Here is a 57,671-nt window from a genome sequence, read left to right as displayed (position 1 = left end):
AACAAGGTGAATTATGCAACTGCATCTGACAGGGAAAAATATCGCTTTACAGAATACCATAAATGGAAATTCGATTCGCAATGGTACCAACGTGTTGCAGGTAACTTAGTGGTAAAAGCACAGGCCCAATTTGGTTTCTTAGGATCATACAACAAAGCAGTAGGCCAATCAGCATTCGAGCGTTTTAAACTGGGTGGTGATGGTATGCAGGGATTCGATTTCTTACAGGGTTCTGAGTTAATCGCCATGCGTGGTTATGCAAATAACACGGTTATTCCAAATGGTTCTGATCCGAGCATTGCACAGCAGTCTGGTAGCCCGATTTATACTAAATATGTATTAGAGGCACGTTATCCGGTAATTGCTAGTCAGCAAGCAACAGCATTTGTTTTAGCCTTTGCTGAGGCGGGTAACACCTGGAACAGGTTCGGCGATTTTAATCCTTTTAACGTGAGGAGATCAGTTGGTGTAGGTGCACGTATCTTTTTACCGATATTTGGTTTATTGGGTATCGATTACGGACATGCATTCGACAGGATTCCTGGAGTTGCAGATGGAGGAAAGCAAAACTTTACTTTTAGTATCGCACAACAATTAGGTGGATTTTAATTGATAAAGAACAAAAAAATAACTAATTATGCAATAAATCGTTGCAAGATGAGTTTAAAGAAAGCTTAGGTTATTAACTATATCATTAACACACACACAAAATGAAAAAATATCTTTTTATCGCATTTCTACTTTGCACTTTTATCGGTGCCTTTGCACAGAAGTTTGCTTATGTAGACACAGAGTATATTTTAAAACATTTGCCAGAATATAAATCGGCATTAAGTCAGTTAGATGTTGCTTCTAAACAATGGCAGCAACAGGTTGATCAGAACTTCTCTGAAATCGACAGGATGTACAAAGCTTATCAGGCAGATCAGGTTTTATTAACAGATGATATGCGCAAGCGCCGTGAAAACGAAATCATCGAAAAAGAAAAACAGGCCAAAGAATTTCAGCGGTCTAAATTTGGTCCCGATGGCGATCTTTTTCAAAGCAGAACCAAATTAATCAAGCCCATTCAGGATAAAGTAGCTGAAGCCATTAAACAAATTGCAAAATCTAAATACTTAGATTTCATTTTTGACAAGAGTAGTGAGGCTACCATGATGATTTATGCAAGCAGTAGTTACGACGTTAGTAATGATGTAATTGTAAAATTAGGTTACAAGCCAGGGACTGTAAATAATTAGTATATTCGCCCCTGATTTTTAGAAAAAACAATTAGAAAAAATAAAAAAAGTAAAATAGAACGATGAGAAAGTTAATTAACGTATTCTTTGTAGCAGCAGGTTTAATGTTTACAGCGAATATGGCAAGTGCACAACAAAAATTGGGTCACATTAATTCTGAAGAGGTATTCGCAAATTTACCAGAGGCTAAAGCCGCTCAAGGAACTTTAGAAACCCTAGGTAAACAAAAACAAGCTGATATTGATGCAATGATCAAAGAATATCAGACCAAATTGGCAGCTGCTCAGGCTAAAGAAAAAACTTTGAGCGAAGCGAACAAAGAAAGTGTAGGAAAAGAATTACAGGTTGCTGGACAGGAGTTACAGGATTTGGAAAAACGCATCACTGATGCACGTACTAAAGCTTCACAGGATATAGGTACTAAACAAGGTGAATTGTTCCAGCCAATCCAGGCTAAAGTTGCAACTGCAATTTCAGCTGTAGCTAAAGAAAAAGGTTTAGCTTACGTTTTCGATATCGCAAACGGACAAGGTGGTAACAATCTGGTTTTCTGGGAAGGTGGCGATGATATCACTGCTTCAGTTAAAACTAAATTAGGTATCACAGCAACTGCTGCAAAACCAGCTGCACCTAAAAAATAGTCTTTTATTAGTCTTGAGTCGTTAGTCTCAGGTCGGAAAATAAGAAATTGCGGAGTTAAGTTTATCTTAGTTCCGCTTTTTTGTTTTAGAGAGGTTTTTAATGATGAAAGGTTTAAAAGTTGGAAGTTTTTGTTCCGAAGAGGTTTTAAGGTTGAAAAGTTTAAAGGTTTTGTTCATAATGCGTTAAAAAATTTCAACTTTCCAACTAAAAATTCAACTTTACAACGTTCCAACATTCCAACTTTTCAACTAACATCCCAACATTTCAACTTTTCATCTAACTTTACAACCTCTTTCAATATTTAACTTTCCAACGCAATGCAGGCTTCACCAATAGGTATTTTCGATTCAGGTTACGGCGGTTTAACGGTGTTCCGTTCCATTGCCGATAAATTGCCCGATTATAATTATATCTATTTAGGAGATAATGCCCGTTCGCCTTATGGTGATCATTCTTTCGATACTATTTATAAATATACTTTAGAGTGTGTAGAATGGCTTTTTGCAAAAGGATGCCAATTGGTTATCCTTGCATGTAATACTGCTTCAGCAAAGGCCTTAAGAACCATTCAGCAAAAAGATTTGCCAGTTAAGTATCCGGGCAGGAGAGTGTTGGGGGTAATCAGGCCTACAGCCGAAGTAATTGATGCTTATACCCAAACCAAACAGGTTGGTGTAATGGGTACAAGGGGAACGATTAATTCACAATCTTACCTTTTAGAAATCAATAAGTTTTTTCCAGACATCAAAGTTTACCAGCAGAGCTGCCCGATGTGGGTACCCTTGATCGAAAATAATGAGCACTTGCAATCGGGAGCAGATTTTTTTATTAATGAATATTGCGATCAGTTATTGAGTCAATCAAAGGATATTGATTGTGTTTTGCTGGCCTGCACACATTACCCCTTATTAATGCCTAAACTGAAAAAGGTATTTCCCGATCACATCAACGTGTTAACGCAGGGAGAGATTGTAGCCGATAGTTTAATCGATTATTTAGACCGACACCCTGAAATCGAAGAAAAGCTGGCTAAACAAGGCGAAAGACATTTCTATACCAGCGGAGACCCTTTGGCTTTCGACGAACATGCTTCGATATTTTTCGGAGAAGCGTTAACGTCTGGTAAAATGTAGAAATGGTTAATTGTTCAGAAAGGTTAATCGGTTAATTGTTTAAATTGGTTAACTGTTCACTGAAACGAATGGTTAGAATTGCTAAATTGTTAACTACCAACTCATGATTTGTCGCCACCCATGGTGGGAAGGTTTCTAAGTTTATTATCCCTTTAAAAGCTCTTAATCAGACTACGGACTAAAGACTCCCGACTTTAGACTTAACTCACTACTGCGGCAACTGCTCTACGCGTGTAAGTACAGTAGGCGAAGATAGCGCTTCTAAAAAAGCAACTACTGCATCTTTTTCGGCAATGCTTAGTTTTAAACCTTTTAAAAGTTTATCGTTTTTGGGTAGCAGAGGATCATTTACTTGCTCGGCTTTTACACGTTGATTTGGCATACCCACGTTGTACATATTCATCACCCCATCCATATCCGGAAATAAACCATTATGAAACCATGGTGCAGTTTTCATTACGTTTCTTAAGCCTGGGGTTTTAAACTTGCCCACATCTTCTGGTTTCTTAGTGACGTTGTATAAACCGAGGTCTTCATATTTACGGCCAAAATAGGTTAAACCATCATTGTGAAATTCGTTGTCGGTAAATAATGGTCCGTTGTGGCAGTTAATGCACCGTGCCTTAGTGCGGAATAAATGTAAACCCATTAATTGTTGGTCTGTTAAGGCTTTTTTATCTTTGGCCAGGAAACGATCGAACGGAGTTCTTCTACTCACAATACTACGTTGAAAAGTAGCCAGGCTCTCAAAAATCCTTTTATTGGTAATTTCCTTTGAGCCAAAGGCAGACTTAAAATAAGGCTGATAACCTTTAATCTTGCCGAGCTTTTTAGACAAGGCTTTCATATCCTGGTGCATCTCATTGTGCGCAGCAACAGGACTTCCGGCCTGCTCTTCCAAATTGGTTGCACGGCCATCCCAGAACAAACGTTTGTAAAACCAAACATTTTCCAAGGAAGGTGCATTGCGGATATTAGCCAAATGATCGTGACCGATTGAAACCTGGCGGCCATCCGTCCAATGTAAATCCGGGGCATGGCAGCTCGAACACGAAATCTGGTTCGAACCCGATAAACGCGGATCGAAAAACAGGATTTTGCCCAGCTCTACCACATTTTTTACTGAGTCGTTTTTTAAATCAACAGGAGAGGGTGGAAGTTCACCCAGTTCCTGAAATACCGCACCCTTATCTAGCGTTGGTTTTGGCCACTGATCGGTAGGTTTTGAATAAACTTTGCGCAGGCTATCTATACTCAGTTCGTCGTCGTTGTTAAAATCAGCCGATTGAAAAGAAAATAAGATTAGTCCTGTGAGGGCTAAAGCAAGAAGGGCAAAAATTTTATTCATGGGTTAAAAATACAGGTTTAAGCTGATATTGGAAGAAAAACGATCTTTGCCGGGGGTATTTGGCAGCACCCTGCCAAAGTCTTTTAAATTGTCTCTTCTCCAGTAGGTAACACCAGCTTTAATACCAGCATGGATTTGTTTAAACATTGGGATACTATAATCGGCGGTTAAATTACCTCCAAATTTTGAGGTTGTATTATAGGCATAATCATAATAGATCACATTCCTTGTAAACACACCTTCGTTAGCTAAAAGTACACTAAAATCAGAATCAAGGTATTGGTTATATAAACCAGTTAGGCTAACCCCCCAGTTATGATTGTTTTTATTTTGATGGTTTAAGCCATAACTTAACGAATAATTTAATTGATTAAATCTGATATCGTTACCGGCAATACCATCTTGCCTGCGTTCTTCATATTTTTTTAAACCTAGGCCTATGTTATGAGTAAACTGATTTTTTTTTAATGTATAATGGCCCTTAATGGAAGTCGTGTTGTTGATAAACAAGTAACTGTTTGCAAGGTAGTCATTAAGGTAGTTGTCACCCTTAATTGTTTGGTAATTAAGGTCAAAACTTAAAGAATTTACAGCAGTACTTTTCAACCAAAAAAAACGGTAGTTTTCATTAACCAAATTAAAACTGATGAATTTAGAAATTCCCTCTGAAGTTCTGTAGTCAAATTTTTGCTTTTCTTTTGATGTTTGATAATTGAAATTGAAACTACCAGTTTTTTCCGCATCGTATGTTAAATAAGCGTCAAGACCATTTCTAGTTTGATTGTTTTGAACGGTTCTATTTACATTGTATTCTCCTGGTTCTCCGTAGCCATTTATGAGATAGTTTGTGAATTCTGGACTAACTCTTCCTTGATTGAGACTATTATTTTTATAAGCAACATTTACTTTTTCAAATCCATACCCAACACGATAAGCTGCGCCGATTGCCAATTCTTTTGTGATATTGTATCCAAGAGTACCGACTAAATTTAATTGGTAATCACTTATATCTCCACGTGGATCGTTGGTAGAGTAGTGATCACCAATTCTATAATCAGCACCTAAACCAATAGGTAAATTATTTTTCAGAATATTTTTACTTGCCAATGTTTTTAGGTTATATATCGTCCTTTGATAATTTACATTTCTAGCCGAGCCAAAATAATATGGGTTTGCCAAGTTATTTCGCGTTTGATGAGAAAATGCCACACTGTCTTCAACTGTTCTCTTATATGAAAACTGCCCCCAAATGCTAATTGATTTTAACTGGGAAATTCCCTCAGTTCTTAAAAAAGTGCCATTGGCTTTCGTTGCGTCTTGCGCTTTCATTAAATGCCCTTTTTCGAAGTCGTGACCGATACTTAAGTTGTTATAAGTTGATGGCATTAATTTTTTGATATAGAAAGGACTTGATTTTGCAAAATTGTAAGCAGCAAAAAGAGTTGAATCAGCAGAAAATAATTTATTTTTCACATTGATGCTTAACGTATCACGCTTCTGGCCGTATGCTGTAAGTATAGAACTAAAAACTAAAAGTATATATAGAATGGTATTCTTCATTTTTATTTTATTCGGTATTTCTATAGTGTAATGCTTATTTAAATGCCTTAGGAGCTGCGAGTGGTAAAAAGTCAAAGTCTTCAGCAGAATTATTGGTGTCTTTTAAAATTCTTCTCCCGTTTACAATACTATCTGTTTTTCTGATAACAGACTGAGAAGAGTATGCACCATTTGGAGCATAAGCATAAAGCGCATCCAAAGAAGCCCCTAGCTTTTTGGGTACCCTCGATGCCGCACTACTAGGCTGTACTTCTACTCCATCAATAATAAAATCAATAGGAATTTGATAATATTTATCTGTACTTGCCGTTGGTGGTGTAATTGTTGGATAAGGATATTGTGGTAATTTTTTAATATCTATATCCCCTTTATTTTTAAATATCACATAGCCCATTCTGCCCGGATTATCAAAAATAAGATCAGTGCCGCTATAAGATAATACCTCCACATTGGGTACACTGGGGTTATCGATATCTGACGCCAATGGCTTCGCTAAAAAAGGAGCATAATAAGCCTCAAAATCGGCTCCACTCAAATCAATTGTTAAAGAAGGATCTCTTACTGTGATTGTTTTTCCGTCAGAACCGGTAAATGGTGCTTTATGGTTTAATGCAGTTTGAGCTAAAACTATGCTTTCTCCCGGTTTAACAGGATATTGTTTTCCTGTGCCGGGAATCATTAATAATGCTCTGGTGTAGATGTAACCATTATTTGCATCAATATTTGTTGGCATTCCCTGCGATTTGCTCCAGTCATACTGGCTATTGTTTTGTCTGTAAATGTTAGTTGAAGTGAAATTTTGAATTCCTAAAGCTTCTGCTATGTATAAGCTATCTGCATATAAAAGTGAATCGGTATTATTATATATTTCTATAAATTGATCACGAAACGATGCTCCTGTTGTAGTATTAGATCCTGCATAATAAATTTGTTTAATTACCCAAGGTCCGGTGGATCCTGAAATCAGTTTAAGTTCAACACGCTGATTATCTTCAATTGTAATGGTTTTTGATTTTTCTGATGCATTAAAAACCACTTCCTTATCTACTTTTTCACCAGTTAAAGTCGTATAATCTGCTGGTTGAATTTTAATTGATGCAGATATATCATAAACACCTGGTGAAATCGAGTCAAGCGAAACAGTACCATTACTTTCAGTTATATATTTTTGAATTAAGCCATTTTTAGCACTTTTAAATGTAACCTCTATTTTAGCTTTTGGTAATAGCTTTCCTAAATTTTCTGAGGCATAAGATGTTATCACATGGTATTTTACCGGGTGGATTCCGGTAACGTCTCCTTGATATTTTTTACAAGCGGTTATAGCCAATAATAATATGAATAATAATTTTCTCATCTCTTAAAGTTTAATTGATAATTCTGCTCCAAATGTTGGACTACTATTTGGGTATTTATAAATGCCAGTGGTTGTAACGTAATATGGACGGTGGTTAAATACGTTGTAAACATTAAAAGCAAACTTGAAACGTTTTTTTATCTCTTTGGCAATACTTAAATGATAATTGGAAATTACACGAGGAAGATCATTTTCTGATTGCTCTTCGGGTGTAATATAAAGATGGCCGTAAGACGAATTATTTTTGTCGAAATTAGTAATAGCAGTATATTGGTTAAACCTGTTATAATACCCAACAGGAATTCTTGAAGTCGCGCTGCTTACATTTTTATCTAAAAGATCAAATTCTGCTACAAAAGAAACAATAAGGCTTAATTTGGGGATATGTGTAACACTAGTTAGCCTCCCATTACTAAAATATGCTTTTTTATTAACAGGTTCATAAACACCAATGTAGGCGTAATTCGGGTCTGTTGGAATGGTATTAGGCATCTTATCACTCAAACTATTTGAAGTTGAACCATAAGATGTTCTGAAAAGCCCTCCGCTTAAGTTAAAAGATGTTTTGATTTCCTTAACCTCAGGTGTGTTTAAAATTACCTCAAAACCTTGATTGTCTGATGAGAGGTCGTTTTTGAAAGTAAAATAATTTATAGCATAAGGGCTAGTGCCGTTCTGTATAACAGTAGGTTTTGCCCCCGGATTGATTGTAGCTGTGTAAGTTGGTAATTCTATCGTTTGTAAAGTTTGAACTGTTGAAATTCCATTTCTTGATTTCTTATTATAAGCTGATATAGATAAATTGAATTTCTGTATTTTGATTTGAGCAGATAACTCAATGCTTTCACTTTTGGATGGTTTTAAATTAATATTCGTAGGGTCATACCTTTCTACATATACTAAATAGGTACTCTCGTTCACCTTGCCATTGTAAGCGTTTAATAATGGAATTTCGAAGAAGGTTGGGCCAGGGTAACGCTGAGCCAAAGCAGGTGATTTGTAAGATAAGCCATAGGCAACACCAAATTTTAGATTTTTGTTTACTTCATAGTTGATATTGGTTCGAGGTGATACCGAAGCATAACCGTTTTGGATATCCGATCTGATGCCTGCCCTTACACTTAAAGGTTTGCCCAGTACAGTTGTTGTGAAAAGATCTTCTACATAAAAGCCTATATCCTTTTGGGCAACTGCCAAACGGAAATCATAAAAGCGTTCAGAACTTTTTGTGCCTAATGAAGTGCTCGCAACCTTAGTTCCGCTTCTTGGTTCATTTGGGTCGATGGTTTGTCCTAAACCTTTATTTGCGCTATAACTAAAGCTTGTCCCAAACGAAAGGTTATGAACAAGATTACCAGTAGCAAAACCTCCTGTAAAATCAAGATTTGCCGATGCTGTTATCGGTCTGCCATCAATTAATGATTGAGCAGTATAAACTCCTGTATCGTATGTTCCTTCGTGGATTCCAGTAGTTATAGCGGTGGTATATAATACATAAGGGTCATTCGCCAATTCCTCTTTATAGCTTACCTGGTGGCCTTCCGAATATCTTAAATTTAAACCTACATTCTTTAAGAAACCGGAAGTAAATCTATAATTGCTTCTATTTGCGACGCTAAAATTCCAGCTATCAAATTTTGTTCTCGTACTTTTTTCATCGTCAGGATCAAATTTAATTCCGTCGAGATTTCTTCCATAATCCACACTGAAGGTATTTTTTAACTGTTTGGTATTGCCAAAAGAGTTGGTCCACATCGCATTGGTATTAATCCTTCGGTAAGCTTTTAATTTATCTCGGTTATCTTGAAATGAATTAACATAATTAACCCCAACGTTTATTGAACCATATTTTGGACTAATTTCAAAGCCTTTGGAAAACCCATAGGATGTAGCATTATCCCTTAATTGCATGCGTACATAAGCCGGAGATTTTCCAGCCTGGCGTTCAATGATAATTGCACCATCAGTTAAATCGCCATATTTTGCGGGCGCAACACCCGCGATTACCTCAATACTTTCAATATTATCTGCTGGTATTTGACGGAGATCTGTGCCACCAAAGGTGTAATCGCCAGTGTATCCTGTTTTGTCGTCGCCAGTTCCTCTTATCCCGTATGATCCGCTTTTTACAAATGATAAGCCTACTCCACCTGCTCTACCAGCATTAAAACTTTGCATGTTTGCATTATTGCTAATAGTATTTCCATCCATAATAATGGCAATACCAAACGCATTATTTAATTCGAAAGCGCCTTTCCCATCTGTTGTTGGAGCATAAGCAGCCCTTAAATTGATATTCTGTACATTCTGTAAAGATGGTGGCTGGATTTTTCTGTTCGGGATCTGATTCAATAAATCATTTACACTCAATGCCGGCGTCTGTTCTATTAAGTCTCTCGTAATGATTAATGATGAGTTGGTTTGGCCCGTATAATTCCTTTTGGCATTGATCTCAATGTTCTCTAAACTTAAATCAAGAACTTTTAAAGCAATATTGCCCAAATTGGTTTCGCCTTCTTTTACGGTTAACGGTAATCTTAACCTTTGAAAACCAATGAATGAAAATTCCAACGTTAAAATGTTGTTCGTTTCTGTTCCGTTTACCCTGAATAAACCATTCTTATCGGTGATGGCATACTGGTTGGTTTCTACAATTTTGATGTTAACAAGTTCTAAGGGCTTGTTCTGCGGGTCGGTTACTTTTCCGACCACAACGTTTCTTATTTGCGCAAGCGAATTGAAGCAAATAAAAAAGAATAATAAGGATGTGTAAAGTTTCTTCAATTTAGACTAAATCTTAATAATAGCGCAAAAGTGTTAATTTTACACTAACTATGCAAATTATTTAGAAAGATTCTAATTAATAATACAGTATTTTAAGTAGGAAAGGCAGATTAGCATACTTTTGGAGTATCTGTCAGCTTAAACTCATCATCTCAAAAGAAAACATTTTTGTTTAGGTTGTAATGGTTTAAAAGGATAACTTTGCGGCTTCAAACCCACACAATGAGTGATCAGATAAAACACGAATGCGGAATCGCTTTTATTCGCCTGTTAAAACCACTTTCTTACTACCAGCAAAAGTACGGTACAGCACTTTACGGCCTTAACAAATTATACCTTTTAATGGAGAAACAGCATAACCGGGGCCAGGATGGCGCTGGCATTGCCACCATTAAGCTGGATATGAAACCGGGCAGTAGGTACATTAGCCGATACCGGAGCATGGCATCTAATGCGGTAGCAGATATCTTCGAATATGTACAGAACAAATTTGTCGATATCCAGGAAAACACCCCTGAATTAATGCAGGATACAGAATGGCTCAAAAACAACGTAAGCTTTATCGGCGAGGTGTTAATGGGCCATTTGCGTTATGGTACGCATGGTAAAAACAGTATCGAAAATTGCCACCCTTTTTTAAGGCAGAACAACTGGATGACGCGTAACCTGGTAATTGCAGGTAACTTTAACATGACTAATGTTGATGAGTTATTGGAGCAATTGTATGAGTTAGGGCAACATCCAAAAGAAAAAGCAGATACGGTTACCGTGCTGGAAAAAATCGGTCACTTTTTGGACGATGAAAACCAGGAGCTTTTCGATCAGTATAAAAAGGAAGGACATGATAACGTTGCGATTACGCACAAAATATCTGATAATTTAGATATTGCGAATATCCTTCGCCGCTCGGCCAAAACATGGGATGGAGGTTATTCGATCTGTGGTATGGTGGGTAATGGCGATTCGTTTATTATGCGCGATCCGGCAGGTATCCGTCCGGCATATTATTATTATGATGATGAGATTGTAGTAGCGGCTTCCGAAAGGCCAGCTTTACAAACTGCATTTAATATCCAGTTTAAAGATGTTAAAGAGATCGATCCAGGTCATGCTTTAATCATTAAGAAAAATGGCGAGGTGAGCATGGAGCAATTCCGCGAGCCTACCGAAAGATTATCTTGCTCATTCGAACGCATCTATTTCTCTAAAGGAAGTGATGTGGAGATTTACCGCGAACGTAAACAGCTTGGCCGTTTATTGAGCGATAAAATTTTGAAAGCGGTTAATTACGATCTAAAAAATACGGTTTTCTCTTTTATTCCGAATACTGCTGAGGTTGCGTTTTTCGGGATGGTTGATGGCGTACAACGTTATGTGCGCAATCATCAGAAAGAAGTTCTCTTACATAAAAAAGAACAGTTAACGGATGAGCAGTTAGACGATTTATTGTCGCTTGCACCACGTGTAGAAAAACTGGCGGTAAAAGATGTTAAACTGCGGACTTTTATTACCCAGGATGCTGATCGTAGCGAAATGGTGGCACACGTTTATGATACTACTTATGGTATTATCAACAATCACCAGGATACTTTGGTGGCTTTAGACGATTCTATTGTTCGTGGTACTACTTTAAAACAGAGCATCATTAAAATTGTAGACCGTTTACATCCTAAAAAGATTATTATTGTTTCTTCTGCACCTCAGATCCGTTACCCTGATTGTTATGGGATAGATATGAGCCGGATGGGTCAGTTTGTGGCTTTTGATGCGGCAATCCAATTGCTTACTGAACGTGGCATGTGGCAGGTAATTGAAGATGTTTATACCAAATGTAAAGCTTCGTTACTTTTACCGAAAGAGGAAATTGTAAACCACGTTAAAGAAATTTATAAACCATTTACCCCTGAAGAAATCTCGGCCAAAATTGCACAGATTATTACCCCAAAAGGTACTGTTGCTGAAGTTGAAGTGATTTACCAGAGTTTAGAGAACCTGCACGAGGCTTGTCCGAAAAACAAAGGTGACTGGTATTTCTCAGGAAATTATCCAACCCCAGGCGGTAACAAAGTGGTAAACAAAGCTTTTGTTAACTGGAAAGAAGGAAATAACCAAAGGGCTTATTAGCCCCTAAAATATTTTGAATAATAAATAGCTCATAGGCATATGGGCTATTTTTTTGAGCTCGTTTTTACCACCAATTGCACTGAGTTTGCACAGAGAAAGGATGCCCTTCGACTACACTGAGGGTGACAAACGCTTAGTTCTATTTTTAATTTTTAACTACAAAGGCATGAAGACACAAAGGCACAAAGCAGGTTTCCATCTTCATTTAATTTTGCTTGCTTCTCCTACCTAAACCTGACATTCGCGGAAAGCCCGGAGGCAAATCCTTCATTTGCCGAGGACTTGCAGCATTGGCAGGACTAACAATAATAGTTTTATTGCACCTGCTTTTCTAAAAATGTTTGAACATCTAAGTGCATCTAAACTGGGAATGCAATATATTATGCGTAAAACTTCAGATATGTTTTACTAAGGGATATTTTCGTGTTACCACAAAGGCACTAAGGCACAAAGCAGGTTTTCATCTTCATTTAATGTTGCTTGCTTCTCCTATCTAAACCTGACATTCGCGGAAAGCCCGGAGGCAAATTCTTCATTTGCTGAGGACTTGCAGCATTGGCAGGACTAACAATAATAGTTTTACTGCACCTGCTTTTCAAAAAAAATGTTTAAACATCTAAGTGTGTCTATTTTGAAAAGAGTTATGCGTAAAACTTCAGATAAGTTTTAATGATCAGCCAGAAAGCAAAGATGATGATGACCACACCGGCAATTTTATTGAGTTTCTTCAGCGCATCTTCTTTTATTTTATAACGGAGTTTGCTGGAATAAAAACTTTTAGCGCCATCGATAGCCAGTTGAGTGGCCATGGCGATAAAAAAGCAGACCAATTTCTCGTTAAGCATGTTATTGAGCTTAACAGAGATGATTCCGCTAACAATAATCCAGAACATGAGCGTAGAAGGTGTGAGGATACACATCAGAAATCCTTTTATGACATAACCCCGTTTACTCACCTTTTGTAAGGTTGAACTATCATAATGTACGGTTATTTTAGAAACCAGGTAATAGATACCCACCGCTAACAAAAATAGGCCCCCGATAGAGCCTACATATTTATCAAATTCTGCCTTGTAGTCAAAAAACTGGCTGCCAAAAAGGACCAGTCCAATTAAGATTATATCGCTGATAATCACGCCAACAGCCAAAGAAAACCCCGCTTTAAAACCCCGCTCTATGCTGGTTTTGATCATTGCAAAAAATACCGGCCCTGTTAAAAACGACGAAATAATCCCTGCTCCTATTCCTAGTAATATGGCTTCAAACATGCATTGTATTGTTTATAATATGCGAATATGCAATTTTATACCTAAACATATAACATTTATTTTTGTTGCACGGGTTGCATAAAATTTACTGCTTTTCGTTTTTTTTTATTTATGTTTAGAGCCACTAAAACTAAATTTTAAAAATGAGTTCAGAACAAACACAAACCAAGTGGGGGCAGTTTATTCCCTTGGTCACGGTATTCTTTTTTTGGGGCTTTGTGGCTGCCAGTAACGATATCCTAATACCGGTATTTAAAAAAGCTTTTGATTTATCGCAAGCTGAAAGTCAGCTGGTGTCGCTGGCATTTTACATTGCTTACACGGTGGGTGCTTTAATTTATAATGGTATTTCAGTACTAATAGGACAAGATATTGTAAATAAACTGGGCTATAAAAATTCGTTGGCACTCGGATTGGTTATTTCTGCGCTTGGAACCTTATTATTTTATCCAGCGGCAAACCTGCACTCATTTCCGTTAATGCTTTCTGGTTTATTTATTGTGGCACTGGGTTTCTCGTTACAACAAACGGTGGCTAATCCTTTGGCAATTGCATTAGGGCCAATTACAACTGGTTCGCAACGATTAACTTTAGCTGGCGGTATTAACAATTTCGGCACAACCATAGGCCCGCTTATTGTGAGTTTTGCTATTTTTGGTTCTGCAGCAAATGCAAGTACCGATATCAGTATTGAAAGTGTTAAAATCCCTTACCTTATTTTAGGTGTCGCTTTTATTGCTGTTGCTATTTTCTTAAAATTATCTTCATTACCTGATAGACCTACTTTGGTGGAAGCTTCGTCTGAAGATACTAAATCGATTAAGGGCTCAGCATTGAAATACCCCAATTGGTTTTGGGGATGATTGCTATTTTTGTTTATGTAGGTGTCGAGGTATCAACTGCAAGTAATTTACCTGCTTACATGGAAAAAGATCTTGGTTTTGCTATTAAAGATATTGCGCCTTACATCTCCTTATATTGGGCAAGTATGATGATCGGTCGTTGGACCGGCGCCGTTGAGGCTTTTACCGATAACGTGAGCACACAAAAAATATTAAGATTTATTGCGCCTTATTTAGCATTCGGTATCTTTTTAGCTGTTAACGCTATTGCAAAACATGATTTGGCTCCTTTTTACGTATATGCCTTGATTATTCTGGTATTAATTGCGGCCGATATGGCAAGTAAAGGTAATCCTGCACGTATGCTGTTGATCTTTTCGGTTATCGGCATAACTGCCTTATTGATTGGAATGTTTACTACTGGTATGACGAGTGTTTATGCCATTACAAGTGTAGGTTTATTCTGTAGTACATTATGGCCTTGTATCTTTACTTTGGCCGTAAGCGGTTTGGGTAAACACACCAGTCAGGGAAGTAGCTTCTTAATTATGATGATTATGGGTGGTGGTATCATTAGCTGGGCACAGGGTGCGGTATCAGAGTTTACAGGTATTCAATACAGTTATGTGGTGGGTATTATATGTTTCTCTTATCTGGCTTTTTATGCCTGGAGAGTAAGTGGTATTTTAAGATCTCAGGGAATTAATTTCGATAAGAAACTTTCTGGCGGACATTAATTTTTAATAAAGTATTTTTGTAGCCACAGGGATTAAATGCCCTGTGGCTTTTTTGATTTTATACATGACAGACAAACCAAGCTTCGATACCATATTTATGAACCTTGCCACCGATCTGGCTGCCCGTTCGCATTGCGTGCGTGCCCACGTTGGCGCAGTATTAACAAAAGATACCCGTATTATATCTATCGGTTACAATGGTCCGCCAGCCGGAACGCACAATTGCGATGAGGAATGGCCTGAGCATGGCTGCGCACGCGATAGCAAAGGAAGCTGTTCATTGGCTTTGCATGCTGAAGAAAATGCGATCCTCTATGCATCTAAAAATGGGTCGAAGATAGAAGGCTGTACTTTATATACAACGCTATCTCCCTGTATTGCCTGCGCAAGGTTAATTTTATCATCAGGAATTAAACTGGTGTACTATTCAAAATCCTATGCCGCTTACAAAGGTTTGCCTAGCGATGAAGGCGTAGATTTTTTAAGGAAATTTGGGGTAGAGGTGGTTTTGATGGAATCGTAGAGGTTCAGTGGTTCATTTGTCATTAGATCATTGGTACCTGCAAGTTGTATACAGGTTAATCGGTTAATTGTTTAAATCGCTTAATTGACTTCGGACTTCTGACTCCCGCCCCCTGACTTTTTCCTTCAAAAATCTCAAATCTCCCCTCTCAAATCTCATATCTAATTGGTACCTTTGCGGATGCAAGAAAAAATCATTATCGTCGATTTTGGTTCGCAATTTACACAACTCATCGCTCGTAGGGTTCGCGAACTAAATATTTACTGTGAAATATATCCATATAACAATCTTCCTGAGATTACCGAGGATGTAAAAGGTGTTATCTTTTCAGGTAGTCCTTATTCTGTTCGCCAGGAAGATGCCCCTCAAATCGATTTATCAAAATACCATTTAAAATATCCTTTATTGGCTGTTTGTTACGGTGCACAATATATTGCCCAACATTCTGCTGGTTCGGTTCAGCCTTCTTCAACACGCGAGTATGGCCGTGCCAACTTAAACTTTGTAAACCAGGATAATAAATTATTCAAAGGCATTAACCTTGGTTCGCAGGTTTGGATGAGCCATGGTGATACCATTACCGATATCCCTGAAAATTTTGAACTGATTGCCAGTACCGATAGTGTAAAAGTTGCCGCTTACCACATTAAAGATTCTGATACTTATGCCATCCAGTTCCACCCGGAGGTTACCCATAGTATTGATGGAAAAATTCTTTTAGAAAATTTCTTAGTGGATATCTGCGGTTGCAGCCAGGATTGGACTTCTGCTGCCTTTGTTGAAACCACGATTGCTGATATCAAGGCAACTGTAGGTGATGATAAGGTTGTGTTAGCACTTTCAGGAGGTGTTGACAGTAGCGTTGCTGCGGTGCTTTTACATAAAGCTATTGGCAAAAACTTACACTGTATATTTGTTGATAATGGTTTATTGCGTAAAAACGAGTATGAGAGTGTTTTAGAACAATACAAAGATTTCGGGTTGAACATTAAAGGCGTTGATGCAAAAGATAAATTCTTAAGTCAATTGGCTGGGGTAGAAGATCCGGAGCAAAAACGTAAAATCATTGGTCGTGTTTTTATCGAAGTTTTCGATGAAGAATCTCACCTGATACAAGATGTGAAATGGCTGGCACAAGGTACTATCTATCCGGATATTATCGAATCTGTTTCCGTTAAAGGGCCATCGGCCACCATTAAATCGCACCACAATGTAGGCGGTTTGCCAGATTTTATGAAACTTAAAGTAGTGGAGCCACTTAAAACTTTGTTCAAAGATGAAGTAAGAAGAGTAGGTACCGCTTTAGGTTTAGAATCGTTTATCTTAGGCCGTCACCCTTTCCCGGGACCAGGTTTAGGTATCCGTATCATTGGTGAGGTTACTGCAGAAAAAGTAGCTATCTTACAGGATGCAGATAAAATTTATATCGATAACCTGAAAGACGCAGGATTATACGATCAGGTATGGCAGGCGGGAGCAATCTTTTTGCCGGTTAGGTCTGTTGGTGTAATGGGAGATGAACGTACCTACGAAAATGTAATTGCATTAAGAGCGGTTGAATCATTAGATGGTATGACTGCAGATTGGTGTCATTTGCCTTATCCGGTTTTGGCTAAAATCTCTAACGAAATCATCAATAAAGTTAAAGGCATCAATAGGGTGGTATACGATATCAGCTCTAAACCGCCTGCAACTATTGAGTGGGAATAATAGTTTAGTTTGGAGCTGTGAGTTTTCAGTTTGGAGTCCAAACTGCATAAAATAAATGTGATGCTAGCAAGGTGGAATAAACTTTGCTAGCATATTTTGTTAAAAACGATAGGTATGAATTTTAAGAAGGTTTACGGGTTGCCCGTTTTGTTGATGTTGGTTTTAAGTGCTTGTTCGCCAAAAGTGAGAACACCTAAACCAGAGACGAGTAAACCAGCTGAGAAGGAAAAACCAGCCGATAAAAAGCCTATCAAAAAGTTTACGCAGGCCAGTGTGTCACTGCTTGTGCCTTTTAAACTGGATGAGCTGAACTTAAAAACGGCTACAAAGGCAGATATTGAGAAATATGCCATGCCCATCGATTTTTATCAGGGTTTTAAATTAGGATTAGATTCTGCTGCGGCGCAGGGCTTAAATTTTAAACTTAATGTTTTTGATACCCAGGATGATAATGCGCATATTTCCACTTTATATAAAAACGAACGTTTTAAACAGAGTAATTTAATTATCGGGCCTGTTTTTCCTGAAGGTTTAAAATTTATAGCCAATTATGCCAAAGAAAACAATGCAACCATTGTTTCTCCTCTGGCTGCAACCGATCCGGGAGAGTTTAACAATCCCAATCTAGTGTCTATTGTAAATAATATCGGTTTGCACGGTAAAAAGATCGGTACTTATATCGCTAAAAACTTTAATCCGGCTAATACCATAGTGGTGCTCATTAACCCGAAAAAAACGGAAGATGAAGCTTTTGCAGCCCCGATCAGAAATTATTTCCAAAACACTGGCAAATTTATCGTGCAGGAGTATGCATCAGCTTACACTTTTGAAACCAAAATGATTAAAGGCAAGCAGTATGTAGTTGTGGTAACTTCATCCGACCGTGCTTTTGTATTGCCAACTGTAGAAAAACTTTATAAGTTAAAGAATTTGCCAACCGGGGGCTATGGAATTAACCTTTTTGGACATCCAAACTGGGTAAAACAGAATTATCCGGCCGATAAATTACAAGACCTGAATACCATCATCAGTTCATCCTATAAAATAGATTATAAAAGCAGTGCTGTAGTTACCTTTATCAAAAAATACCGCTATAAATATGGTTTTGAACCTGGAGAGTATGCTTTTAAAGGTTTTGATGTAGGCTATTATTTCGGTAAACTATTGGTGAATTATGGAGAAGATTATAAGGACTATATCGTAAAAGAACGGTATAAAGGGCTTCATAATAGCTTTTCGTTTATCCATGATGAAAAATTAGGTTATATTAACACCAGTTTAATGTTGTTGAAATATAAAAACTTCGCATTAAATATTGTTGAGTAACCAGTCATTCCTTCCATTTTTAATTATTGCATGAGAGCAGACCACCAGTTAAGAGCCTTTGAACAGATTTTAAATAGTTATGATGGAAGTTTGCCCTTACATCGCTTCTTGCCCGCTTATTTTAAGCAGCACAAGCAAATGGGCTCTTCAGATAGAAGATGGGCCACACGCCATATATATAGCTTTTTTAGATTAGGAAAAGCTTTGCCAGCCTTGTTGCCCGAAGAACGCTTAAGTATTGCCGATTTTTTATGCCATACAACCTTAAGTCAGCTGGTAGAGAAAAATTTGCCAGACCTGGTGGAAAGTATTACTTTATCCTTAGAGGAGAAATTAAGCCTGATTAAGTCGAAATACCCTGACTTTGATATTGAAGAAGTTTATCCTTTTCACGCCAGTCTTTCTGGTGATATTGATAAGGAAGCATTTTTTACGTCTTTTTTCAGACAGCCAGATCTTTTCATTAGGGTAGCTGCCAGCGATTCTTCTTCTATCGTTGCGAAACTGGAGGAAGAAAATATTCCGGTTAAAGCAATTTCTGCTACCGCTTTGGCTTTACCCAATGGTACCAAACTCGAAACCATTTTAAATGAAGGCAGTTATCAGGTTCAGGATTTATCTTCACAAAATACGGGTGAATATTTTAAACCCAATAAATGGGATAAATGGTGGGATTGCTGTGCAGCATCAGGTGGTAAGACCCTGCTTTTGCATAGTTTGGAGCCAGTAATCGAACTTTTGGTTTCTGATTTGCGCGAAAGTGTATTGTTAAACCTGGATGAGCGTTTTCGTTTAGCAGGAATCAGGAAATACCATAAAAAGGAAATCGATCTGTTACAAAACAATGATCAGATTTTGCACCACTATCAATTTGATGGGATTATCCTGGATGCTCCTTGTACCGGCTCAGGAACCTGGGGAAGAACACCGGAAATGCTCACTTTTTTCGAAGAACGTAAAATTAATCAGTTTGCAGCCATCCAAAAGGGTATTGTTCAGAACGTGGTGAAATACTTAAAGCCAGGTAAACCACTGATTTATATTACCTGTTCAGCTTTTGTACAAGAAAACGAAGCTGTTGTGCAGCATATTGTAGAAACGCTTCCTTTAGAATTGGAAAAGATGGAACTGGTAAAAGGTTATGAAAATAATGCTGATACGATGTTTGTGGCCAGGTTGATTAAGAAGAGTCAGGATTAATCAGGATTTTTTAGATCGATTTTATCCCCTAGAAAGATTGCTTCGTCGGCTGAAAAAGCCTTCTCGCAATGACGATGCAACGAGCATACTAACTATGTTCAAACCAGGATTTGAAATTCTTTTTGAAGTATTTCACTGCTTCTATTAATACAGCGATGGCTCCGATAATTAAGGTATATTCTTCAAAGCTTTTCATGATATGAGCTTTTATATTAAGATGAATATACGCAATTATTGTTACATTTTGGTGAAAGGATTGTCATTTATAGTACTATCGTCATTATGTAAGCAATAGAGAAGCATAACGACTTTATTAATTAGATTTCTCAATTCCGCTGCGCTACAGTCGAAATAACGGTCCTGCTCCAAGTACATCATCCATTTTCCATCTCACCTATTCCATTCCTAAAGTCCTGTGTTATTTCTGAATAACTTAATCGCGATGGCCAATAAAATTACGCCAAAAGCTTTACGTAAGATGTTTAAGCCCGATTTTCCGAAAAGTTTTTCCAGCCTGTTGGTGTTCTTCAGTACGAAATAAACAAACAGCATATTCAGGATAATACCTACCAGGATGTTCTGGGTATGGTATTCGGTTTTTAGCGAAAGTAACGTGGTCATGGTTCCGGCACCAGCAATTAACGGGAAAGCCAATGGAACAATAGAAACCGTTTCAGGGGCTTCTTCTTTGAAAATCGTAAGTCCCAAAACCATTTCCATGGCAATGAAAAAGATTACAAAAGAACCCGCAATGGCAAAAGATTCTACATCCAAACCGATTACTTTTAAAAGTGATTCTCCAAGAAATAAAAAAAGGATCATTAAACCGGTAGCCACCAAAGATGCCTTTTCTGATTCGATATGGCCAGCCTTTCTACGCAGTTCGATAACAACTGGGATGGCTCCCAAAATATCGATAATGGCGAAGAGCACCATCGTTGTCGATAGGATCTGGCTTAAGTTGAACTTCATAAAATCGAATTTCATAGCAGGACAATTTTAAGCAAAGGTAGCGGAATTTGTATCAAATTCTCAATTGTACCGTTTTTTATTAGAAATAGAATTGCGTTCTTAAAGTGAGTACATTATCTTTCCGGTCAGCCGTGTAATCCTGAATCTGGGTAGCCTCATTTCTAATAATATCATAATACAATACCGCCTTAAAATGTGTGTTGAAATGGTGTAAGAAACCAAAACCAAAAGTATCAAAACGGACATCCGCTGGTGATAGTCCACGGTTGCCCGAAATATCCAATCCCTTTACTTTCGTATTTGGATCGTACCAATCATACTTTAAAATAAGCTGGTTATCGGTGCTGTTCAGTGTTTGTACAAAGGTAAAATAAGCTCCGTTAAAGTTTCTGGTATAATAAGGAAGGGCAATTGATTTATTGTCAACAGGGTAGGAGCCCGGCGTTGTAGAATTAGTAGAAGTTCCGGTTTGAAGTCCAGATATAACCTCTGCCCTCAGCTCCGATTTCCAGCTTTTGGTTTTAGTGGCCAGTTGAATGTCCGCACCGTAATATCTTCTTGGTGCAACTTTATTAATCGTACTACCAGACGAATCTTTAACCATATTCCATTGATTGTTGATTCTGTCCATTTTATAACTTACAGGCAAACGGTGGTTTAAACCGCCCTGTAAGGTGCTGATGCCTCCCGCAATGGTAAAGGCATTAAATGAGTATGTTTTGTGGCTTAACCTGAAGATAAAATCTTTACTGTTATCAAATTCCGCAGGCCCGGCTAAGCCCTGTCCGTTGTAAATACCGAAATCGAATACAAAGTTTTTAAGAGTGGCGTCTTTCCAGCGGGGATTTAAAGTAAAGGTAACCCCCAGGTCGCGTTCAGTTTTCATTAAAATCTGCGACATCCGGCCACGTTCTGGTGCTTCTCTTACCGAAGATGATAACTGAAGTTCATTACCAAAGGGCCGACCCGAGAGGCCTAAAGTAACCGCTAATATCTTCCATTTATTTTCGTAATAACGTCCCCAGAAATCTCTAACTGCAACGCCTTGTTCTGTACCGTCAAATTGAAGTACAAAATAGGTAGATGGTGCGCCGTCATCTGTTAAGAGCATATAATCGGCTCTTAAACGACCTCTTCTTAACCTGAAGCGGTTATTGGTAAATTCACCAAAATTTCCGCCCTGGTATTCTGCCTGTGCGCCGTTTGTCTGGGCCATCTGAAATTGAGGTTGCAGGTATCCGCTAAAGGATAATGAACCATATTTTTTAGATATAATGAGTAAATGATTAACCGTTGTAGAGTCCATTACGTCATTGATTGTCCTTTGCGCATAGCTTATTGAAGAAAACAGCAAGAAAAAGGCAATGATCAGAAAATTTACCTTTTTATATCCGGTAGAATGGCGGTTCATGTTATCGATTTTTTGCAAAGGTAGCTTTATTAACAATTATTTAACATAAAAAAAGCCCCAACTTGCGTTGAGGCTTCAATTTATTAAAAGAAATAGTTTATTTAACGTCTTTCAGGTGTGAATTCTTTTTGCTGTATCCAAAGTAGATAATGAATCCTAAAGCTAACCAGCCGAATAACCTTAACCAGTTGGTCCAGCCTAAACCTAAAATCATTAGTCCACATGCAACAACACCTAAAATAGGAATTAAAGGAACCCAAGGTGTTCTGAACTGACGTGGAAGATCCGGATCAGTTTTTCTTAGGATAATAACAGCGATACAAACCAACATAAAGGCAAATAATGTACCGATACTGGTCATATCACCAACTACATCACCAGGGATAAAAGCGGCGAATAAACCAACAATTACCAAGATTACCAGGTTTGCTTTGTAAGGTGTTTTAAATTTAGGATGCAAGTCGCTGAACATTTTTGGCAATAAACCATCTTTACTCATCGAATAAAATACACGGCTTTGACCCAGTAACATCACTAAGATTACAGAAGAGAAACCTGCTAAAATAGCTACAGTAACTAATTTAGCTAACCAACCGTAACCAGTCATATATTCACTGATTGCAGCAACAACTGATGCTTCACCACCTTTAGTTCTGAAAAATTCTACCGGTGCAATTCCAGTTAAAACATGTGCGAATAAGATATATAATACTGTACAAACTGCTAATGAGCCTAAAATGCCGATTGGCATCGCGGTTTTAGGGTTTTTAGTTTCCTGTGCTGCAGTACTCACGGCATCAAAACCGATAAACGCGAAAAATACCGTTCCGGCAGCACCAATAACTCCCCAGAAACCACCAAAACTATGGCTGATACCCGCATGATCTACATAAGTAGTAGCAGCTGGAATATATGGATGATGGTTTGCTTCATGGATAAAGCCCCAGCCTAAAACGATAATCAAAATAACGATACCAACTTTGGTAATTACGATAATTCCGTTCACGAAAGCTGATTCTGAAGTTCCTTTGATCAATAATAAGCTTAATAAGGCTACAATAAATAAAGCTGGAAGGTTGATTATCCCATTTACTGTACCATCAGGGTGTGATTGGAAAGGAGAGTGACACCATTCGTAGGGGATGGGGGAAATATGGAGCACTTCTACCAGTAATTTATTTAAATATTCGCTCCATGCAATACCTACTGTTGCGGCTCCAACAGCATATTCCAATACTAAATCCCAACCAATTACCCAAGCCATAAGCTCGCCCATAGTGGCATAAGTATAAGTGTATGCGCTACCCGAAATTGGAATAGATGATGATAATTCTGCGTAGCACAAACCTGCCAACGCACAACCTATTGCGGCGATAATAAATCCGATTGTAACCGATGGACCAGCATTTTGTGCTGCTGCTGCCGCCGTTCTTACAAATAGACCTGCACCAATAATAGCTCCTACACCTAGTGCTACCAATGCACCAGCGCTAAGTGTACGCTTTAAGCCTTTGGCTGAATCTCCTGCTTCTTCAAGCAACAGATGCATTGGCTTTTTAGTAAATAAACCCATATTTTAGTTTTTGTTTAGATTATTTCAGCTCCAAACGTAATTAAAAATTACGGAAAATTAAAAGGGATTTTGGTTAAAAATCCCTTTAGCTGTTATTTTATCAATGTTTTTACAACTAACGGCTTAAAGTATCGGTTGTATTTATTAAAGTATCTGTTTTTATGTTGCCCGAAGCATCGGTTTTTTGTTCAATTCTGATTTCTTTCCGAACTTCTTGTTTGTGTTCGCCCGCAATTGCCTTAACTGCGATGTAAGGAGCAATAACCAGTGAAACAATAGACATTAATTTAATCAAAATGTTCATCGAAGGGCCCGAAGTATCTTTAAAAGGATCGCCAACGGTATCTCCGGTCACAGAAGCCTTGTGTGGTTCTGATTTTTTGTAGTGCATTTCTCCGTTAATCATTACACCTTGTTCGAAAGATTTTTTGGCATTGTCCCATGCGCCACCGGCATTACTTTGGAAAATCCCCATCAAAACACCAGTAACGGTTACTCCTGCCAATAAACCACCCAAAACTTCAGGTCCAAAGGTAAAACCTACAATAATTGGCGTGATTAGGGCGATTGCTCCCGGCATCATCATTTCGCGGATAGATGCTTTGGTAGAAATGGCCACACATTTTTCGTATTCAGGTTTTGCTTTATATTCCATTATGCCGGGGATTTCCCTAAACTGGCGGCGAACTTCCTGCACCATATCCATTGCAGCTTTACCCACTGCCTGGATACAAAGCGCTGAAAAGATAAAGGGGATCATTCCACCTACAAATAAACCTGCTAAAACTGGTGCTTTGTAAATATCAATAGCCGTAATGCCTGCTATGCCTACAAAAGCTGCAAATAAAGCCAAAGAGGTTAAAGCGGCTGATGCGATAGCAAAACCCTTACCTGTAGCAGCAGTGGTGTTACCAACAGCATCTAAATTGTCAGTACGTTCGCGAACTTCAGGAGGCAGTTGACTCATTTCGGCAATACCACCCGCATTATCTGCAATTGGTCCAAAAGCATCGATCGCCAATTGCATCGCTGTAGTAGCCATCATGCCTGCTGCAGCAATAGCCACACCGTATAAACCCGCAAAGTGGTAAGAGGCCATAATGCCCCCGGCCAGAACTAAAATCGGGATAACGGTCGATTTCATACCAACAGCTAAACCAGCAATAATATTGGTGGCATGCCCGGTTGAGGATTGCTGGATAATAGAATTTACAGGTCCTTTGCCCATTGCAGTAAAATATTCAGTAACAATGCTCATAATGGTACCCACTACTAAGCCTACAATGATGGCGTAAAACACGTTGATGCTGGAGAACTCATAACCGCGAAGGTTAAGTGTTTCTGGTAACATCCATTTCACAATGAAAAATGAAGCTACCGCTGTAATCAAGATGGATGACCAGTTACCCAGGTTCAAGGCATTCTGAACGTTCGATTTTTCATCTTTAATGGTTACGAACCAGGTTCCAATAATGGAAAATATAATGCCCAATCCGCAGATTACCATGGGAAGAAGGATAGGAGACATGCCTCCGAATTTATCTGTTACGGTAATTTCTTGTCCCAAAACCATTGTAGCCAATATAGTTGCCACATAAGAACCGAATAAATCGGCGCCCATACCGGCAACATCACCCACGTTATCGCCTACGTTATCGGCAATCGTTGCAGGATTACGTACATCATCTTCCGGAATTCCGGCTTCTACTTTACCCACTAAATCAGCACCAACATCGGCCGCCTTGGTGTATATACCTCCGCCAACACGTGCAAACAGCGCAATTGATTCTGCCCCTAAAGAGAATCCTGTTAAAACCTCGATAGCGGTTCTCATTTCTACGCTATTGGCATTGGTTACATGGAAAATCTGTAAAAACACGATAAATAATCCGCCTAAACCTAAAACGGCAAGTCCGGCAACACCCAAACCCATTACCGTACCACCGGTAAATGAAACTTTTAAAGCTTGTTTTAAACTTGTTCTGGCGGCCTGTGTGGTTCTTACATTGGCTTTAGTGGCCGATTTCATACCGATATAGCCTGCAGTTGCAGAAAATACTGCTCCAATAATAAAAGATATGGAAATAATCCAGCTCGAATGCATCGGAACACCTTTAATTTCGGTAATTGTTCCGGAGTATGCCAATAAAGCTGCTGTAAAAACAGCAAAAATGCTCAATACCCTCCATTCGGCTTTCAAAAAGGCCATTGCACCATCGGCAATATAGCCCGCAAGCTCCTGCATATTTTTATCGCCGGCATCTTGCTTATTTACCCAGGCGCTTTTAATCATCATAACTATAATCCCAACAAGGCCCAAAGCCGGGATACAGTAAATTAAATTGTTTTGTAAAAAATCCATAGTTAATAATTGGTTTTATATTTGGTTAGTTGTTTATTTAGTTCAATGGTTCATTAGTCATTAGTTCAATGGTCATTGCTGATTGGTATTTGTAATAGGGTTAACTGGTTAATTGTTTAAATCGGTTAATCGGCTCCAAACGCCCAACGCTAAACTCCAAACTGCTTAATCGGTTAATCGACGCTAGTCGCCAAACGCCTCGCGCTAAGGTCTCTGCTCCAAACGCTCAACTCCAAGCTCCAAGCTCCAAACTCTTAAACCTTCCCCAGCAACACTCTAGCAAGATAACAAAATATTTTTGTGGTTAAAATTTTACAGCACCTGCGAATAAAATTTTGTCATCATAAAATAATATCCTACAATTTCTTTTTTTTAAATAAATTAGCCCAAAACTAAACTAAACTTAAAATGGAAATTCAAAAGGAAGGTGGGCCTTCTAAGAGAAAATTAAGCCTTTTTGATGCTACGATGCTGGTAATGGGCTCAATGATCGGAAGTGGTATCTTTATCGTTAGTGCCGATATCATGCGGAATTTAGGTTCTGGTTACTGGTTAATCGTAGTTTGGGTAATTACCGGGGTAATGACGGTTGCAGCCGCAATTTCTTATGGAGAACTTTCTTCCATGTTTCCTAAAGCAGGTGGACAATACACTTACCTGAAAGAGATCTTTGGTAAAATGATGGGATTTCTTTATGGCTGGGGACTGTTTACCGTAATTCAAACGGGTACTATTGCTGCTGTTGCTGTTGCTTTTGGAAAGTTTACTGCCTATTTAATACCTGCTTTAAATGATGCCGCCCCAATTTTTCAAAGTGGTGGTTATAAAATTACCTGGATACAAATTTTGGCTATCGGCGTGATCCTGCTCCTTACCTATATTAATACAAAAGGTGTTGAGAGTGGTAAAATTTTACAGAATATCTTTACGGGATCTAAAATTGTTGCTTTAATAGGCCTGATTATTCTGGGCTTTCTTTTGGTGAAAAACAATTTTTGGAGCGACAATATGGGGCTTGGCTGGAAAGCTTTTAACAACCTTAAAACAGATTTTAGTGGAAATTTACTTAAATCCGGATGGGAACCTATTTCTGGAGTGGCGGTGATGGGCGGCATTGCTGCTGCAATGGTAGGATCGGTATTTTCGAGTGTAGCCTGGGAAAACGTAACCTTCGTTTCCGGAGAGATCGAAAATCCTAGAAAAAATGTAGTACGTTCGATGGTTTTAGGTACCACAGCAGTAATGATCCTTTATTTATTGGTCAATTTTGTTTACCTAAATACTTTAAATAGAGATAGTATTGCTTTCGCCTTAAATGATCGGGTAGCTGTAGTAGCTTCCGAGCAGATTTTTGGAAGTGGGATAGGAACCATTGTAATTGCCGTATTGGTGATGATTTCTACTTTTGGTTGTGTTAACGGAATTGTATTGGCAGGTGCAAGGGTTTTTCAGAGCATGGCAGAAGATGGGATGTTTTTTAAAGCAGCGCTTAAAAACAATAAAAACGGAGTTCCAGAAAAATCACTTTGGATGCAGGGCATCTGGGCCTCTGCCTTATGTTTAAGTGGGCAGTATGGGAATCTTTTAGATATGATCTCTTTTGTTATTGTGCTCTTTTATATGATAACTGTTTTTGGCGTTATTTACTTAAGGATAAAACAGCCAGGTTTAGAAAGACCTTACAAAACCTGGTTATATCCAATTACCCCAATTATTTACTTATTAATAGGAGCGGCATTTTGCATTTTGCTATTAATATATAAGCAACAATATACCTGGCCCGGACTTGTAATTGTTTTACTGGGACTTCCGGTCTACTTTTTTATTAATAAAAAAGAGCAGCAGCCCTAAGTGGCTTAAGTTTAAAATCAAACCTTGCAAGTTCTCAAAACCTGCAAGGTTTTTTTATGGGCATAGGTCTCAAATCTCATGTCTAACCTTCTCAAATATCTTTTTTACATTTTGGAAATCAGGGTTCTGCGTCAATCGGTTCCGGAAGCCCCTCTGTGCGCTTTATCCCGATGAAAAATCGGGACCGCTGCCATCGGGTTTAGTTTACTCAGGTTTGTGCACGGAACGTATCACGCTAAACCCGACATGGCGGATACCGGCCCCGCGCTTAAGGCCTGCAGGCGTATGAGCATGTGGCGGTACTAAAATTGCAATAGAACACAGGCTTTGCTTTTCGAAAAAAGAAAATGGTGTTTTAAAACATAATGTTCTGTCTGGATTATTTCCCCTAAACCCTAAATGTTCGCGCAATCTCAAATATCATGTCTAACCTTCTCAAATCTCGTTTTTACATTTTGGAAATCAGGGTATGGTGTCAATCGGTTCCGGAAGCCCCTCTGTGCGCTTTATCCCGATGAAAAATCGGGACCGCTGCCATCGGGTTTAGTTTACTCAGGTTTGTGCACCGAACGTATCAAGCTAAACCCGACATGGCGGATACCGACCCCGCGCTTAAGGCCTGCAGGCGTATGAGCATGTGGCGGGACTGACATTAAAATGGAACACAGGCCTTGATTTTCTGAAAATAAAATGGCTTTATTAAAATGGGTTCATTTTCAGCTAGTTGCTGAGGTTTTACTTTTCGCTTTGCTGTTAGGTTGTAAATGCGTAAATTCAAATATCTAAGCTATATATAACCAAATATGAAAACAAACAAATTTTTATGGCTCTGCTGTGCATTGAGCTTATTCGCCTGTTCTAAAGGAACATTAATCGAATCCAAAACTGTAGCGGGTACGGTAAATCAAAAAATAGAATCCACTAAAGCAATAAATGATGTGGCCACTGTTAGAGATCTGAAATTTTTTCAGATCAACGTGTGGCAGGAAGGTACTTCTGTAACTGGCGGTTATGATGCCATTGTAAATGAGGTGGCAAGGGCAGGGGCCGATTTTGTGTTCCTAAGTGAAGTGAGGAATTACAATAATGTAGATTTTACCAATAAGTTGGTACAATCATTAAAAACAAAAGGTTTAACCTATTATACTTTCCGTTCGGATGATTCGGGTATACTTTCTAAATATCCAATTGTAGAAAGTGCAAGTATTTATCCTGTTGGCAATGATCATGGATCGGTTTATAAATTAATAGCACTGGTAGATGGGCAACGGATTGCAGCTTATACAGCGCATTTAGATTATACCAATTATGCCTGCTACCTGCCCAGGGGTTATAGTGGAGTAACCTGGGCCAAGTTGCCAAATGGACCAGAAACAGATGTTTCAAAGGTTTCTCAAATGAACCTTGCTTCGTATAGGGATGAGGCCACCAGGGCTTTTACCGCGGATGCCAATACTGAAAAAAGTAAAGGGGCAATCGTTTTTCTTGGTGGCGATTTCAATGAACCATCAATGTTTGATTGGGTAGCCAGTACAGCAAATTTGTACGACCATAACGGAGTGCTTTACAACTGGGATGCCACAAGTATATTAAATGCTGCGGGGTTTAAAGATTCTTACCGGAGCCTTTATCCCTCTCCGGTTACCCACCCTGGTTTTACCTATCCATCCGATAATCCTGCTAAACCCGTAAGCAGTTTAACGTGGGCACCTGATGCTGATGAAAGAGAACGTATAGATTATATCTTCTTTACGCCTGCATCAAATCTTCGCTTAAAAAGTTCAACCATAGTGGGGCCTGACAAATCTATTGTACGGAACGTGCGCACGGCTGAAAGTACGCAGGATCCTTTTGTTTTACCATTGGGTATTTGGCCAACCGATCATAAAGCATTACTTTCTACATTTGAATTAACTACAGTTTCGTCCGGCAGTTATGAATCTGTTGTTCTAAATAGCGGCAACGTAAGGGTAAGTACTTATCAACCTGGAGATGGCTCAATTGCTGCTTTGTTTGACAATAACACCGCTACATTTTTTACAACTTTTTGGAACAGTTATAATATTACCGTTCCGCAATGGATTGTTATTGATTTAGGAGCTGATAAGGCAAGTAAAGGCATTGGTTTTCAGTATACCACCCGTACAACAAGTAAAACCGATTATATGCCCACCTCCATTACCATTCAGGCAACAAATCAGGCGCCTGGCAGCCATATTTGGGCTAAAGAAGGAGATGCCTACACAGATGCTGATAGAGCATGGACAGACATAGCCAGTTTTTCTGGCACCCAGTACTGTCCTTTAGCTACAAATGCTACTTCGCCTAAATTGCAGGCAACTGCAACCTCGGCCTACCGGTATTGGCGCTTTTTTGTAAAACAGGCAAAGCAAAATCCAACTTACGAAGCTTCGTATCCTAATGCTTTTTGTTTTCAACTTTCCGAATTAAAAGCAGAACGCTTGAAATAATTATTTGTTAATCAAATTGATAGGCGAATTTTGTTGCTCCTGTTTTTTGTTAGCGATTTTTGATGGGCAGATCTCAGGATCGTGTTTTTGAAAAGTAAGGGTTTATGTTGTTAGGTCCATATACCTAAGGCCTGCAGGCGTATAAACACTTGGCGTGAACTAACATTGCAAATGAAACACAGGCTTTGCTTTTTTAAAATTAAGATGAGGCGGCTTTTTTTTTGGAAATCAGGGTATGTTGTCAATCGGTTCCGGAAGCCCCGCTGTGCGCTTTATCCCGATGAAAAATCGGGACCGCTGCCATCGGGTTTATTTTACTCAGGGCTGTGCAGGGGACGGATGATCTAAACCCTCATATTTTTCAAAAGAAGGTTTTATGTTATAATAATATTGAACACATTGCATAAAAGACGTATCATTTTTTAGTCATAACTTTAAAAAGGTGTATAGATTTATTTTTATAGTAAAAAATTTTATTAACAATTTATTAAACCTATAGGATTAGTTTTAAAGTGTTTTGAGAGCTAATTATGGGGTGATTTTTTTCTATTTGATTGAGCATTACTACTTGTTAATGAATGGTATATAGCACGATTGGCCTGATATTTGGTTTGGCACCAAGAGTAGCCAGACTACTTTAATCAGATTTTTTTAACCTTTAAATTTTAAAACTATGGCTTTCAAAGCTAGATTAAATTTTTCGGGCAAGGAGTACGATGTACTTCATTGTGCCTATGCATTAAACCGTGATGTAGATGCTAAAGGAAGACCCTCTTCCGGAGTTTATGGCGGTACCATCGACATTGAGATCGAATCAACCGAAGACACCTCAATCATCGAGGCGATGGTAAACAACCAGTACAAACCTATTACAGGAACCCTTCTGATCAAAAAATCCGAGGAAGATGCCAAAATGAAAGAAGTAAACTTCGAAGATGGCTACATTGTTAAATATTCCGAAGGGATAAACATTGTTGGCGATCATCCGATGACACTCAAGTTCCAGATTTCAGCCCGCAAGCTTAAATTAGGTAGCGCCGAGCATGTTAACGATTGGCCAAAAGCCTAAAGAGAGCTTGAGGGTAGAAATGTTGAAAGTTTAAGGCAAATAAAACGCCTAACACTTAACGCCATGCGCTAATCGCCATGCTCCTCGCTCCACGCTAACCGCAATTCATTTTTAAAACATTAAAATTTTACTACAATGGCATTTAAAACCCGTTTAAACTTAGGATCAAAAGAATTTGATGTACTACAGTGCAGCTTTTCATTAAATAGAGATGTTGACGCCAAAGGCCGTCCATCATCAGGTGTTTATGGTGGTACCATCCACATCGAAATCGAATCAACTGAAGATACTTCAGTAATCGAATCAATGGTTAACAACCAGTACAAGCCTCTTTCAGGAACATTGGTTTTCAAAAAAGGCGAAGAGGATTCAAAAATGAAAGAACTGTCTTTCGAAGATGGTTACATCATCCAGTATAACGAAGGTATTGCAGTAAACGATAATACCCCAATGACATTAAGTTTTGTAGTATCGGCCCGTAAGCTAAAGCTCGGCAATGCAGAACACGAAAACGATTGGCCAAAAGCTTAATCATTATTTAAAGGACGAACGTTAGATCAATTCTACACGTTCGTCTATTACAGCTTCAAATCTCCCATAAAGTATAATTTAATGTTCCTTTTTACTCAAAAAGGCAATTGATTTGGGTTATGATAAAAACTCACTATAGTGTAGTCAGGTAAGTTGGAGCATAAAATGGTAAGAGAGATGTTTTAGGTTAATTTTTTATTACATGGAAAAGATGCGTTTACCTTCTTGTTTTAAGCTGTTGCCTGCCATTTTTGGTGCATTAATATTGATCTGTTGTTTAAGCTGTAATGAAGATCGTACAAAAAATAAAAATGTTCGCCCGGCAGATAAAAAGAGTGAAAATGTTACCCGGTTATTCCTTAATTATACAGATTCGGTAACTAAGTTCCCTTTGTCAAAGCTGAATGAGGCCGGCATAATATCATTAAACAGGAAATTTGCAGGCAAACTGCCGCTGGCCATTTATAATGGTGAACAATATCATGATGATCAGAACATTATCATACAGCCTTATAAAAATAACGGTACAGAAAGTACGGTAAAAGCAGGAGTAATATTACTGGTGCCAAAATTTCTTACAGATTCTTTGCTTATTGGTGATTTTACCCGCCATTTCGGAAATATTGAGGAAGAAAAGCAAACGATAGGCACAACAGAGCAGCCATTACCTGTAAAGATAAACGTTGATGCCAATACCGCTATAAAATTAACTTTTAATCCTGGTGAAAAGTTAGAACTCGCCCATGTAATTATGGTTGAGGTTTTAAAGTATAAATAATAATTAATGAATACGCTCGTAAAAATTAAAGAATATGATGCACATGGCGGACCTTCGAACGAAAAAATGGGGGCGATGGTCATGCGCAAACCTCCACAACTACCGGCAGGTTTGTAATTAAAAGTATCGAAAAGCATGTAAGTTATGGTCGTTATGCTATATGGTCGGGTATTGCATGGGGAACCGAAGTAAAAATAAGCGGAAATATTGTGATGATTAAACAGCTGGGAAGCTGGAAAAAATTAACAGATGTAAATGCGCAGTGGGGAGCTTATAAAAACGATCAGAAAAAAGTTACCGATGCCGTACTTAACTATCAGCGTAACCTCTATCCTAATTCTCCTATACCAACTAAATGGCTGTTTAACGATTTTGGACATGTTTCAGTTAAATATTTCAAAGACCTGAACAACGATCGGAAAATGAATGGAAAGGAGCAGGTAATGGGTGATTTTATCCATACCACACCTCCCGACGAAGCTGCAACTGCAAGTGGAAGGATTTTCCAGTTGGCAGAATCGCATGGTTGCATCCATGTACGGCCCGGCGATATCGATACCATGATTGGCAACGGCTACCTTAAAAAAGGCAATACCATAGAAGTGCATCCCTATACTAAAAAAGCTATAGATGCCTCACACAAACGAAATGCAGCAGGTATGCCATTTGAGGTGCATTTTTATCCGGGACTCTATAAAATTGCCATTTATAAAACTATGTAGCTTAAAACGCTACTGCTACAATTAACGAATACATTATGGAAAATAAACTTCTCGTAGAAATCAGTATAGAAGATACAGCAATTGCACACTTTGCATCTTTTAATCTGCTACAGGCTTTTAACCAGCACCATTATTTCGAGTTGCACTTTAACCACGATCAGTTGGGTGCTCCCGGTTTGATCAATTTGGATGACAGTCGCGATTTTGTGGGCAAAACCCTAACCGCTTCTTTTGGTCATTCTCCAGAAAACCTGCAGCATTTTGCCGGTCTGGTTACAAAAGTAGAACTCTCACAAAGTCATGGTTACCATGGCGTACTTATTGTAAGTGGATATAGTCCTACTATTTTAATAGACCGAGGACCAGATTTAGGATCATATTTAGATAAAGATCTGGATACGATTGTCAAGCTGGCTACAAAAGATACCCCGGTTAACGACCTGACTATTGTAACCAATGCTTCCAGAAAAGCGGCAATCGATTACCTCATTCAATATAGAGAAAGCGATTTCGCATTCCTTAACCGCTTATCGGGCGAATACCACGAATGGTTTTATTATGATGGCAAACAGCTTAATTTCGGCAAGCCAGACGAACAGAAAGAAATAGCACTTTTTTATGGTCGTGATGTACATAACCTGCAGTATGCCATGGAAGTTTCGCCCATAAAATATAAGCGTTTTGCCTACAATCCTAAACAGGATGAAATGCTGCACAGCGAAAGTACTGGCAAAGCAGATGGAAACCCCGATCTGGCACATGCCATTAAGGCTTCAAATACCATGTACAGCAAAACCTTTAATCAACCTTCATTAATCAGGGTTGATAATGGCAGTGACATTAAAAGCCATGTAGAAAATGAGGAAAAAGCACATATCAGCGAACTCTTAAAAATAAATGCAGGTGGCGATAATGCCACACTCAGCATTGGCAGCATTGCCGAAATCACCATGAGTGTAAGAAAGGAACTTGCTTTTGCAACCGAAAGCCTCGGTAAATTTCTGATTACCAATATCAATCATCAGATAGATGGAACTGGCAAGTACAGCAATACTTTCGAAGGCTTAGTGGCTACTACCGAGCGTATTATGGTTAAAAATTACGAGAAACCACATTCTGATATGCAGCTGGCCGATGTAATTGATAATGATGATCCACAGGGGCAAGGTAGGATTAAAGTTAAATTTAAATGGGAATGCCAAACCAACGACCCAACTGAATGGTTAAGGGTTGTGAGCCCCAATGCAGGTAGCGGCGATACCGGAAAAAACAGAGGGTTTCACGTCATTCCCGAAAAGGGCGACCAGGTAGTCATCGCTTTCGAAGAAGGCAACGTGGCCCGGCCAGTGGTAATGGGCAGTGTTTACCATGGCAAAAGTGGCGATAGCAGTGGCTTTAAAAACAGTAATACCAAAGGCTTAACATCAAGAAAGGGAAGCTGTTTAAGCTTCGATGACCTAAACCATGCGCTGAATCTGGGTACCAATGCAGCCAATTTTGTAAAAATAGAAAATGGCCCAGGGTTAATTACCGCAGAATCTGAAGAAACGATCGTAATTAAAACGGGTTTAAGTAGTATTACCATGAAGAAAGACGGAACAATTGATATTATTGGGAAAGTGATCAATATTCAGGGTACAGATGAGATTAATGCGAATGCGGGTAAAATGCCAGGTGCCAAGGTGAATATTGGTACAGTTGGAACAACTGCAGTAAACGTAGGTAGTAAAACTTATAATTTGGAATCGCAGGGAACGATTGTAGTGTGCTCGGATGCCACTATTTCTCAAACTTCAGGAGGTGAACAAAAAATAACAGGTAGTCCAGTTAAAATTAATTAATATATGAGCAGATTTAAATTTTTCGATGAGGATGAGCCTGTCCACGTAGAAAATAAAATTGATACAAAGATTGATAAGGTAATTGATACTGAAAAGACAGAACCCATTCTCTTGAAGTATCGTTGCGAGCAGACTGTTGCGACTAAATTTAATAGTGTGATTACTAACCATGCAACCACAAAGCGCGAGTTTCATGTTAAAAATAAAATTGATAATGGGAATTTGGTTGTAGAGGTTTTGCTTTTTGATAATATTATTCAGATAAATCCTTCTAATCTCTCTGAGGCAATGGACTTGTTTTCATCTCTGGATCTGATTAAATGTAATATAACTGTACAGGTTGATAATGAGACAGGGAAAATAAACAAGATATTGAACTACAATGAAGTGCTAAAAAATTGGGAAAGCTTTAAAAACAATATAAAAGAGAGATATTCTTTTTTGAGATCAAGTAATGCTGAGATTGAACTTCAAAAATTTATTTATTTGGCAGAAGCGCAGTTTAAAGATGAAAAACTTCTCATTGATGATATACAAACGAAGTTATTTTTTGATCTTTTTTTTGATCGGTATTTAGTGAATCTATCAGAAGTTTATAAAGATTATACTTTAAATTACAATTCTCAGCTTTTTGAAGACGTTTCGGTTCCTTTACACGTTTCTTCAGAAATTGTTTTTGAAAAACCTGAGTTTGTCGAAATTAAAAAGCAAAGTAAAATTGACCTTAAAGAAATAGATATTAGCTCTATAAAAAAGCAATACGATCAAAAATTTCAGCCCATTGTTGGATATAAGTTTTCTAGTTATGACTTTCAATACCAGGTAAGGCAAGTTATCAATACAGATTTGTCATTGATTGAAGAGACTGACGTTTTTTTAGCTGAAGAAGTTAAAAATAATGTCGAAGTAGTTGTAGACTATAAATTAAGGAGGATAGAATGAGTTATTCTTATGTACATGAGGGTGCTAACGTTATTTGTACCAATATGACTAATGGTAAACCTCTTCAGATAGGTATCACGAGAGTTTCCACGGTAATATTATCAAGCAAAAAAGCGCCCTTGTTAAATACCGATGATAAAAAAATCAGTGATACTTTTTCATGTAAAGTTGCAGGCAAATTTTGGGGAGGCCTGCAGATTTTAACAGCAGTAATTGCTATAGCTGCGCTTGCCGTTGCAACAGTAGCAACCGGTGGGTTAGCATTGGTAGCAGCAGGGGTAATGCTTGCGGCTGCGGCAACGAGTATTGGTGCTGGGGTAACAGGTTTGTATAAGATAGCGCACGATTGTGATGCTACTTTAGAGGGGAAGTGGATGTTGTCGCATGGAGGGGTCGAAATTGATAAAAAACAAGCTTTACTTAGTCAATCATTGATGAACTGCCCAAAAGGAGGAGTGGTTTCTATTATCATAGATCCGGTCATTGCAATGGCTGCCGCAAAAGAAATTACCAGCAATAACAATGCTGAAATTGCCGCCCACTTTACATCTCAGGCAATAATTGGTGTAATTACTGCTGCTACAGCTTTTACACCTATAGGTTTATTGGTGGCAGCTCCTATTGCGGTTTATGGTTATATTGATGGCGAAAATAGTAAGGAAGAAGCAGCAAAAAAAAATCTTCCGATATGGAGATGGAGTGATGTTGGGGAAAGTGCAAAAACAGAAGGGCTTGTTAATCAACCATTAGGTGTAGGTGGAGCTATGGTTGAAAGTGGAGTAAAATTAACGATTGAGAATAAGGCGATTACTCAAGAAATTGCAGAACATAATTTACAGGCTGCGCTATTAAGGGCAGAAGGGAATGTAGCTGGAGCCGAAGCCGCTGAGCTAACTGCAATGCGTTTATCAAGGATGTATCCGAGTACCAGAACGGCATTTATAGGACCTGAGTTTTGGAAAGGTTTAGCTAAGGGTGTTGCAGGGGCAATAGCAAACTATTTGATTGATAGAGGATCGGATAGTTATGAGCTATCAAAAGCTCAGGCCTCTATGGATGCATACGAAAATGCATACGAAAATGATAGCAATAATAACATTGGTGTAGTAGCATTAAACCCAAAATAATGAATAAACAAATTTCAAATGCGATGGGCTGGGTCATCGGAGTATTAGTTGTATTTCCATGTATACTTTATGGAATAAATTATTTTTTCAAAAATAAGTTTAATGATGGCAAATTGGCTATTTCAAAATATGCATCATCTTGTTATGAGTATAGGTTGTTGATCCCTAGATCCTTAGAGTTAAAAACCGCCAGTTATGCAACTTCATTTTTGGCACCTAAAGAATCAATCTACAATTTAACTTTTAGAGACCCCTCTATGAACAAATTCTTTGTAATTAAGTTTTTCAATTTTCCTATGGATAAGCGACTGGCATTTCGTGCTGTTATGAGAGATAAAATTGCTTTGTTAACGGTGAATAAAGACGATTTAAATAGCCCTAACTATGGAACAAAAGAAAATCCAATTCCTGTTTTTAAGGTACGGGAAAATCTTCCAGATTCGGTTAGTATTAAAAGAGGTGAAGAAAATGGTTGGAATGCTGATATTACCGATAAACAATTTAAATATAATGTAGAGCAGTATTTGACCTACATTATGCCAAAAGAGGAATTTAAAAAGCGGTTTGAAAAAACAAATGAGTAAACAAGCTTTCGGATGGCTCATTGGGGTTTTGATAGTATCTCCACTAATTATTTTTGGTATTAGTTATCTCTTCAAAAAAAAGGAAAATAATTCAAAGAACGCTATTCCACACTATATTGAAAAATGCGTTGAATTTAAAATACGGTTTCCTGATAAATTAGAGTTTCGGGATACTCAATATACAATCTCGTTGATGTCTCCGCCTCAGAGTATTTATAAGATTTTTTTCAAAGACGTATCTGTAGGTAAGTATTTACAAATAACGTTTTTTAATTACCCTGAAGATAAAGGTTTAGCATTTCCTTCTTCTTTGAGAGGTAAAGAGACCTTAATGACTATAAATAAAGATGATTTAAAAAATCCTACCTATGGAACAAAAGAAAATCCAATACCGGTTTTTAGAGTTAGGGAAAATTTGCCAGATTCAATAAATAAGAATCGAGGTGCCCAAGACGGTTGGAATGTTGATATTACTGAAAACCAGTTTATATATAATGTAGAACAATACTTAACCTACATTATGCCAAAGGAGGAATTTCAGAGGCGTTTTGGAAAAAACTAATTGGTTTAGTTAGGTTATAGTGTAATGAATAAGCAGGTTTCGCAGCGAGAAAAGCTATATCTGTATTAGAAGATGAAATATAAAATATTTGCAGCGCTATCCATTATTGTTCCTATTGCTCTGTTTATATTTATTATAAGCAAGAAAGCATCTTTGGAAAAAAATCTTGTACTTAATAAGGGAATTTTAGTTGAATCAAAAAAAATAAGTCGTGGGGCAAGATCCGCTGTAGTATATAAACACAAGGTCAAAGGATATGATAATTATCTTGAAGGTACTTATACGGGTATTGCTGGGCTTTTTATTAATAATAAAATTAAAGAAATTTATGAAAACCCTCCAGCTGAAACCATTTCGAAAGATATTTATTGGTTAAATCCAATTCTAAAGAGCGAACTAGATCGGAAAGCTTATTTTTATACTGTATTTAATGAGCAAAAAAGTACAAATTCATCATCTTATATATATTTACGTTTGGAGTCAGAACCATTCAGTAAATTATCTTATAATGTAGAGGTAATGCAATATGTTCTTCATAAACAGATCGGTCGGCTAATATTATTTTTTATAATGATTTTTAACCTGTTGCTTTTCATTGGAGCCTTTATTAGATATCAAAACAATAAAACTTATATTGTTACTTTTTTTATTGTTCTTATTTATCATTTAATATTAGTTTTTTATTAATTATGGATAATCTTACCGCGTCAATTAAACTCAGGTTGCCTGTTTCTTTAGGTAAGGCACTTCTTATAGGTTTTTCTGATCTTTGGAGGCTATTTAGTTTCTGTGGTTCTCTCGTTTGTTTTTCAAGATTCTATAAATAGCCTCATCGGTATAAACCCTGCAAAAATGTCGATCATTGCTTTGCTTATTATATTATTCATTCCGTGGGGACTTTTTGGTTGGTTATTGATTGTGAAATTTACGGATTATGGGTATCTTAATCTTTATAGAGATCATTTAACAATATTATCGAAAGAAAATCAACTGATTAAGAATTACCTGGCCAGCGATGTTGCATTTATTAAAATCCAGGATGTAGCTTTTCATATTACATTTAAAGATGGTTACCGTTTTAATTGTATTAATTTAGGTATGGAAAAAGGTTATATGGAGAAATTATCTCAATTTAATGGGAAACTGAAATTTTTTATAAACGAAAATAACATTCCCGTTGTTGATGGAAAAATTATCTGATTATTACACTACTAATTATACCTGTTTCTAGGGTAAGGGAAAATCTGCCAGGTTCGGTCAGCAAAAATAGAGGTGAAGAAAATGGTTGGGATATTGCCGATAAACAATTTAAATATAATGTAGAGCAATATTGACCTATATAGTGCCAAAAAAGGATTTTCAGGAACGTTTCGAAAAAAAAATGAACCGGCTAAAATTTAGTTAAGAAATAAACATGCAGATATATATATCCAGAATAATGTAAGGGTGATTCAAAAATTAAGCAAGATTATTAAAATTTAAAGAAAAAACGGCCTGTCAATCTTTTGCTGTTAAGCTGGGGTTGACAGGCCGTAAATGTTACTTTTTCTCCGGGTATTTGTTTTTAGATTGTTGCTTTAACAGCTGTTACCACCTGGGCTACAGTAGTTATTCCCTTGGCATTAGCCGCAGCCGTTACCGTTCCGGTTGAAGTAAGGTAGCTTTTGATCAATGCTATTTGGTTGGCATTACCATATAAACCCAATAATGCAATGCTATCGTATGCGCTAAAAGTAAGATTACTGCTGTTGGCATACGAAATCATGATAGATAGAGGGTCGGTAGCAGTGGTAAAAGTATTGTTGCTATAAGTAGGGGTAAGCGGCGTACCATAAATATGCGTAGCTAAAGAATAATCTGAGCTTGATCCTTCACCTTCGTCAAAATATGCAGCAAATACCTGTGCTTTTAACGAAGCTTTTGATGAAGCCGATTGGCTATTCCAGGTTCCGGTACCATATTGGGCATCAACCAGTTGTTTTGTTAAACTGGTAAGCTGGGCGTCTTGCGCGCTTGCGGTCGGATTTGCACCGCCAGATTTTAATTGTCCATATAATCTGTCTCGATAATCGGTATGTCTCAAACCAATTGCATGACCAAATTCATGGTCCAGTACACTTTGAAGAAATGATACGCTGGCTGTTGCAATACCCGCAGCAGGATTACTGTTTAAAGAAATGTCGCTGCCAGGGTTTCCGCTTGGGTTTACAAACGAACCGTCCTGTCCCAGTGTTACGCCATTTTCGTCGCTTCCTCCAAGATCTTTAAAGGCAACGGTAATCTCAGCTTTACTTGCATCTGTAACCCTTACAAATTTTAACGAAGGCAATTTCAGGTTATTCAGGTCTTTTACCGTATTATCAAAAGCAGTATTCAGATTGCCTGCATTAGCCGAATTGGTTAGGGCCACATTAATGGTTCTAATGCCCGATGTAGCTATTTTATACTGGGTGGCATACTGTTCCTGGTGTGCCGATTGTGAAGTAAAAGCATCAAGATCTTTTCTGCTGAGGCGAATATCACCTTCAACGATGTATCCACCTGCTACTATTTTTGCGCTAATGGGATCAAAACCAAGTGCTCTGATCGTTTTCAGGTCTTTAATCACATTGCTCAATGATACATCTCCCTGAGCAACTGTATTGGGCTGGGGAGCTTCCATTGATTTTTCATTCTTTTTGCATCCGGTGCTGGTCATTACTAATGCCGCGCCCATACTGGCAAGGAAATAAAACAACTTTTTCTTTGATACGTTTTTCATTGATACTTTTTTCATGGTTGTAAATAATTAGTTAGTTAAAATTGATTGATAGGTTTAGACTTGTTAATGAATTGACAGGTTATCTGTCTGAAGTTAAAACCGGAAATTAAGTTCGATTTTACTAAAAGGTATATTAGCGATTAAGTTTTAAAAGATATGAGATCAGAACCAACAATGTGGAATGATGGTGTAATTGATCAGATTGATATTACCGGTTGATTTCGGTTTTTTTGAACTGGCGTTATGGAAATTTCCCATCGTATTGATTTATTTTAGTTAAACAATAAAAAATATTCCGGGATGTGTCAAATATAGAATAACGTAGTAAACGCCTGAAATGGAGTTTGTTAATTTTACACGAAAATCGACTTTATAGCTTTTATATTACATTTAAGCATGATTTTGGATACAAATTTTACACGAAAGCACTATTTATGGGTAATAAATGCTCTTTAGCTTTTTTTGGTTAAAAAAAGAATATCTTCTATTTCAGATTGTTTCTCCTAAACCCTAAACCCTAAACCCTAAACCCTAAACCCTAAACCCTAATTGTACGCCCAATCTCACATCTCATGTCTAATCTCTCAAATCTCACCTCTCCAATCTTACGTCTCAAACAAAAACCGTATTTTTGGAACAAATGGGAACACTAGTAGATTCAGGTATAAAAGGTTATAAAAATTACGGTACACATCTGCGCGAAAAGTATAAAGGGCAGCGTGTATTTAAAGTAATTGTGGATGGTGGTTTTACCTGCCCCAACCGTGATGGCAGCAAAGGTTTTGGCGGATGTACCTATTGCAATGTAGATTCTTTTACGCCAGAGCCTTCTCGTAAAAACCCGAATATTAAAGATCAGCTTGAAGAGGGTATGTTAAGGGCTAAAACCTCTTACAAAGCTGATAAGTACATTGTCTATTTTCAGCCCAATACCAATACCTATGCGCCGGTACATTATTTAAAGATGATGTACGATGAAGCTTTATCGATTAATACGGAAGATATTGTTGGTTTTGCTGTGGGTACACGCCCTGATTGTATAGATGCAGAAAAGGTAGCTTTATTGGAAAGTTATACCGACCGCTTTGATGTAGACCTGGAAATGGGCATGGAATCGATATATGATGAAACCCTCGATCAGATTAACAGGGGGTGTAGTCATGGAGAGTTTGTTGCTGCGGTAGAACTTTTAAAAGATAGTAAGCTCGATCTTTGTGTGCATACTATTTTTGGCTTCCCCTGGGAAACCCGTGAGCAGATGCGAGGCTACATTCATGAAATTAACCGTTTCCCGCAGATTAAATTTGTGAAATTTCACCACTTACATGTGGTTGAAGGATCTATTATGGGGGCTAAATATAAAAAAGAACCTTTTAAACTGTTCTCTTTAGAAGAATATACGGATCTGCTCTGCGAACTGATTCCGCTTTTGCGTCCGGATATCGTAATACAGCGACTTTTTGGGATTTCGGACTGGGATTTACTGATTGCGCCCAATTGGGGGCTTAATAAATCGGCAATTCAGACCTATATGGATAAAGAAATAGAAAAAAGAGGAGTTGTTCAGGGTTCTGAGTATTTTTCATAGAAAAATTAAATTTTATTATAAATTATAGAAAAACTAGTGAAATTTCACTGGTTTTTCTGTTTTTATATATTTTTTTAGGTAATTTATTATAAAATTTAGGTAAAATGGTATAAAATGTATTTAATAAGGTGTTTTGTTTTTATTAAAAACTTGCATTAAAATCGGCTGTTTTTTTTGTTATTTTTATTTTTGGGGTTAATTTTTGTGTTGTTTTATAAAAATTACTGTTTTTTGTTAAAATATTCCAATTTAATAGTGTAAAAAATACATTATGTCGTATTTTTATAAAAATAAATAACCAAAAATCCCATTATTTAAATAATACTAACAAATTAAACTAAAAACTATGAGTAAATTCTCCTTTAAACAGTTTGCGCCTTTCGCGATCTTGATGATCGTCGCGATTTTCGCTCTATTTATTCCACTTCTACCAAATTTCGACGAAGGTAAATACAGTGCACCTGATATTGCATTTATTTTAATCGCAGCAGCACTTGTATTTTTAATGACTCCAGGCCTTGCATTCTTTTATGGTGGAATGGTTCACCGTAAAAATGTATTGTCTACCATGATTAAAAGCGTTGTAGCCGCAGGAGTAATTACCGTTTTATGGACAGTTGTTGGTTTTAGTTTAGCTTTTGGTGATACCATTGGCGGTTTTATCGGAAATCCATCAACATTTTTGTTCTTTAAAGGTGTAAATTCTGGTGCTCCACACCTTCAGGGAGGTGCTGATTTAACTATTCCACTTTCTTTATTTGCAGTGTTCCAGTTAATGTTTGCCATTATTACCCCAGGTTTAGTGGTAGGTGCGGTTGCAGAACGTATCCGTTTTACATCTTATATCTTATTTATTGTATTGTTCGCCATTTTCGTTTATTCGCCATTGGCGCACTGGACCTGGCACCCACAAGGTTTCTTATTTAAAATGGGTGTATTAGATTTTGCCGGTGGTACCGTAGTTCACATTTCTGCAGGTATGGCCGCTTTAGCTGGTGCATTGGTTTTAAAACGCAGAAAATCTCACTTAGAGCATAAAGAAGTTCCACCTGCAAATATTCCTTACGTATTAATCGGTACAGGTTTATTATGGTTCGGTTGGTTCGGTTTTAACGCAGGTTCTGCATTAAGCGCAGGTAGTTTAGCAGTTTCGGCATTTTTAACTACAAATACCGCTGCAGGTGCTGCTGGTTTATCGTGGATGTTCTTCGATGTAGCAAGAGGTAAAAAACCTTCGGTTTTAGGTTTCTGTATCGGTGCAGTAGTTGGTTTAGTGGCCATTACCCCAGGTGCCGGTTTTGTAAGCATTTCATCAAGTATATTTATTGGAGCTATCGCTGCTGTTATTTCTAACCTTGTGGTTTCATGGAAACAAAAAACCAGCTTGGATGATACTTTAGATGTTTTCCCTTGTCACGGTGTAGGTGGTATTGTTGGTATGTTGTTAACTGGTGTTTTCGCAACTAAAACAGTAAATGCGGCTGGTGCTGATGGATTATTTTATGGTAATCCGGCTTTCTTTATCACGCAGTTAAAAGGTGCTTTAATCGTAATCATCTTCAGCTTTGTAGTGTCATTCGTTATTTTCAAATTCGTAAATCTTATCAATCCGATCAGGGTTTCTGAAGAAGAAGAAGAATTAGGATTAGATGCTTCTCAACACGATGAGAAATACTCGCAAGGTACCTTATTGGTAGAAGAAAGAGCGATCTATATCGAAAGAAACAGTCCCTTAACAGAACCAATATCTTAAGGATTTTATAATATCTAAACTCAAATCAAGCTCAAACATGAAGAAACTTTTAACTGCTATTTTCGCAATGGCCAGCGCAAGCTGCGCCCTGGCGCAAGAGACCACCACATCACCACTTGAAATTTCAGGGTCGGTTGATACGTATTTTAAATATGATTTTGCCAAGAATCCATTAAATGCAAAAACATCTTTTGTAACCGACCATAATTCGGTTTCATTGGGTATGATTGATATTGCTTTGAAGAAAAAAACAGGTAAAGCCTCATTCGTAGGGGAGTTGTCTTTTGGTCCGAGGGGGCAAACGCAGTCAATTCCTGATGCTGCGGCTAACAATTCGTCATTCAATATCCAGAATTTATATGTTAACTACGATTTTACCGATAAATTTTCGATGACGGCTGGTTACATGGGTACATTTATTGGTTACGAGGTAATTTCGCCGGTTGGTAACTTCAATTATTCTACTTCGTACTTATTTACAAATGGTCCATTCCAGAATGCGGGTATTAAAGCAACCTACAAATTCAGCGATAAAGTAAGTTTAATGGCTGGTTTATTTAACGATTGGAACCTTTACAGTGCAACACGCGGTGTTTCGGCAATTGGTGGTCAGTTAATGGTTGCGCCTGTAGAGGGCTGGACAGCTTATATCAATGCCTTATCGGGTGCGGGTTATGGCGGTTACGGAACCATTATCGATTTAACTACATCGTATCAGATTACAGAGAAATTTAAATTGGGTTTAAATGCAGCCAATTATGATATCAAAGATAGTTCGGTACAGGGAAGTTATGCAGGTGCTGCGTTATATCCTCAGTATGCAGTGGCTGATGCTGTTACAATAGGTTTAAGGGGTGAGTATTTTAAAGCAAAAGCTTATGGTACTACCGCTGCTACTTCTACTACAGCCGTAACGCTTACAGCCAATGTTAAATCGGGAGGTTTAACTTTTATCCCTGAAGTAAGATTAGACCACAATAGCGATAAACCTTTCTTTAATAAAAGTGGTGCAATTGCGCCAAACGCTGGTCAGTTTTCTTTAGCAGCAGTTTACGCTTTTTAAGGAATAAATTTTCAAATATTAAGCCGTTCCGGTATACAATCGGGACGGCTTTTTAGTACCTTTAAATATTCGGTTCTTACATTAATCCATTCTGATGAAATACATTATTCTAATTTTTTTAGTCGCTTTTTCAATTGATATTTCTGCCCAGCAAAAACAGTTTTCTAAAGATGATAACGGTAAATTTATCTACTATAAAGTGGTTGATTCTCAATTGTTGAGTAAAGATACTTTGTTGCAAAGGGCTAAATCTTTTGTAAATGTGGCTTACAAAAAATCGATGAAGGCTGAGAGCATTACCGATACTTCTATTTTGGCCAAAGGAACTATGGTAATTGATAAAACCATTTTAGTGGCCGGGCACCCAAGCGGAGAAATCAGCTATAGTTTTGTATTTGAGGCCCGTAATGGAAAATACAGGTTCTGGTTAACAGATCTGCTGTATATCCCATACCAGCGCGATCGTTATGGAAATTTTGTTGCCACAACTAAAATAGGTACGCCATTAGAGCGGAACCCGGGTAAGCTTAATGCCGGTGCATGGAAGGATGTTGTAAACAGCGCCTATAATAAAATAGATAAATTTGCAGATGACTTTAAAAAGTATGTAGCAACCAATAGGGTAGAGAAAGCCAAAAAGAAAACTGAAACCATTTCTACCAAAAAATGGTAAGCGCTTTAGGTTAAAATTTACCGAAAAGTTCTTCAACTTTTTGATAACGAAACTTAAAAATTTCATTGATTTTGTTATTCACGATTACCGCATTTGCGATACCGCCAATCGGTCCCCAGCCTATGCTATAGTGTAAGGTATCGTGCATTAAAACTCCTCCATCTATTTTTTCGAAATGATGTTGATGGTGCCAGAAAGCAAATGGACCGAAACGCTGCTCGTCTATAAAATATTCTTTATCCTTAACATGTGTAATTTCGGTTACCCAACTTAACTTAATTCCAAAAAGGGGAGAAACCTTGTAAGTAATAATTAAACCAGGATACATTTTGGTGTTGGCCATATTTGGCGAGGTAACATCAAAAGTCATGTCTTTAGGGGTAATTTCTGCCAGGTTTAAAGGCGAAGAGAAAAAGTCCCATGCAGTATCTAAATCGATTGGGAGTTTCTGCGTAAATTCTAATCTGTAAGTTTTCAAATGCTTGTTTTAAACTACAACAACAAAGATGCGGTTTTGTTGGGTTTAACCGCAAAGTTTGCAAAGGGAAACGCAAAGATTGCAGTGTGGGGCGCTATAAATTCGTCACTCCCGTGCAGGGAAGAATCAATTAAAGAGAAAAACAAAAAAAATGTCATCCTGAGGGATAATTTATTTTATAGAAATCAGTACCAATGACAGATTTTTTGGGCAAATGCTAGTCTGCAAAAGGTCGTCAATTGCGAGAAAGGGTTTTTCAGCTGAAGAAGCAATCTTTCTAACATGGAGCGTTAGCAGGGAAGATTGCTTCGTACCAGCAATGACGATAGCATTAATGGGCGCTGTCAATAGTGGTTTGTCAAAGGACAGGTTATCTTTATTTTCGACTATAAAAGGTCTTCAACAAGCTCAGACTGACAACAACTGATGTTTAGCTTAATAATATTGGGAATAAAGGCTAGGCTTCGGTCCCCCTGACTTTCGGACTAATCCCCATCCTCCATCCTAATGTACCATCTTATCCGCACAGGTTGAACTGGCAAATGCTTCTGGTTTGGCCTTAAAAATAAAACCCATACTTAAAATATAACCCATGGCATCATTTAGCGCTTTGTTTGATTTAAAGGACGGGCTGGTGTTGATATCGGCATGTACTTCTAATGCTACATCATAAATATCAAGCAAATCGCAGATAGAATAAGCTGTTTCAATTGATTTCTGCACTTCCATCAGCATTCTTTCTTTAATGCTTACCTGTTGTGTGCTTTTTTCCTGGTGGATATACATAAAACCGCCATGATGTTCTCTTAACAATACAATTACGGTTGCAAAATCAGTTGTTGCACCTTTTACCTGGGAGTCGGTTCCGATGCAAACTTTGAGTTTAAAACCATTTTCGGTTTCTCTGATAATTGCTTTTTCTACTTCTTCAAGGATTGAAGACTGAATAACTTCGCCACTAAATTTTTTCCACGTCATACATTATGTTTTTTGAGGTTAATTCCAAAGGAATCCCCTTTGGGACAAATGGTAATCAGGTTTTTATAAAAATAAGCGCTATAAATTAAATATATGTTAAGTGCAGATTGTTTATTTGCTAACAAAAAGTTAGTTATCAACAAGTTAGTGATAATAATTCAGATCAACCTTTAAATTATTGAAACAAATCATTTATAGGGTCGTTAAATATGAGTACATTCATTAAAAATTCTTAATTATGAGAGCAGAACTAATTCAAGAACTTCAATTATTACAAAATAGCAGGGCCAATAAATTTGCGGATGAACTGGCTGACAGGATTTTATCATCTGTTGATGCCGTTAATGAAAAAGTGCAGTCATCAATGTCTAAACGTGGCAATATGCTGATGTTGTTAGATAAAAGATTAAATTTTTCGACCCTTCGTAAACTCAGAACAGGTTTTTTAAACCTTAACTTAGGGTACCGTTTTTGCCCTAAAGAGAAATGATTACCTTTATGGCGGAATGATAGAAAATGCCTTAAAAAAATTAAATATTTCTGCACTTAACGAGATGCAGGAAGCTTCTTTACATGCAGCTAAAACCGGTAAAGATGTGATATTGATTGCGCCAACGGGTTCAGGTAAAACGTTGGCGTTTTTATTGCCTTTACTTTCCAATTTAAAAACTGGCGTTAAAGGCGTTCAGGCTTTGGTATTGGTTCCTTCAAGAGAGCTTGCCCTGCAAATAGAGCAGGTTTTTAAGCAGATGGGTACTTCTTTTAAAGTAAACTGTTGTTATGGCGGCCATGCTGTAAGGATAGAGAAAAATAATCTTGCCCACCCGCCTGCAGTTTTGATTGGTACGCCGGGTAGGATCGCTTATCATTTGGAACATCAGAATTTTGACGAATCTTTTATCGAAACTTTAGTATTGGATGAATTTGATAAATCGCTCGAGTTCGGTTTTGAAAATGATATGTCTTATATCATCGGTTCACTTCTTTCCTTAAAGCAACGGATATTAACCTCAGCAACCAAAATGGAAGAAATTCCAGGTTTTGTGAAAATAAAAACGCCGGTTGAAGTCGATTTTTCAAAGAATATCGAAGCCAAACCAGATTTAAAGCTCAAAAAAATAATAGTCCCCGCTGATGAAAAGCTGGATTATCTATTCAGGTTATTGAGTAAAATCGGCAGTAAAAATACTTTGGTTTTTTGTAATCACAGGGAAACTGTCGACCGCATTAGCGATCTGCTTTTTGAAAACGGTTTGGGTCATGATGTTTTTCACGGCGGTATGGAACAGTTCGACCGTGAAAAGGCTTTACTAAAATTTAGAAATGGCAGTCACAGGATTTTGATTACAACCGATCTGGCAGCACGTGGTCTCGATATTCCTGAAGTGGAACATATTGTGCATTACCAATTGCCTTACACCGAAGATGCTTACATTCACCGCAATGGCAGGACTGCGCGGATGCACGCCAAAGGAACGGCTTATGCTATTTTAACTACCGAAGAAAATTATAAATATTTACCTGATGACATTGAGGAAGAAGTTTTATCGGATAAATATAAATTGCCGGAAGCAAGTGATTGGGTAACTTTATACCTGGCCCATGGCAAGAAAGATAAAATTAATAAGATAGATATTGTAGGTTTATTTTTGCAAAAAGGTAATTTAGCAAAAGAAGATCTGGGATTGATCGAAGTGAAAGATACCACGAGTTATGTAGCGGTTAAAAGAGGCAAAGTAGAAAAACTGTTAAAAGATTTAAGCGGTGAAAAAATTAAAGGAAAAAAACTTAAATTAGAAATTGCGAGTTAGTTTGGTTCATTAATAACTTTAAACATTCAATCATTTAATCATTCAATCATTCAATCATTCAATCATTCAATCATTCTGTCATTCAATCATTCCGTCATTCCATCATTAAAAAAAGCATGAGCAACAACGATATATTAAAAAAACTAAGAGTAGCCTTATCATTAAAAACAGAAGATATTATCACTATTTGCGACCTGGTTGGCTTTAAGGTAACCAAAGCAGAACTGGGCGATATTTTCAGAAATGAAGACCATGAGAATTTTAAACCTTGTGGCGACCAGATTTTGCGTAATTTTTTAAATGGTCTTGTAATTTACAAAAGAGGTCCGAGGGATGAGAAAAAGCAATAATTTATGCTTTTTATTATTTTTTATACTGATCACTTTCTCCTTTAACGCTCTCGCTCAGTCTCAGTTTAAAATAAGCGGCCAGGTAATCGATTCTTTAAAAAAGCCCATTGAGGGGGTAAGTATCCGATTGATTACCGATAAAGATACCCTCCGGACTAATTCAGATTCGAAGGGCGGTTTTACATTTTCAAAAGTAGGCCACAACAAATTCTACCTAAGAATTACGGCATTGGGTTATAAACCTTATGCATCACTTTACGAAATCGAATCTTCCAAAAAAAGTTCAGATCTGGATCCGATTATGCTCAAAACGGAAAGCATCCGCCTCGAAGATGTAGAGGTTAAAGTAAAGGTTGATCCCATTAAAATCAAAAAAGATACCATCGAATACAATGCAGGGGCCTATACCATTAGGGATAACGACAAGGTAGAAGATCTTTTAAAGCAGTTACAGGGCATCGAGGTTGATGAAAAAGGTGCTGTTACGGCAATGGGAAAAAAAATGACCAAGCTGCGGGTAAACGGTGAAGATTTTTTTACCAGTAATGTAGAAGATTACATCAGGCAGTTACCAGCAGATATTATTGCCAAACTACAGGTAATTGATGATTATGGTGATGAAGCTAATTTTACCGGGATAAAAATCGGTACCCCACAAAAAATGTTGAACCTGGTTACCAAGCCTGGGATGGATAAAGGCATTTTTGGAGGGGTAAATTTAAATTCTGCTACGAATAACGCGCATAACCTGGGAACCAACGGCAGTATATGGAAAAAAACAAAGCAGATTGGTTTTGGCGGTCGCTATGGCATTACTAATAATGAGTTTAGCGAAATGAATAATGGCGCGTTGAACGGTAATATCAGGGATAAACTTTCAAAAGAAATTAGCGTTAACGGGAGTTATAATTTTAGCAGCGGCACCAATAAATCCATCCAGAGCAATTACCTCGAAACTTTTAACCCGCAGGGAACCATTTACGATTTAAGGGAAAGCGCCAATAAATCCAACTCTTTAAACAACAACATTAATCTGGGTTTAAATGGCGCTACAAAAAAGAATTATTTTAATGCTTCGCTGGCTGGCTCTTTGGCTAATACCCGGAATGATGCTTTTTCTACCTCCAATAAAACAGGCTACATCAAGCAGGATCTTATTTCCAATTCAGGTTCCCGAAATAGTAATCCAAATCTTAATGGAAGCATAAACTGGTCGAGGCGTTTAGCCAATAACAAACGTTCGCTATCCATGGGTTTCAATTTTGGCAGCAGTGGAGGAAATAGCAACAGTACCATTAATGATATTATCCGTTATTATAACGAAACCACCAATGTACTGGTTAAAGATTCGTTATTAAACCGTTTGGTAGATAACAATACATCAAATTCTAACTTTGGCGGAAATATCCAGTTTTCCAACTCTTTAAACAAAGCAAACGACAGTACCGGCTACAGTTTTATAAATTTTTCATACCGTTTTTCGGTAAGCAGGAGCCGGAACCTGCAAACTACATCGGTTACTAATCCTTTAGGAAATAGTTTTGTTGTCGATTCATTAGGGCAGGATTATGTATCTAATTTCATTAACCAGAACATCAGCATCGGTTTTAATACCAATAGCAACCGGATCAGTTATAATTTTGGGCTTAATTTTTCGCCGAGCATCATCATCGGTAAATACCAGAACACCGGGCAGGAACTCAAAAATTATCAGCTGAATTTTTCCCCTTCAGCCAATTTAAGCTATCAGATTAAAGACAATGGAAACCTGAGTTTTGGCTATAATGGTTATACCAATTCTCCCGATTTTAACAAACTGCAGCCGGTTAGGAATAATAATGATGTGCAGAACCTGATTATTGGTAACCCCGACCTGAAAGCCACATCGAGCCATACTGCTGATCTGAGTTTTAATAAATTTAGTACGAAATCTGGCTTAAGTATTATGGCCGGCTTATCGGGAACTTTCGCTATCAACAGCGTGGTAAGCAATACGGTTTTCCTTCGTGATACGCTGAACAGTTTAAAGCAACAAACCACCTACGAAAATGTGAATGGTATTTATAATGTAGGTGGAAATTATTCTTTCAACAAAAGGATGCTTGATAATAAACTGTCCTTATCTATAAACGGGAATATTGCTTACAGCCACAATGTTTTTTATACCGATAATGTATTGAACAGGAGTAGCGGTATTAACGTTTCGAATGGATTTAGGTTTAACCTTAATCAGAAAAAATATTCTTTTAATACCAGTGCATCATACAGTTTCAGTTCAAATACCTATTCGGTAATGAACCAGAATATTAAAAATGTGCAGGTTGTGGCTTTGAGCGGAAGTGCCAGCTGGATCCCCGGTAAGCATTTCCGGGTAAATGCATCGGCCTCTAAAAGTTTGAATTTTGGTTATAGTTTATATGCCGGCAATCCTTTATTGGTAAATATGGGAATAAATACCTCATTCCTTAAAGGTAACAAACTCCTATTCTCGGTCCAGGCGAACGATTTATTTAATCAGGGCGCACTTTTTAGTACGAGTATTACCAATAACTCCATTTCCGAAAACAGGACAAGGTTTATCAGCCGTTTTGTACAGGCTACATTGAGTTATAACCTGAGCCAGTTTGGAAACAGAAAAGGTAAAACGAATGGTAACTTTAATGCCGACGAATAAAATAATTAAACCCAGATTATTTAGTTTAGCGTTTCGCTCGTTTACCTATTATATATCCCATGAAAAGTAAATTCTTATTTTTTATTTTGCTGATTTCTACAGTCAGTTTGTTCGGCCAGGCTCAGAAAACAGATTCGTTAAGCAATAAACCTCAAAAAGAAAACTTTGCCGATGATTGGGCGGCCCTTACGAAATACCAGAAAGAGAACGAACTTTTGCCACCACCAAACCGAAAAGAAAAGCGGGTGGTATTTTTAGGGAGTTCGATTTTTGAATTCTGGAAACAGAAAGATCCTGAATATTTTAATAACAACCCTTACCTGGATAGGGGAATAAGCGGACAAATTTCTCCGCAGTTGCTGATCCGCTTCAGGCAGGATGTGATTAACCTTAAACCAAAGGTGGTGATTATTTTAGCGGGAAGTAACGATATTTCGGGAAATACCGGTCACGTAACCAACGAAAAGATTATGAACAACATCAAATCGATGGCAGAACTGGCCCGCTTACACCACATTAAAGTAATACTGTGTAAGTATTTACCTGTTTACCAATATCCATGGAATAAAAGTATTGAACCGGCTGAAATTATTGTTTCCCTGAATGAAATGATTGCTGCTTATGCAAAAGAGAAAAATTATACCGTGCTGGATTATTGGACGCCATTGGTTGATGAACGTAAGGGCCAGCGACCGGAATTAACAGTTGACGGCGTTCACCCCAACCTTGCCGGCTATAAGATTATGCAAGGGGTAACGGATGCGGCGATAAAAAAAGCTCTGAAAAACAGGCATTAGACGTTCATTGGTTCATTAGCCATTGGTTCATTGGTTAGCGTGGTGCAAAAGTACTCAGTGAATATAAAATCATTATTAATGCCCTTCGACTCCGCTACCATTAACAGATTTAGAAAGGTCGTCATTGCGAGGAGAAACGACGAAGCAATCTTTACTGCTAGCGATCCTTGTTAGAAAGATTGCTTTGTCGGCTGAAAAAGCCTTCTCGCAATGACGGATTTGGCGGCCTATCATTGCGCCAAGATTCTTCTGTTATTTATATTGATTTTTATAAAATAAATTATCCCTCAGGGTGACAAACGCATGAGGTATTCCGTGTTTTCTGAGAATCTGTGGCTGGAAAGTTTGTTAGTCATTGGTTCATTAGCCATCGGTTCATTGGTTAGCGTGGTGCATAAGTACTCAGTGAATAAAAATCATTATAAGACCCTTCGAATCCGCTCAGGGTGACAAACGCATGAGGTATTCCATGTTTTCTGAGAATATGTGGCTGAAATTTCATTGGTTCATTAGCCAATAGTTCATTGGTTAGAATGCTGCAAAAAGATTTTGTGTTTTCTATGAATAGAAACGTCGTCGTCATTTTAACCGAAGCAACGCGGAGTGGAGAGATCTGCATCGATAAATTTAACTTCGCTGATCAATCATGGTTCCAGACAACACTCAAAATAACGAAAACTATTTTTATTTTGTGAATTTTCAATAATATTTGAAAGTTTAATAAGTTTTATTTACTTTTACATCGTGAAAGGGAATTGAAATAGAAAGATTTACAAAATGCTTTAAAAGAGGCTTATTTTTTTAATCTATATTTTCATTTTTTCCTGAAAGTTGTATAATTAAAATATTTGGTTATGGATTACAATATACTCGGATATGCCATCTTTATAACGGTTATCGTTTTCATCATCGTTGTGGTAGGGAAGATATGTTACCGGAACGGAAATATTTTTGTTGCCGAACTCATTCCAGATCACTTGGATCTCTGTCAGCAGATTAATAAATCGCTTTTGGTTTCTTATTACCTGGTTAATATTGGCTATTGCGCCATGACGTTGGTAGGCTGGGAGACGATCCTTTCATCGCAGCAGCTTATAGAAGTAATGGCGGTGAAAGTGGCCACCATTGTGTGCATCCTGTCTGTTCTTCATTATTTAAATATCTATTTGCTTACCAATACCATACATAAATTAATAAAATAACACCTTAAACTTTTCATTATGGAAACGACAAAAATTTTAATCGGCTATGCAGTTTATTTACCAATTGCACTTTTTCTGACTTTTTATGTTTCAAAAACGCTGTTCAAAAACAGTAAGATATATATGCTTGATATTTTTAAAGGGAGGGAAGAAATCGCGAATGCGACTAACAAACTTTTCGAAACGGGCTTTTACCTGCTCAATATCGGTTTCGCACTGTTGATTATGAAGATTACGATCGGCGCAAACGATTACCGCAGTTTAGTTGAGGCACTAAGTTCTAAAATAGGTGGTTTTGCCATTTACTTAGGGATTATGCTGTTCATCAATCTGTATTTCTTTTTCAGGGGAAAACGCAAAGCGAAAGAAAACCAAAGACCTGCACAATTTGTACAGCCTGGACAAGTTTATTAAAGATCGTCATCCCGAATTAATCCGGGATCGTAATACAAGAAGCATTAAGATCCCCGCCTGCGCGGGAATGACGATAACTTTAAAGTAATTCAAATAATGTCTCTCAAACAAAAAAGTCCCGATTTTTATCGGGACTTTGTATTAATCTAGTTTTTTATACCGGATGCGTTTCGGCGTAACATCACCCAAACGTTTTTTACGGTTTTCCTCATAATCTGAGTAGTTACCTTCAAAGAAATAAACTTCAGAGTTGCCTTCGAAAGCAAGGATGTGCGTACAGATCCTATCTAAGAACCACCTGTCGTGACTGATTACCACCGCGCAACCGCCAAAGTTTTCTAAAGCCTCTTCCAATGCACGTAATGTATTTACATCGATATCGTTGGTAGGCTCATCCAGTAACAATACGTTTGCACCTTTTTTCAACGTGATGGCCAGGTGTACACGGTTACGCTCTCCGCCAGATAAAATGCCTACTTTTTTCTGCTGATCGCCGCCATTGAAGTTGAATTTCGATACATAAGCACGTCCGTTAACCGCTTTAGTACCCAATTGTATATTATCTAAACCATCGGTAATATTTTCGTACACCGTTTTATCGGCATCCAGGTCATTGTGCATCTGATCCACATAACCCAGTTCTACGGTTTCACCAACGCGGAAAGTACCTGCATCTGCCTCTTCCTGTCCGGTAATTAAACGGAATAAAGTGGTTTTACCCGCACCATTTGGTCCGATGATACCCACAATACCTGCCGGAGGTAATGAAAAGTTTAAATTATCGAATAATATTTTGTCGCCATAAGCTTTGGTTACATTCGTTGCTTCGATGACAACATTACCCAAGCGCGGTCCGGCAGGAATGAAAAGTTCTAATTTATCTTCCCTTTCTCTGCCATCTTCTGAGGCTAATTTATCATAGTTGGCTAAACGTGCTTTAGATTTTGCGTGACGTGCTTTTGGGGCCATGCGTACCCATTCTAACTCACGCTCTAAAGTTTTCTGGCGTTTGCTCTCGGTTTTCTCTTCCTGAGATAAACGTTTTGCTTTTTGATCTAACCAGCTGCTGTAATTTCCTTTCCATGGAATACCTTCACCACGGTCTAACTCTAAAATCCATCCCGCAACGTTATCCAGGAAGTACCTATCGTGGGTAACAGCGATAACAGTACCTTCATAATTTTGTAAGAACTGCTCTAACCAATCGATACTTTCGGCATCCAGGTGGTTGGTAGGCTCATCCAGTAACAATACATCAGGGTGTTGAAGCAATAAACGGCACATGGCCACACGGCGGCGCTCACCACCTGATAATACTCCGATTTTAGTTTCAGGATCAGGACAACGCAAGGCATCCATTGCTCTTTCTAATTTCGAATCGATTTCCCAGGCACCTAAAGCATCAATTTTATCCTGAAGTTCGCCCTGTCTGGCCATTAACTTATCCATCTTATCAGCATCAGAATAGTTTTCTTCTAAGCCAAAAGCTTCATTCACTTCTTCGTACTCTTTTAAAATGGCGGTTACTTCGGCAACGCCTTCTTCCACAACTTCGCGTACGGTTTTTTCAGGATCCAGGATCGGCTCCTGTGCCAGATAACCAACAGAGTAACCCGGTGAAAAAACCACCTCGCCCTGATAAGATTTATCTAAACCGGCAATAATTTTTAAAAGGGACGACTTACCAGAACCGTTTAAACCGATTACCCCGATTTTGGCTCCGTAAAAGAAAGAAAGGTAAATATTTTTTAAAACCTGTTTTTGTGGCGGGTAAATTTTATTTACACCAGCCATTGAAAAGATTATTTTTTCGTCAGACATTATAAGATATGTGATTTAATTAGTTTAATGTTTTTCTATAACATGGATAAGGTAGGATATACCGAATTGTCTACAAAGATAAGAACAACGGGGCCATAACAAAATGGTTTGTTTAGCTTATTTATTCCAACTGCCAACATTCTCCTGCTTAAACTAAACTGGTATTAGCTTTAAGCTAAGACCAAATTCATATCAGTATAATGTATCATGACAGACAAGTATATTATTTATCAGCTTGCTTATTGATGATCATGCCCAGATAATCCTCTGCATGATCGGTATTCATTTCGACCCACAATGGCAGGTGATCGCTCATTTGATAGGTTTTGAAATCATTAAATTCTTTATCGGTTATAACCGGAGCGCTGATATGTTTTGCGATCCGATCTTTTTAATTATCAAAATTATTGAAAACCGTTTTGTAGAAGTCAAAAATTCCTGCATTCTTAAAGGTGATGTCGTTGAATTTATTATAGTATAAGATCTGATCGTAAATTTTATCCTGCTTTACATTACTGCCCGCAAGTTTATTCTTGAGTATCGCATCAGGAATCTTAAATGAGGAGGATGTTGCTGCCTTGTAGGTATCACTCAGTGTATCCTCAATATTGAAATCGCCAAGTACGAACAGGTTATTTGAACGTTCTTTCTCTACATAATTTTTTTTCAGAAACCCGGTTAAGTTTTCGATTTCTGTTACCCTTCTTTTGTATTCAT

49 protein-coding genes (2 of these 49 cut by a window edge) are annotated in these 57,671 nt (G+C 37.8%); 35 read left to right on the top strand and 14 right to left on the bottom strand.

The annotated features are described in order from the left end of the window. From bamA to murI, 4 genes are all read left to right on the top strand, one after another. Positions 1–609, top strand: partial view of an outer membrane protein assembly factor BamA gene (bamA, locus tag H9L23_RS16265; RefSeq protein ID WP_187591392.1) — the 3' end only. 1,935 nt of this gene lie to the left of the window's left edge; 609 of the gene's 2,544 nt are visible here — the last part of the coding sequence; the start codon falls outside the window, past its left edge; it ends in the stop codon at positions 607–609. A gap of 101 nt (positions 610–710) precedes the next feature. Further along, positions 711–1,241, top strand: a complete 531-nt coding sequence (locus H9L23_RS16260; protein WP_187591391.1) for an OmpH family outer membrane protein — start codon at positions 711–713, stop codon at positions 1,239–1,241. A gap of 62 nt (positions 1,242–1,303) precedes the next feature. Then, positions 1,304–1,882, top strand: a complete 579-nt coding sequence (locus H9L23_RS16255) for an OmpH family outer membrane protein (protein ID WP_187591390.1) — start codon at positions 1,304–1,306, stop codon at positions 1,880–1,882. Between the two features lie 318 nt (positions 1,883–2,200). Further along, a complete protein-coding gene (gene murI, locus H9L23_RS16250; protein ID WP_187591389.1) occupies positions 2,201–3,016 on the top strand; it encodes a glutamate racemase in 816 nt (271 codons plus the stop codon). Positions 3,017–3,224: 208 nt separating this feature from the next. Here the strand turns inward: murI and H9L23_RS16245 are convergent, their stop codons facing one another. Genes H9L23_RS16245 through H9L23_RS16230 form a run of 4 tightly spaced genes read right to left on the bottom strand, consistent with a single transcriptional unit; the run spans position 3,225 to position 9,993 of the window. Continuing rightward, a complete protein-coding gene (locus H9L23_RS16245; RefSeq protein ID WP_187591388.1) occupies positions 3,225–4,364 on the bottom strand; it encodes a cytochrome-c peroxidase in 1,140 nt (379 codons plus the stop codon). Positions 4,365–4,367: 3 nt separating this feature from the next. Beyond that, positions 4,368–5,924 (bottom strand): DUF6850 family outer membrane beta-barrel protein, encoded by a 1,557-nt coding sequence (locus tag H9L23_RS16240; protein ID WP_187591387.1) that lies wholly within the window; start codon positions 5,922–5,924, stop codon positions 4,368–4,370. Positions 5,925–5,958: 34 nt separating this feature from the next. Continuing rightward, on the bottom strand, positions 5,959–7,281 hold the full coding sequence (locus tag H9L23_RS16235) for a DUF4876 domain-containing protein (RefSeq protein WP_187591386.1): 1,323 nt from the start codon (positions 7,279–7,281) through the stop codon (positions 5,959–5,961). A 3-nt stretch (positions 7,282–7,284) separates the two neighbouring features. Then, complete coding sequence (locus tag H9L23_RS16230; protein WP_187591385.1) at positions 7,285–9,993, bottom strand: TonB-dependent receptor domain-containing protein; 2,709 nt, start codon at positions 9,991–9,993, stop codon at positions 7,285–7,287. 294 nt (positions 9,994–10,287) lie between these two features. On the opposite strand from H9L23_RS16230, the gene H9L23_RS16225 reads away from it, so the two are divergent. Beyond that, complete coding sequence (locus H9L23_RS16225) at positions 10,288–12,189, top strand: amidophosphoribosyltransferase (protein WP_187591384.1); 1,902 nt, start codon at positions 10,288–10,290, stop codon at positions 12,187–12,189. A 641-nt stretch (positions 12,190–12,830) separates the two neighbouring features. Here the strand turns inward: H9L23_RS16225 and H9L23_RS16220 are convergent. Beyond that, positions 12,831–13,457, bottom strand: coding sequence for a LysE family translocator (locus H9L23_RS16220; protein WP_187591383.1), 627 nt, complete (start codon positions 13,455–13,457; stop codon positions 12,831–12,833). A 143-nt stretch (positions 13,458–13,600) separates the two neighbouring features. Between H9L23_RS16220 and H9L23_RS26670 the strand changes: the two genes are divergently transcribed. The 6 genes from H9L23_RS26670 to H9L23_RS16195 all read left to right on the top strand — a co-directional run bounded on the left by H9L23_RS26670 (position 13,601) and on the right by H9L23_RS16195 (position 19,795). Next, positions 13,601–14,320: an MFS transporter gene (locus H9L23_RS26670; protein ID WP_246474716.1), complete on the top strand. Its 720-nt coding sequence runs from the start codon at positions 13,601–13,603 to the stop codon at positions 14,318–14,320. Further along, a complete protein-coding gene (locus H9L23_RS26665) occupies positions 14,317–15,036 on the top strand; it encodes an MFS transporter (protein WP_246474715.1) in 720 nt (239 codons plus the stop codon). The genes H9L23_RS26670 and H9L23_RS26665 overlap by 4 nt, the downstream gene beginning before the upstream one ends. 64 nt (positions 15,037–15,100) lie before the next feature. Beyond that, positions 15,101–15,559 carry a deoxycytidylate deaminase gene (locus H9L23_RS16210; protein ID WP_025145670.1) on the top strand — a complete coding sequence of 153 codons (459 nt, stop codon included), beginning with the start codon at positions 15,101–15,103 and terminating at the stop codon, positions 15,557–15,559. A gap of 180 nt (positions 15,560–15,739) precedes the next feature. Then, complete coding sequence (gene guaA / locus H9L23_RS16205; protein WP_187591382.1) at positions 15,740–17,269, top strand: glutamine-hydrolyzing GMP synthase; 1,530 nt, start codon at positions 15,740–15,742, stop codon at positions 17,267–17,269. Positions 17,270–17,383: 114 nt separating this feature from the next. Then, positions 17,384–18,595: a type 1 periplasmic-binding domain-containing protein gene (locus H9L23_RS16200; protein ID WP_187591381.1), complete on the top strand. Its 1,212-nt coding sequence runs from the start codon at positions 17,384–17,386 to the stop codon at positions 18,593–18,595. A 30-nt stretch (positions 18,596–18,625) separates the two neighbouring features. Beyond that, positions 18,626–19,795, top strand: a complete 1,170-nt coding sequence (locus H9L23_RS16195; protein ID WP_187591380.1) for an RsmB/NOP family class I SAM-dependent RNA methyltransferase — start codon at positions 18,626–18,628, stop codon at positions 19,793–19,795. A gap of 405 nt (positions 19,796–20,200) precedes the next feature. On the opposite strand, the gene H9L23_RS16190 is transcribed toward H9L23_RS16195, so the two are convergent. The 4 genes from H9L23_RS16190 to H9L23_RS16175 all read right to left on the bottom strand — a co-directional run bounded on the left by H9L23_RS16190 (position 20,201) and on the right by H9L23_RS16175 (position 26,113). Next, positions 20,201–20,767 carry a MarC family protein gene (locus H9L23_RS16190; RefSeq protein WP_025145664.1) on the bottom strand — a complete coding sequence of 189 codons (567 nt, stop codon included), beginning with the start codon at positions 20,765–20,767 and terminating at the stop codon, positions 20,201–20,203. A 79-nt stretch (positions 20,768–20,846) separates the two neighbouring features. Further along, complete coding sequence (locus tag H9L23_RS16185; RefSeq protein WP_187591379.1) at positions 20,847–22,178, bottom strand: porin; 1,332 nt, start codon at positions 22,176–22,178, stop codon at positions 20,847–20,849. Positions 22,179–22,275: 97 nt separating this feature from the next. Then, the gene (locus tag H9L23_RS16180; protein WP_187591378.1) at positions 22,276–23,751 is read right to left on the bottom strand and encodes an amino acid permease; all 1,476 of its coding nucleotides are present in this window, start codon (positions 23,749–23,751) and stop codon (positions 22,276–22,278) included. A 115-nt stretch (positions 23,752–23,866) separates the two neighbouring features. After that, entirely contained in the window at positions 23,867–26,113 is a 2,247-nt protein-coding gene (locus H9L23_RS16175) for a sodium-translocating pyrophosphatase (RefSeq protein WP_187591377.1), read from the bottom strand. Between the two features lie 408 nt (positions 26,114–26,521). Here H9L23_RS16175 and H9L23_RS16170 point away from each other — a divergent pair, with 408 nt between their 5' ends. The 13 genes from H9L23_RS16170 to H9L23_RS16110 all read left to right on the top strand — a co-directional run bounded on the left by H9L23_RS16170 (position 26,522) and on the right by H9L23_RS16110 (position 39,791). Then, complete coding sequence (locus tag H9L23_RS16170) at positions 26,522–27,964, top strand: APC family permease (RefSeq protein ID WP_187591376.1); 1,443 nt, start codon at positions 26,522–26,524, stop codon at positions 27,962–27,964. 803 nt (positions 27,965–28,767) lie between these two features. Beyond that, complete coding sequence (locus H9L23_RS16165) at positions 28,768–30,435, top strand: endonuclease/exonuclease/phosphatase family protein (protein WP_187591375.1); 1,668 nt, start codon at positions 28,768–28,770, stop codon at positions 30,433–30,435. A 673-nt stretch (positions 30,436–31,108) separates the two neighbouring features. Next, positions 31,109–31,504 (top strand): type VI secretion system tube protein TssD, encoded by a 396-nt coding sequence (tssD, locus tag H9L23_RS16160; protein WP_025141870.1) that lies wholly within the window; start codon positions 31,109–31,111, stop codon positions 31,502–31,504. A gap of 135 nt (positions 31,505–31,639) precedes the next feature. Beyond that, positions 31,640–32,035 carry a type VI secretion system tube protein TssD gene (gene tssD, locus H9L23_RS16155; RefSeq protein WP_025145659.1) on the top strand — a complete coding sequence of 132 codons (396 nt, stop codon included), beginning with the start codon at positions 31,640–31,642 and terminating at the stop codon, positions 32,033–32,035. A 202-nt stretch (positions 32,036–32,237) separates the two neighbouring features. Further along, entirely contained in the window at positions 32,238–32,813 is a 576-nt protein-coding gene (locus H9L23_RS16150; RefSeq protein ID WP_187591374.1) for a hypothetical protein, read from the top strand. Between the two features lie 212 nt (positions 32,814–33,025). Next, positions 33,026–33,535 carry a hypothetical protein gene (locus H9L23_RS16145; protein ID WP_187591373.1) on the top strand — a complete coding sequence of 170 codons (510 nt, stop codon included), beginning with the start codon at positions 33,026–33,028 and terminating at the stop codon, positions 33,533–33,535. A 35-nt stretch (positions 33,536–33,570) separates the two neighbouring features. After that, on the top strand, positions 33,571–35,376 hold the full coding sequence (locus H9L23_RS16140) for a type VI secretion system Vgr family protein (RefSeq protein WP_187591372.1): 1,806 nt from the start codon (positions 33,571–33,573) through the stop codon (positions 35,374–35,376). Positions 35,377–35,379: 3 nt separating this feature from the next. After that, on the top strand, positions 35,380–36,318 hold the full coding sequence (locus H9L23_RS16135; RefSeq protein ID WP_187591371.1) for a hypothetical protein: 939 nt from the start codon (positions 35,380–35,382) through the stop codon (positions 36,316–36,318). Continuing rightward, positions 36,315–37,445 (top strand): DUF4280 domain-containing protein, encoded by a 1,131-nt coding sequence (locus H9L23_RS16130; RefSeq protein ID WP_187591370.1) that lies wholly within the window; start codon positions 36,315–36,317, stop codon positions 37,443–37,445. The genes H9L23_RS16135 and H9L23_RS16130 overlap by 4 nt, the downstream gene beginning before the upstream one ends. Next, positions 37,445–38,029, top strand: a complete 585-nt coding sequence (locus H9L23_RS16125; RefSeq protein ID WP_187591369.1) for a hypothetical protein — start codon at positions 37,445–37,447, stop codon at positions 38,027–38,029. Before H9L23_RS16130 ends, H9L23_RS16125 begins: the two co-directional genes overlap by 1 nt. Then, a complete protein-coding gene (locus tag H9L23_RS16120; protein WP_187591368.1) occupies positions 38,022–38,591 on the top strand; it encodes a hypothetical protein in 570 nt (189 codons plus the stop codon). Before H9L23_RS16125 ends, H9L23_RS16120 begins: the two co-directional genes overlap by 8 nt. A 72-nt stretch (positions 38,592–38,663) precedes the next feature. Beyond that, entirely contained in the window at positions 38,664–39,278 is a 615-nt protein-coding gene (locus tag H9L23_RS16115; RefSeq protein ID WP_187591367.1) for a hypothetical protein, read from the top strand. Positions 39,279–39,443: 165 nt separating this feature from the next. Beyond that, positions 39,444–39,791, top strand: coding sequence for a hypothetical protein (locus tag H9L23_RS16110; protein WP_187591366.1), 348 nt, complete (start codon positions 39,444–39,446; stop codon positions 39,789–39,791). A gap of 364 nt (positions 39,792–40,155) precedes the next feature. Here H9L23_RS16110 and H9L23_RS16105 read toward each other — a convergent pair whose 3' ends face one another. Next, a complete protein-coding gene (locus tag H9L23_RS16105; protein WP_187591365.1) occupies positions 40,156–41,367 on the bottom strand; it encodes a M57 family metalloprotease in 1,212 nt (403 codons plus the stop codon). Between the two features lie 625 nt (positions 41,368–41,992). Between H9L23_RS16105 and H9L23_RS16100 the strand changes: the two genes are divergently transcribed. The 4 genes from H9L23_RS16100 (at position 41,993) to H9L23_RS16085 (ending at position 46,429) form a co-directional block, all read left to right on the top strand. Next, positions 41,993–42,940: a TIGR01212 family radical SAM protein gene (locus H9L23_RS16100; protein WP_187591364.1), complete on the top strand. Its 948-nt coding sequence runs from the start codon at positions 41,993–41,995 to the stop codon at positions 42,938–42,940. 346 nt (positions 42,941–43,286) lie between these two features. Further along, a complete protein-coding gene (locus tag H9L23_RS16095) occupies positions 43,287–44,693 on the top strand; it encodes an ammonium transporter (RefSeq protein WP_187591363.1) in 1,407 nt (468 codons plus the stop codon). Positions 44,694–44,730: 37 nt separating this feature from the next. Continuing rightward, positions 44,731–45,756 (top strand): porin, encoded by a 1,026-nt coding sequence (locus tag H9L23_RS16090; RefSeq protein WP_187591362.1) that lies wholly within the window; start codon positions 44,731–44,733, stop codon positions 45,754–45,756. 94 nt (positions 45,757–45,850) lie between these two features. After that, positions 45,851–46,429 (top strand): DUF4468 domain-containing protein, encoded by a 579-nt coding sequence (locus tag H9L23_RS16085; RefSeq protein WP_187591361.1) that lies wholly within the window; start codon positions 45,851–45,853, stop codon positions 46,427–46,429. Positions 46,430–46,439: 10 nt separating this feature from the next. Here H9L23_RS16085 and H9L23_RS16080 read toward each other — a convergent pair whose 3' ends face one another. Both H9L23_RS16080 and H9L23_RS16075 read right to left on the bottom strand, forming a co-directional pair. Beyond that, entirely contained in the window at positions 46,440–46,907 is a 468-nt protein-coding gene (locus H9L23_RS16080) for an SRPBCC family protein (protein WP_187591360.1), read from the bottom strand. 504 nt (positions 46,908–47,411) lie between these two features. Continuing rightward, a complete protein-coding gene (locus H9L23_RS16075) occupies positions 47,412–47,885 on the bottom strand; it encodes a ribonuclease H-like YkuK family protein (protein WP_025145645.1) in 474 nt (157 codons plus the stop codon). A gap of 238 nt (positions 47,886–48,123) precedes the next feature. Here H9L23_RS16075 and H9L23_RS16070 point away from each other — a divergent pair, with 238 nt between their 5' ends. The 7 genes from H9L23_RS16070 (at position 48,124) to H9L23_RS16040 (ending at position 55,133) form a co-directional block, all read left to right on the top strand. Further along, the gene (locus H9L23_RS16070) at positions 48,124–48,375 is read left to right on the top strand and encodes a hypothetical protein (RefSeq protein WP_187591359.1); all 252 of its coding nucleotides are present in this window, start codon (positions 48,124–48,126) and stop codon (positions 48,373–48,375) included. Positions 48,376–48,391: 16 nt separating this feature from the next. Further along, positions 48,392–49,696, top strand: a complete 1,305-nt coding sequence (locus tag H9L23_RS16065; RefSeq protein ID WP_187591358.1) for a DEAD/DEAH box helicase — start codon at positions 48,392–48,394, stop codon at positions 49,694–49,696. Between the two features lie 116 nt (positions 49,697–49,812). Then, on the top strand, positions 49,813–50,046 hold the full coding sequence (locus H9L23_RS16060) for a DUF1456 family protein (protein ID WP_029274124.1): 234 nt from the start codon (positions 49,813–49,815) through the stop codon (positions 50,044–50,046). Beyond that, positions 50,030–52,720: an outer membrane beta-barrel protein gene (locus tag H9L23_RS16055; RefSeq protein ID WP_187591357.1), complete on the top strand. Its 2,691-nt coding sequence runs from the start codon at positions 50,030–50,032 to the stop codon at positions 52,718–52,720. Before H9L23_RS16060 ends, H9L23_RS16055 begins: the two co-directional genes overlap by 17 nt. Before the next feature lie 59 nt (positions 52,721–52,779). Further along, positions 52,780–53,517 (top strand): GDSL-type esterase/lipase family protein, encoded by a 738-nt coding sequence (locus tag H9L23_RS16050; protein WP_187591356.1) that lies wholly within the window; start codon positions 52,780–52,782, stop codon positions 53,515–53,517. Between the two features lie 854 nt (positions 53,518–54,371). Then, positions 54,372–54,719 (top strand): hypothetical protein, encoded by a 348-nt coding sequence (locus H9L23_RS16045; RefSeq protein WP_187591355.1) that lies wholly within the window; start codon positions 54,372–54,374, stop codon positions 54,717–54,719. An 18-nt stretch (positions 54,720–54,737) separates the two neighbouring features. Continuing rightward, entirely contained in the window at positions 54,738–55,133 is a 396-nt protein-coding gene (locus tag H9L23_RS16040) for a hypothetical protein (RefSeq protein WP_187591354.1), read from the top strand. 141 nt (positions 55,134–55,274) lie between these two features. On the opposite strand, the gene ettA is transcribed toward H9L23_RS16040, so the two are convergent. Both ettA and H9L23_RS16030 read right to left on the bottom strand, forming a co-directional pair. After that, positions 55,275–56,954 carry an energy-dependent translational throttle protein EttA gene (ettA, locus tag H9L23_RS16035; protein WP_025145637.1) on the bottom strand — a complete coding sequence of 560 codons (1,680 nt, stop codon included), beginning with the start codon at positions 56,952–56,954 and terminating at the stop codon, positions 55,275–55,277. 391 nt (positions 56,955–57,345) lie between these two features. Further along, positions 57,346–57,671 carry the 3' portion of an endonuclease/exonuclease/phosphatase family protein gene (locus H9L23_RS16030; protein WP_187591353.1) on the bottom strand. The gene runs 568 nt beyond the window's last position, so the window shows 326 of its 894 coding nt (coding positions 569–894); its start codon lies beyond the right edge, outside the window — the gene reads right to left on this strand; its stop codon occupies positions 57,346–57,348.

The sequence above is a fragment of the Pedobacter roseus genome (assembly GCF_014395225.1).
Classification (GTDB): domain Bacteria; phylum Bacteroidota; class Bacteroidia; order Sphingobacteriales; family Sphingobacteriaceae; genus Pedobacter; species Pedobacter roseus.
This window is presented reverse-complemented; position numbering and strand designations above follow the sequence as displayed.

Coding starts and splice junctions, on each gene's coding strand:
- H9L23_RS16260 (WP_187591391.1), top strand. CDS start 711: ATGAAAAAATATCTTTTTATCGCATTTCTACTTTGCACTTTTATCGGT.
- H9L23_RS16255 (WP_187591390.1), top strand. CDS start 1,304: ATGAGAAAGTTAATTAACGTATTCTTTGTAGCAGCAGGTTTAATGTTT.
- murI (WP_187591389.1), top strand. CDS start 2,201: ATGCAGGCTTCACCAATAGGTATTTTCGATTCAGGTTACGGCGGTTTA.
- H9L23_RS16245 (WP_187591388.1), bottom strand. CDS start 4,364: ATGAATAAAATTTTTGCCCTTCTTGCTTTAGCCCTCACAGGACTAATC.
- H9L23_RS16240 (WP_187591387.1), bottom strand. CDS start 5,924: ATGAAGAATACCATTCTATATATACTTTTAGTTTTTAGTTCTATACTT.
- H9L23_RS16235 (WP_187591386.1), bottom strand. CDS start 7,281: ATGAGAAAATTATTATTCATATTATTATTGGCTATAACCGCTTGTAAA.
- H9L23_RS16225 (WP_187591384.1), top strand. CDS start 10,288: ATGAGTGATCAGATAAAACACGAATGCGGAATCGCTTTTATTCGCCTG.
- H9L23_RS16220 (WP_187591383.1), bottom strand. CDS start 13,457: ATGTTTGAAGCCATATTACTAGGAATAGGAGCAGGGATTATTTCGTCG.
- H9L23_RS26670 (WP_246474716.1), top strand. CDS start 13,601: ATGAGTTCAGAACAAACACAAACCAAGTGGGGGCAGTTTATTCCCTTG.
- H9L23_RS26665 (WP_246474715.1), top strand. CDS start 14,317: ATGATTGCTATTTTTGTTTATGTAGGTGTCGAGGTATCAACTGCAAGT.
- H9L23_RS16210 (WP_025145670.1), top strand. CDS start 15,101: ATGACAGACAAACCAAGCTTCGATACCATATTTATGAACCTTGCCACC.
- guaA (WP_187591382.1), top strand. CDS start 15,740: ATGCAAGAAAAAATCATTATCGTCGATTTTGGTTCGCAATTTACACAA.
- H9L23_RS16200 (WP_187591381.1), top strand. CDS start 17,384: ATGAATTTTAAGAAGGTTTACGGGTTGCCCGTTTTGTTGATGTTGGTT.
- H9L23_RS16195 (WP_187591380.1), top strand. CDS start 18,626: ATGAGAGCAGACCACCAGTTAAGAGCCTTTGAACAGATTTTAAATAGT.
- H9L23_RS16190 (WP_025145664.1), bottom strand. CDS start 20,767: ATGAAGTTCAACTTAAGCCAGATCCTATCGACAACGATGGTGCTCTTC.
- H9L23_RS16185 (WP_187591379.1), bottom strand. CDS start 22,178: ATGAACCGCCATTCTACCGGATATAAAAAGGTAAATTTTCTGATCATT.
- H9L23_RS16180 (WP_187591378.1), bottom strand. CDS start 23,751: ATGGGTTTATTTACTAAAAAGCCAATGCATCTGTTGCTTGAAGAAGCA.
- H9L23_RS16175 (WP_187591377.1), bottom strand. CDS start 26,113: ATGGATTTTTTACAAAACAATTTAATTTACTGTATCCCGGCTTTGGGC.
- H9L23_RS16170 (WP_187591376.1), top strand. CDS start 26,522: ATGGAAATTCAAAAGGAAGGTGGGCCTTCTAAGAGAAAATTAAGCCTT.
- H9L23_RS16165 (WP_187591375.1), top strand. CDS start 28,768: ATGAAAACAAACAAATTTTTATGGCTCTGCTGTGCATTGAGCTTATTC.
- tssD (WP_025141870.1), top strand. CDS start 31,109: ATGGCTTTCAAAGCTAGATTAAATTTTTCGGGCAAGGAGTACGATGTA.
- tssD (WP_025145659.1), top strand. CDS start 31,640: ATGGCATTTAAAACCCGTTTAAACTTAGGATCAAAAGAATTTGATGTA.
- H9L23_RS16150 (WP_187591374.1), top strand. CDS start 32,238: ATGGAAAAGATGCGTTTACCTTCTTGTTTTAAGCTGTTGCCTGCCATT.
- H9L23_RS16145 (WP_187591373.1), top strand. CDS start 33,026: ATGATTAAACAGCTGGGAAGCTGGAAAAAATTAACAGATGTAAATGCG.
- H9L23_RS16140 (WP_187591372.1), top strand. CDS start 33,571: ATGGAAAATAAACTTCTCGTAGAAATCAGTATAGAAGATACAGCAATT.
- H9L23_RS16135 (WP_187591371.1), top strand. CDS start 35,380: ATGAGCAGATTTAAATTTTTCGATGAGGATGAGCCTGTCCACGTAGAA.
- H9L23_RS16130 (WP_187591370.1), top strand. CDS start 36,315: ATGAGTTATTCTTATGTACATGAGGGTGCTAACGTTATTTGTACCAAT.
- H9L23_RS16125 (WP_187591369.1), top strand. CDS start 37,445: ATGAATAAACAAATTTCAAATGCGATGGGCTGGGTCATCGGAGTATTA.
- H9L23_RS16120 (WP_187591368.1), top strand. CDS start 38,022: ATGAGTAAACAAGCTTTCGGATGGCTCATTGGGGTTTTGATAGTATCT.
- H9L23_RS16115 (WP_187591367.1), top strand. CDS start 38,664: ATGAAATATAAAATATTTGCAGCGCTATCCATTATTGTTCCTATTGCT.
- H9L23_RS16110 (WP_187591366.1), top strand. CDS start 39,444: ATGTCGATCATTGCTTTGCTTATTATATTATTCATTCCGTGGGGACTT.
- H9L23_RS16105 (WP_187591365.1), bottom strand. CDS start 41,367: ATGAAAAAAGTATCAATGAAAAACGTATCAAAGAAAAAGTTGTTTTAT.
- H9L23_RS16100 (WP_187591364.1), top strand. CDS start 41,993: ATGGGAACACTAGTAGATTCAGGTATAAAAGGTTATAAAAATTACGGT.
- H9L23_RS16095 (WP_187591363.1), top strand. CDS start 43,287: ATGAGTAAATTCTCCTTTAAACAGTTTGCGCCTTTCGCGATCTTGATG.
- H9L23_RS16090 (WP_187591362.1), top strand. CDS start 44,731: ATGAAGAAACTTTTAACTGCTATTTTCGCAATGGCCAGCGCAAGCTGC.
- H9L23_RS16085 (WP_187591361.1), top strand. CDS start 45,851: ATGAAATACATTATTCTAATTTTTTTAGTCGCTTTTTCAATTGATATT.
- H9L23_RS16075 (WP_025145645.1), bottom strand. CDS start 47,885: ATGACGTGGAAAAAATTTAGTGGCGAAGTTATTCAGTCTTCAATCCTT.
- H9L23_RS16070 (WP_187591359.1), top strand. CDS start 48,124: ATGAGAGCAGAACTAATTCAAGAACTTCAATTATTACAAAATAGCAGG.
- H9L23_RS16065 (WP_187591358.1), top strand. CDS start 48,392: ATGATAGAAAATGCCTTAAAAAAATTAAATATTTCTGCACTTAACGAG.
- H9L23_RS16060 (WP_029274124.1), top strand. CDS start 49,813: ATGAGCAACAACGATATATTAAAAAAACTAAGAGTAGCCTTATCATTA.
- H9L23_RS16055 (WP_187591357.1), top strand. CDS start 50,030: ATGAGAAAAAGCAATAATTTATGCTTTTTATTATTTTTTATACTGATC.
- H9L23_RS16050 (WP_187591356.1), top strand. CDS start 52,780: ATGAAAAGTAAATTCTTATTTTTTATTTTGCTGATTTCTACAGTCAGT.
- H9L23_RS16045 (WP_187591355.1), top strand. CDS start 54,372: ATGGATTACAATATACTCGGATATGCCATCTTTATAACGGTTATCGTT.
- H9L23_RS16040 (WP_187591354.1), top strand. CDS start 54,738: ATGGAAACGACAAAAATTTTAATCGGCTATGCAGTTTATTTACCAATT.
- ettA (WP_025145637.1), bottom strand. CDS start 56,954: ATGTCTGACGAAAAAATAATCTTTTCAATGGCTGGTGTAAATAAAATT.